This window comes from Novosphingobium sp. SG754, assembly GCF_013149315.1.
Lineage (GTDB): Bacteria > Pseudomonadota > Alphaproteobacteria > Sphingomonadales > Sphingomonadaceae > Novosphingobium > Novosphingobium capsulatum.
In genome coordinates this window covers 736,963-792,647 of record NZ_JABGCC010000001.1, presented here as the reverse complement: position 1 = coordinate 792,647, position 55,685 = coordinate 736,963, and the positions used below count along the sequence as shown (strand labels likewise).

Here is a 55,685-nt window from a genome sequence, read left to right as displayed (position 1 = left end):
CCGGGAAAAGAAGCGGGACAACGCAAAGCCCGCGGAGGCCCAATGACACTGTCCTCTACTGAGGTGGCAGCGCTCCACCATGCCGAAACTCCTGCCGATTTCGCCGCATGCTTCGACGTGATCCGGCAACTCCGGCCCAAGCTGCAGTCAGCGGGGGACTGGCACGCGCAAGCGGAAGCGATGCGCTCCGAGGGGTACCGGGTTCTCGTCTGCCGCGACGGCGAACGAGACGCCGCCGTCGCCGGCTACCGGATCTCGACCAATCTCGTCCATGGCCGCTTCCTGTTCGTCAACGATCTGGTGACCCTGGACAGTGTGCGCGGAAAGGGTCTGGGCCGGCTTTTGCTGCGCGAACTCGAGCGGATCGCTGAAGCCGAGGGCTGCGAGCGTCTCGTGCTCGATACGGCGATAGCCAATCTGGCGGCGCGGCGTTTCTACACGCGCGAAGGGATGGAAGAACGGATCGCCGGCTTCATCAAGCCGATCGGCACCCCGGCATGAGCCAAATCCTGCATCTCACCTGCAGCCCGCGCGGTGCCGAGTCCCACAGCACGGCATTGAGCACCGCCATCGTGCAACGCGTCATCGCGGCCCGACCAGGTGCGACCCACATCCGGCGCGATCTTGGCGTGGCGCCCCCTCACAGGATCGACGAACCCTATGCTTCTGCGCTTGTCGCGGGGCAGGCAGAAATCGGCTTTTCTTCGCCCGCGCTGGATCGCTCCGCCGCGGCGATCGCCGAACTGGTGGCAGCAGACATGCTGGTTATCGGCACCCCGATGCATAACTTTACCGTGCCCGCCGCGCTGAAAGTCTGGATCGACCTTGTTGTCCGCCCCTTCCACACCTTCGCACCGTGCGCGAACGGCAAGGTCGGATTGCTCCCCGACAAGCCGGTCTTCATCGCCATCGCGTCAGGCGGACATTTTCATGGCGAGGGCGCGGCGCAGCCGGACTTTCTGACGCCCTATCTGTCGGCGGTGCTGGGCTGCATTGGCATCCGCTCCGTCCACTTCCTGCCGTTGCAGCGCACCGCCAGAGCCACGGCGAGCGACCTGGAGCAGCAGACCCATGCGCTTCTCAATCGGGTCGACGACATCCTGCGTCACATGGGAGCGTAGCGACGTTGCGCGTGCTACGCTCCCCGGCTTTGCGGCGCGGGCCCAAAGTCATTCCTGATCAGGGACAGCAGGCGCGCAGCATCGCTCGGCATAGTTTCGGCGGCCGCATTGGTGATGCCAATGACCAATCCTTTCTCAGGCGCCTGCGAGGCATACCATTGCGACAGCGCCGTTGGGGCGAAGCCTTCCTCCCGCAAACGCCCGACGAGCCACACATCGTCCGTTTCGCGCGCGAGCGGCACATGGATGGCCAGCCCCGCTGCCCGGACGCTGCCGGCCGCCTGCAGGACATCGAGCACCGCCTCGCGGCGCTTGCGGTAGAGCAGCTTCATGCGCCGCAGATGGCGCAGATAATGTCCATCCGCGAGGAATTCGGCCAAGGCGGCCTGCGCGGCATAATTGGGCGGCGGAGCGAGATAGGTCGCCACTCGCATCAACGGCGCGATCAACGCTTCCGGGGCAACGAGGAAGCCGATGCCAAGCGACGGGCTGATCGTCTTGCTGAAGGTTCCGATATGGATCACGCGGCCATCGGGATCGCCGGCCGCGAGCGCCGGAGCGGCCCGACCATCGAGGTGAAGTTCGCTGAGGTAATCATCCTCGATGATCCAGGCATCGCTTTCCCTTGCCCAGGCAAGCATTGCCTGCCTTCGCTCTGGTGACAGGGTATGGCCGAGCGGTGCCTGCTGCCCCGGCGTCACGACCGCCAGCCCGGCGTCCGGGGCGATCGCGATGCCGAGACCCACATCGATGCCCTGACCGTCCACGGCGACGGGAACAGGAGAAAAGCCAGCCAGCTCCAGGCCGTGGCGCGAGACGGGATAGCCTGGGTCCTCCACCCAGGCGCGCCGCCGCGCGGAAGGAAGAGCCTGGAGCACCAGCCCGAAAGCACCTCGGAAACTGGTGGTGATGAAGACCTGCCCCGGCGTGCATTGCAGCCCGCGCGCCAGCGCAAGATGGGCGGCGATCTGGTGGCGCAACGCATCCATCCCGCGCGGATCGAGATAGCGCGTGCGCAGCGCCCCGGCATCGGCCGCCCGGCGGTGCAGACGCGCCCACAGCTTTGCCGGGAAGGCGTCGTGGGCCGGCACGCCCATCTGAAAGAAGCCAGGCGGCCCGGCGCCGAAGAGATCGAGCGAGGAACGCAGGTCGGCGAACCGGTCTGCCGTGGCGGGAGATGCTTGCGTTGGGGAATCCGCGACATGGGTGCCGGCCGCCCCCAAAGAGGCGATCAGGCCTTCGTCCGTGAGGCGATAATAGGCGGCGCGTACTGTGCCGCGTGCCACGCCGAGCTGCGCGGAGAGGTCCTGCCAGGATGGAAGGCGCGCACCGGGGGCGAGTGCCCCTTGCCGGATCGCGGTCCGGATGGCGGCGCAGATCTGATCCGTGAGCGGGAGCGGCAGGGTTCGATTGATCTCAAACCGGAAGTCCGCTGGCGGCGAAATATCCTTGGAAGATGTGTCCAGCGTCACGTCAATCACTTCATTATGGGAGTCGCTGGTCTCTCATATGATCGGATCATGTCCCGCGTCATGCGGGCGGTGAGGTCAGCTTTCGGATATCCCCACCTTTCGGCGGTAATGTCGCGCTGCCTTGGCGCGGTTGCCGCACACCGTCATGTCACACCAGACCCGGTTCTGACGTCGGCTTCGATCGAGGAAAGCCCAGTCGCAATCGTCGGACGCGCACAGGCGCAGACGGCTGCGTGCGTCAGGGTCGAGGAACAGCTGGATTGCTGCATCGGCGACGTGGAGGAGGATGCCGTCCAAGGCGGCGGCAATGTCAGCTTGCTGCCACGCGAGGCCGCTTCCTCCCCACGAAAGGCGGCGGCTGGCCTGCACACGCTTGAGCCAATCGTTCCAGCAATGGACCTGCTCTTGGCTCAATGGGTCGGAGGCGATAGTCGCTTTGACCGTCGCGAAAATCAGCTCGCGCAGGGCCAGCGCCTGGGCGTACACAGCCGCCGCCGCACGAGCGTCTTGCTGAGCGGCGGCCACCAGGGTCGCACGCTTGCCTTCTGTAAGAAGGCCGCTCTGCTCGGACCACAAGGCCAGCGCAGGATAGTCGGCAATCCTCTCGAGACCTCCGCGAGGACGCTCGTCGAGGGTGTTCGCGAAATCCAGAGCCAGCGCGCCCCCACTCAGCTCGAACTGGAAGCCCCCTGGCGTGTCCTGGCCGCCAAATCGGATTGCGCGTGTATCGATCACATTCTAACCTGTAAAATAGTTCGAGTCGGTTATAACACGTTTGGGTGATCGCGAGCTAGGGAGATGATCGATGTCGGTAACTGAGCCCCTGATCCTGCGACGCTGGTCCTCCCGCATCAGGACCGAGGACAGCGAGGCGTATGTCAGCTACATCCGCGGCACTGGGGTCGAGGATTATCTCGGCACGCCGGGCAATCTCGGTTGCGAGATGCTGCTGCGCGATTGCGGCGACGGATCGACGGAAGTCTCGACGCTGAGCTGGTGGCAATCGATGGAGTCCATCCGGGCATTCGCCGGCGATGACGTCGATCGTGCGCGTTACTATCCCGAGGATGACCGCTTCCTTCTCGAGAAGCCGGATCACGTCGAGCATCACCGCATCGTGGTCGAAGGCCTGGGGCTTCGGCGCGAGCTGGAACAATCATGATTGCCTTCGAGAAGATGCACGCGAATGGCGACGATTTCATTGTCGTCGATTTGCGGCAACGGGACGTGCCCCTGCCGCCGGGACTCATCCGGCGCATGGGCGACCGGGAGCGCGGCATCGGTTTTCGTCAACTCGCCGCCATCTCCCGATGCGACGATGCCACGGCCCGGCTTCTCTTCTGGAACGCTGACGGGACGCCGCTTGATGCCTGCGGCAGCGCGACGCGCGGTGTCGCCCTCAAGTTGATGGAGGAAGGCGGCACTGACGCCGTGACAATCCGGACCGGCCGAGGCCTTCTGCACTGCTCACGTCGCGGTGGGACGCAGATCGCCGTCGATATGGGGAGCCCCTTTCTCCATTGGTCCGAAATTCCGCTAGCGATTGCGACTGACACCGAAATCCTGCCGCTCGCCAGCGATCCTGCGGCCTGCAGCATGGGCAATCCCCATTGCACCTTCTTCGTTGAGGATGTCGAACAGGTGGATGTCGAGGCGCGGGGTCGGGCGATCGAGACCGATCCGCTGTTTCCCGAAAAGACGAATGTCCATTTCGTACAAATCCTCGCGCGTGACCGCATCCGACTGCGCATCTGGGAGCGCGGCGCGGGCGTTTCCTCCGGCTCAGGGTCCTGCTCCTGCGCCGCCGTCGTCAACGGCATCCGCCGTGGGCTCCTGGCGGAGACCGTCGAGGTTCAGTGTGACGGCGGCGTTCTCGGCGTATCGTGGAACGGAACCGACGGCGTCCACCTGATCGGCCCGGTCGAGTCTATGTTCCGGGGCGAATGGATCAGTTGACGCATGCCCTCCCGATAACACTGCCGCGCGGTTTGCAGCCGCCCACACGCGCAATGCCAAACTGCAAATTGCTCTTGAACCGCCAGCTTGCGAGCACTCACAGTATGACCATAGGACATTACATCACCCGTTCGGCCGCTCTTGCCGCGACCGCCCTTCTTCTTGCGCCCGGCATTGCCTCCGCTCAGGGCGAGGTAGACTTTTTTGGTGCCGCGCTCTGCGAGCCGCCCTATTCCTCAGACATTGCGACACGCACGTATAATGCCGCGGAAAAGTTGGCCAAGCCGGACATGTCGATGATGGGCGCGGCCGTCTATCACCTTCCCAAGCCAATCGAGCGGTATGGTTTCATCACGCAGGACGTTGTTTTTGCAGGAACATCCGTTGGTGTTTTGGTCGAAGGCCACGCCGCCGCTCAACTTGCCGCCAAGTATAACCTCCAGCGTGAGACGAGTGATCTGCTGGGCGCGTCGACGCTCGGCTTCTCCCGTCGGCTGCCGGACAAACTCCAGATCAAGAAAGATCTGGGACTCATCTCGTTGATCGCCCGTGAAGGCCCAGGACTTGGTGAGAAGACGCTTCTTGCCTGCGAACTGGATTCCTATGAGGACCTCGAGAGGTTGGAAGCCTTGAAGCGGTATTTGTCGTCACGCAAAGCCGCGCCCGACAAGAACGAGGACGGTCCGAACCCATGATGACGTGCTGGCCTGAAGGCGTGTGCGGCCACCGGCTTGGAGGCACCAAGCCGGGATCGTTGTCCCGGCGAGCCATCGTGCGGTCCGCGATGTGACGTCCGCGCGGTCCGAACCATCGACTGGCGGCCGGCCTTCGATCACCGAGCGTCTGCTGTTCGCCGTGCCGATGGCCATGGTCTACGGCATCCTTCTCTATTGCCTGATCTGGCTGCCACGCGAGCCTACGCTTCCCTTCATCGCTGGGCTCGTCTTTCTTCCGATGGCAATCGCCAGTGTCGTCACGATCCTGATCGACCCGCGCGGGGAGGGAAGCATCCGGCGGCACATCAGGATTGGATGGATCTGCATCACTGCTCTCATCCTGCTGACCATGGTCCTGTTCCGAGAAGCCGGGATCTGCGTCGCGATGGCCTCTCCCTTTTTCTACGGCGGTTCAGCCTTTGGATCGTGGCTGTCTTGCCTGTCGCTTCGCAAGTTGCGTTCGCGCTCCGTGGTCTCCTGCATCGCCATTCTGCCGCTCGCGGGGTTCCCGGTCGATGCGATCACCCCTGCCCCTCAGCATGAGGCGGAAGTGAGGACGGTCGTGGATATCGACGCCCCGCCCGCGGCGGTCTGGAAGAACACTGTGGAAATACCCCAGATACGGGCCGCAGAGCGCAGGTGGACCTTCAGCCATAACATCGTCGGCGTTCCGCAGCCTGTCGATGCCCGCATTCAGGGACAAGGCGTCGGCGCCGTGCGCCACCTTCGCTGGACGCGAGGTGTGAGCTTCGATGAAATCGTGACGGGCTGGCAGGACAACAGGTTCTTGGCCTGGCGCTTCCGCTTCGAGCCCCAGTCGATACCAGACAGTGTCGAAGGCCATATCAAAGTCGACAGCGCTTATCTGAAGCTGCTGGGCGGCAATTACCGCCTCGCCCCTCTGGCGGGCGGCAGGACAAGGCTAACGCTCACCACCCGCTACAGTATCGCGACCCCGATCAATGCCTATTGCGTCGCCTGGGGTCATGCCTTTCTCACCGACTTCCACCGCGCCGTTCTGACCGTGATCAAGCAGCGTTCAGAGGCAAAGCCCCTCACCCTCCAAAGCCGACTTCAAACGCCATCAACCCACCCGTCGGCTTGAGCAGACGTGGGCAGGCCGGCACCGATCGCCGGAATCGTCGTCCGCGACCGAGGAGAACAAACTGTGATCGCCAATGTCCTTACCATCGCCGGGACCGATCCCACGGGCGGGGCCGGCATCCAGGCCGATCTCAAAACCTTCAGCGCGCTGGGTGCCTACGCAATGTCGGCGATCACAGCGGTTGTCGCCCAGAACACGCAAGGTGTCCGCTCCTTCATATCGCTCGATCCAGAGTTTGTCGCAGACCAGATCGACGCAGTTTTCGACGATGTCCGGGTCGACGCGGTGAAGATCGGCATGGTCGCCACGGCACGGATCGCGGAAACGATTGCTGACCGGCTCCGTCACCATGGTGCGACCAACATCGTGCTCGACCCGGTGATGGTCGCTAAAAGCGGAGATCATCTCCTTGAGGCGGATTCTGTCGCCGCTGTCCTGTCCGAGCTCGTCCCGCTCTCGACGGTCATCACGCCCAACCTTCCAGAGGCTGGTGTCTTGCTGGGCGTCGAGCCGGAATGGACGCTTGAGGTAATGCGCGAAAGAATCGTCGATCTCCACCGGCTCGGCCCGCAGTGGGTTTTACTCAAGGGCGGTCACCTAGGCAGCGATGCGACAAGTACCGACCTGCTCCTCGGGACAGGCGAGATCCTGGAGCTCAAGGCAGAACGCATCACGACCAGCAACGACCATGGCACCGGTTGCACGCTCTCGGCCGCTGTCGCAGCGCTGCTGCCGTCTCTCTCCGTCGAAGACAGTGCGCGAGAGGCCAAGCGCTTCGTCCATCGCGCCCTGGCGTCCAGTGGCAAACTGGACGTTGGCAAAGGGCATGGCCCCTTGCACCACTTCCACGGCTTCTGGTGATTTGTGCGGGGGCCGACGGTATCTCCGAGCTTTTCTACCTCATCCGTCTGGCCAGGCGCGAAGCTCTCCCTGCCCTGACTGAAGCGGAGACCACAGAGATAAAATCTGGCGCAAATGACGCATGTTGCCCGAAATGCATCACTCTAATTTCGATCGGATCAGCGAGGTGAAAAACATATCATGGTTCAAAGGCGAATGGTCCTGGCGGGAGCGGCCGCAGCAATGACCGCAATCGGGCGCGAAGGTGCGGCACATGCGGCGGGTCCGACCGGACGTCCCTACGAGGTCTACGACGTGTTCACCGACACTCCGCTCAGCGGCAATCCGGTGGCGGTCTTCACAGCGCCCGAGGGCCTCACGCCAGAGATGATGATGGCCATGACGCGCGAGATCAACTATTCGGAGTGCACCTTCGTCTTCCCAGCTTCCACGCCGGGCTGTGATTTCCAGGTGCGGTTCTTCGCGATGAACAGCGGCGCCGAAATCCCGATCGCTGGCCATCCCACGATCGGCACGGTGTTTTCGCTGGCGGAGCGCGAATTGATCAAGCCAGGCTGGCGCTCGATCATGCTGCAACTGGGCGTCGGGCCGACGCAGATTAATCTGGAATGGCATGAGGGTCGTCTGGCATTTGCCTGGATGCAGCAACAACCGCCCAGGCTCGATGGCGTCATCGGGGATCGCACTGCGGCCGCTGCGGCCATGGGCCTGCGTGCGGAGGATCTGGCCGATCTGCCGATCCAGCAAGTCTCTTGTGGGGCGCCTTTCCTTATACTTCCGGTCAAGACCCGCTTGGCGGTGGACCGCGCGCAGCTCGATCGCGGTGCCATGGGGGCTCTGCTCGACAAGGCCGGGTTGATCCGGCGCGGCGTGCTGATCTTCTCGCTCGAGCCCGCCGGCGATGATGCCACTGCCTACAGCCGCATGCTGGGCTTCGGCGTGACCGAGGACGCGGCAACAGGCAATGCCACCGGCCCGCTCGGGGCCTATCTCGTGACGCATGACGTGGTGCCCATCGCGCAGGCAGGCCGCATGGTCAGCCGCCAGGGCGTCAAAATGCACCGGCCGAGCAGTCTCTACATCTCTGCGACGGAGCAAGGTGGCAGACTGTCGATCAAAATTGGCGGGAGCGCGGTCAAGGCGGCGGAGGGACGAATGTTTGTCTGATTGGCTTCTACAGGCGCTGACGTGGACGATCGCGACATGCACGCAATAAGTCTACGCACGACGACGACGCATTGGCGGTGACCGTCCGCCTTCCGGCCCAGAAAAACCCGAGATGTGGAAGGGTGTTGACGCGCTGCCGCCCTCGCTCCCTCCAAGCATCGTTCAACGAGGATCTCCTCGCTTGAGCGAGTAAAGCGCGATGATCGCCGCCACGAACCCGGATGCTGCGCCGACCGCCAGGGCCCAGCGCGGCCCGAACCGGTCAGCGACCCAGCCGACAGTGGGTGCCCCGATCGGCGTGGCGCCAAGAGCGACGCCCACGCGCAGCGCCATCACTCGCCCCCTCATGGCGGGCTCCGTGGAGAGCTGCATAAGCCCGTTGGTCGCAACGACGAAGGTCATGCAGGCGCCACCGACCACCACCAATGCCGCGGCGAAGCTCCAGTAGCCCGGCGCGAGGGCGGCCATCGAGAAGCCGATACCGAGAATAAGGGCGCTCCAGAGCAGCGTCTTCAGAGTCGGTCGGGCGGTTCGGGCATTCAGGAGCGCGCCTGCGACCGTTCCTATCGCCATGACCGAGGACAGCATGCCAAAGCCCCGTGCGTCAGCGTGGAGGACGCGCACCGTCATGGTAGAAATGAAGATCGGGAAGTTCAGGCCGAACGTACCGATCAAGAACAGCATGATCAGGATCAGGATCACGATCAGGTCACGCCTTCCGGCCACATATTTCAGCCCGGCCGCGAATGCGCCCGGCGCCCGTGTCGCGCGCTCCGAGGGGTAAAGCTGGTCCTTCCGTAGCAGGAACAGCGACGCCAGCACCGCCAGGAACGACGCGCCGTTGATCAGGAAGGCCCAGCCGGTTCCGACAGCGGCAATCATCAGGCCCGCCGCGGCTGGCCCCACCAGGTTGGCCATGTTGAAGGACATGGCGTTGAGCGTCACCGCATTGTGCAGATCCTCCTCGCCAACAAGCTCAGAGACGAACACCTGCCGGACCGGCGCGTCGAACGCGGCTGCCGCGCCGAACAGCGCGGCGAAGACATAGACGTGCCAGAGGCGCACGAGGCCGCTGACGGTGAGAAGGCCGAGGGCCAGCGCCAACGCGCCCATGGCCGTCTGAGTGGCCACGAGAAGCCTGCGTCGGTCCATATGATCGGCCGCAGATCCCGTCCAGGGCAGGAGCAACATCTGGGGCGCGAACTGCAGCGCCATGACCACGCCCAGAACCGAGGCGCTCTTATGGGTGAGCACCGTCAGCACGAGCCAGTCCTGCGCCGTGCGCTGCACCCCCGTGCCGATGTTGGAGACAAGGGCGCCGCCCGCCCACAGGCGGTAATTGTACCGCCGGAGCGAGCGCAACGGTCCCGCGTGTTCCCGTGTCACGTCAGGTCCGGTCCGCACCCCTCGTTGAGCCCGCCGAAATGAAAGGCACCCATCAAGCCGATCACCAGGAGACCGAGAGCAAAAGCGCCGACATCGCCGAGCTCGTCGGGGTAAAAATGTCCGAAGCGGCCGAGAAGCAGCCAGGCGATCGCCAAGTTCGCGAACCCCCAGAGCACGTTCACCAGCGCGGAGGACATGCCCTTGCCTGGCGGCCTGGCGAAGGGGCTCGGAAAGCGGCGGCCCATGACGCCGCTGACCAGATGCGGGACGGCGTTCAGCAAGGCCGCACCACCGAAAAAGCACGCTATGAGGTGAAGGATTGGCATCTCAGGCGCGCCCTTCCAGGAAACGGAGAATGTCATCTGTAGTCCCGGTTTCGCCGAGACGCGGGAACACTTGGGAGATGCTGTGATCGTGAGCGCCAGGACGGGGATCAATCATGGCGTCGATGACGAGAGTGACGTTGAACCCGGCCTCATAGGCCTGCCGCGCAGTGGCCTCGACACCAGTCGCGGTCGAGACCCCGGCGATGACAACCTGGGTCACACCGAGCGTCCTGAGCTGGTGCTCGAGATCCGTGGATGCAAAAGCGCCCCAGGTCTTCTTGGTCACCCGGATGTCGCTCGGCTGAGCGCCAACTTCATCGACGAGCTCGGCGAAACCCGGCGGCAACGTCGCTGAAGCTCGAGAAGGCTGTTCGGTCCGGCCCGGAGCGACCCCGTCGACGTTGACCAGGACCACCGGCAAATCCTTCGCGCGGAAAGCCTCGGCCAGCGCGCGGCTGCGGACCACGACGGGTTCGAAGGTCTCGGGAGGGACCATCCCTGCAACCCCCTTCTGGAGGTCTACGACGATCAAGGCCGATTTGGGATCGAGCCGGGTCACTGGCATCGGACTTCCTTTGGCTAGCGGACGGAGCCGGATTCAGTCAGAGACGATCCGGTGGAGAAGCGGCAGGACGGTGGAGAGCTGCTCCTGCTCCTGCGGCGAGAGCTTTGCGTCGATCATGCGGGACAGCCAGTCCTGACGGAGGGCACGCCCCTCCGCGATCCAGCCGCGACACGCGTCGGTCAGGGAGAGCAAGGTCCGCCGTCTGTCCGTGGGGTCGGGTGTACCCGTGACAAACCCCGCCGCCTCGAGCGCGGCGATGACCGCGCCCATCGACTGCGACTTCATCCCCTCTGCCCGCGCGAGCTCGGATGTCGTGGAGGTGCCTTCGCCTTCCAGGCGGAGCAGCACGGAAATTTGCGAATGGGTCAGGTCGCCCACATCGGCCTGTTCACGCAGCCGTCGCTTCAACTTGCCGGCGAAGCCACGAAGCTCGCTCGCGAGGGCAACGGCGGCGGAGGGCGAGTTTTGATTGTTCACGCCACCAATCTACACGATACGAAGTTAAACTACAAAGCCAAACTTCATATTCTGCTGACGGGGGATCAGCGCTACTTCCAGTTACGACACTCGCGGGACGGTGCGTTCCGCTTAGCGCAGGCTGGACATCCAATCACGGCCCTGCGATGTGTATTATAGATAATAGATTAGCTCGTCCTGGCGAGCACCTGGAGTCGTTATGAAGGTTGCTCAATCCCCGAAGGCCATTGCGTTTCAGGCACTTATCGGACCCGATTATGAGGTTCTCGAGTTTGACGAATCGACCCGCAGCGCCGAGGAGGCAGCCAAGGCGATCGGTTGCTCCGTCGACCAGATAGCCAAGTCGATCATATTCGCTGGCTCGAAGTCCGGACGGTGCATCCTCGTGATCGCTCCGGGCTCAAGTCTCATCGACAAGGAGAAGCTTTCGGCTCTTGTGGGCGAGCCCGTTCGCCGGCCGGACGCGGATTTCGTACGAGAGCATACTGGCTACGCAATCGGTGGCGTTCCCCCTGTCATCACCGCCGATGAAATTGTGACATTCGTAGCTCCCGAACTTTCCCGGTTCGGTAGGCTCTGGGCCGCCGCCGGTACGCCAAACGCGGTATTTTCCCTGGACTATGATCAGCTCGTACACCTCTCCAACGCCACAGAGGGCGATCTGCTCCAGGCCCCGGTGGCAGCTGTCGCACTCGACTGAAATTCCCAGCTGAGCCATTCCAGACGAAGTTGCCTGCTTCCTCCATTTTTGGTTGATCATGATCCCTAAGATCTCACCCGACGACGACGACCGTTCCATTGCCGGCCAGATTGCGCGCTCCCTCGCCGAACAAATTGTAAGCGGCGCTTTGCTGCCAAGCGTACGGTTGATGCAGGATGAGATCGCCACCAGGTTCAAGGCCAGTCATGTGCCTGTCCGGGAGGCATTCCGACGCCTTGAGGCCCAGGGCCTTATCGTTTCCGAACCTCGGCGAGGCGCGCGGGTCGCATCTCTGGAACCCGAAGACGTCATCGAGGTCACGGAGATGCGTGCCGCCCTGGAGCCCTTGGCGCTCAAAGCCTCGGCGCCGCGGCTGACCGCAGCCGATCTCGCGACCGCCAGATCCGCGATGGCCGACTGCGACGGGACAACGGATATCACCGTTTGGGAGAACGCCAACCGGCGCTTCCACGCGGCACTCTACCTGCCCGGCCAGCGCCCGCGGCTCCTCGCGAGCATCGCTGATCTGCATCGCATCAGTGCTCGTTATCTATACGCGGCCTGGAAAGATCTGGACTGGCAAGATCGTTCGAGCGCGGAACATAGCTCCATTATCCGTGCGCTTGAGGAAGGCGCGTTCGACGACGCGTCCGAACTGCTGCGCGACCATATTCTCGAGGCCGGCCACGCGCTGGCTGATCGGATGACGGCCCAACGACGCTCCTCTTGAAGGAGCCGTCGCGACGTCGTCAGCCGACGATAGCGTTATTTCCCCATTTCAAGCGCCGCATCGATCTTGGCACGAAGTCCTCTCAGACGATCGACGGGCTCATTCGCGAAGACGAAGCGGATGAAGTCCTCGCCATGCGTTTGTCCCCAGCCCGCCATCGACGTGGCGCAGACGCCGACGCGCAGGAGATTCCGCGCCATTTGCGCCCCGGTCAGCCCATAGTCTCGGACACGCAGCAGCATCGACCAACCGCCCGAGGGCCTGCCGAAAGGCAGGCCATCGAGCTCTGTCGCAATCAGATCGGCTCGACGTTCGAGTTCAGCAACGTAGGGCGGAAGGGTCGTCGCAGCCGACTGCAGTCCCACTGCGGCGGCATCCTGGGCGATACCCACCGGCACCACCACATTTGCGAGCGATACCGATACGATGTCGGGGACAAACGCCTCTGGCGCAACAATCCAGCCCACGCGCCATCCGATCATGCGCAGCTCTTTGGATGCTGCGCCGACAGAGATCGTGCGCGCCGCCATTCCATCAAAGCTCGCCGGATGAATGACCTCCCTTTGGCCGAACAACAGCCGCTCCATGGCCGCATCGACGATGAGCAAGAGGTCGTGCTCAGTGCAGAGCTTTGCCACGGCCTCCCAGTCGCCACGCTCCAAGACCCCGCCACTCGGCATGGAAGGCGACATGAGGAGCATCGCACGCGTTTTAGGGGTGATCGCCGCTGCCAGACCGGCTCGATCAAGGCGCCATTCGTCACCAGGCCTGAAGTCAAACTTTACCGGTATTGGGACGCCTCCGACCAACCGGATGCGATTGAGGAGGCCAGCATAGGTCGGATCCGTGACCAGCACCTCGTCACCGATCTCGATGGTGGCAAGCAGTGTGTTCAAGACCCCGGACAGTCCTCCTGCGGAGATGATCACATTGTCGGCGGTGTAAGCCACGCCCGTCGTTCTGGTGAGATGCTGGGCGGCAGCCTCGCGCAGGTTCTTCTGTCCGACGAATGGCAGGTAGGAGTTTGCAGCGTCCTCCAGGACTGACTGCCGCGTGCGCTCCAGCACGGCGGGGTCGGGCAAGATGTCCGTGTCGAGATTCTCGAGCCGAAGCATATCGCTCGACGATGCGTCAGCAATGGAACCCATTCGGTCCACACCGATCCCTTCAATGAACCTCAGACGCTCAGGGCGACGCATATCATGTCCATTCTATCTATTATCTATGATTCGGAGAGATAGCGTAACTGTGTTTCGCCATCAACAAATCCGTAGCTCAGATCGCCTGTCAGGCGCTTGGCGCGCTCGACCGGTTAAGTAGAGACGCTACGAGCTGGTGCGATCAGATGCCGCGAAGCAGGCCTTTGGGGCCTACCCCAATCAATGTCGCACCACGTTCCGAATCCTGGTTTCGACCGCCGGGCAGCGATGAGCCGTGAATTGTGGCCGAGGCTCCAACCCGTGCGAGCCCGACGCGCCCTGAAGCACAGCAGGCGCGCTCGACATCGTCACTGGCATTCGAGTGGAGTGACCCCGCGTCAGTCTCGCTGGCGTGACAGATAGACGGTCGGCGCCACGCCGAGGGTGCGGCGGAACATCGCCGCGAAGGCGCTGGGACTATCGTAACCATGCTCCAGCGCCACTTCGAGCACCGACGTACCCGCGGCCAGCCGTGGCATGCTGAGCAACAGGCGCGTACGCCGCAACCACTGGCCAAAGCTCATTCCCAGCTCTCGATGGAACATCCGCGCAAGCGTTCTCGCGCTGACGTTGATTTCCGCCGCCAGACGCTCAAGCGTGCATGGCATCGACGGGTCGGCAATTACCCGCTCGCAAAGCCGCAGCAGCCGTGCATCGCGCGGCATGTCGACATGCAGATGTAGCCTTGGCGCACCCTCGATCTCATCCAGGATCAGTTCCATCACCCGCTCGTCCCGGCTACCCGGCGCATATTCCAATGGGATGCTGGTGGCAGTGACAATGGCCTCCCTCAGAAACGGCGAGACCTCGATAACCTCGCAGGTTCGCGGCAGGCTTGATCGAACATCCTGGCGCACGAATACGGTGCGCATCGAAACATCGCCCGCGATACGGATAGCGTGCGCCTCGTGCGGTGGCATCCACACCGCCCGGCCAGGGGGCACGATCCAGCTCCCTTCTCGGCTTGTCACCGTCATCACGCCGCCGAGCGTGTGGATGAGCTGGGCGCGAGGATGACTGTGCGGCTCGATGTGCTCACCATCCGGGTGATCGCTCGCGAGCGCCACCACCGGACGCGGCGCCCGTTCGCAATCTTCCAGAGTCCGAATCATGTCCATATCTCGACGATTGTTGTCCAACATTCGGGAGATAGCCAGCGCTCTAAGCCGTAATGCTGACCGGCATGCGACCTTGGCCTATCAGACATGAACCCTTGCCGCGCGGCGTCCTCCTGGCGATGCTCTCGTCGACGTTGCTAGGCGGCTGCGCCACCGCTCCATCCCGGCCGCCGCACACGACGGTCGCCCTCCCCTCTTCCGCGACCGGCGATGAGACCGTCGAAGGCAAAGCGCCCGCCCGGCAATGGTGGCATCTGTATCGAGAACCGGCGCTTGATGGGCTGGTGGCCGAGGCGCTGGCCAACAATCGTGATCTACGCGTAGCCGAAGCCAATCTCCTGAAGGCCCAGGCGCTACTGGGGCAAGCGCGAGCGCTCACCCTCCCGCAGACCGACATCTCGGCAGGCGCCGGCTATGGCAGCACGCTTCAGGACCAGATCGCCGCAGCCGGGAAAGACGGCAGCGCGATCCGCACGGGCGGCCGCTTTGATCTGGGCATCGACCTTGCCTGGGAGCCGGACCTGTTCGGGCGCCTGCGATCGACCGTCCGGGCAGCGCGAGCTGATGCGCGCATGTCCGCCGCGCTTGAGGACGAAGTTCGGATCGTCGTCGCAGCGAGGGTCACGGGCGCATGGCTCGACGCCTGCGGTTTCGCGCGTCGCGCAGATGTCGCGCGAGAGTCGCTGGTCCTGGCCGAACGCGGGCGCGAACTCGTCCAGCGGCTTCGTGCAGCCGGCAGCGCCACTCCAGCAGAGGTCCTGAGGGCCGAAACATTGGTGGCCCAGACCCGTGCGACGATCCCGATGCTCGATGCCGGACGTCAGGATGCGCTCGCCGAACTGGCTGTCCTGGCAGGACGATCTCCGACCGACGTTCCTCCTGCGGCGGCCGCTTGTCGACAACTGCCGACTGTCACCGCAACCGGCCCCGTCGGAGACGCTGCTGCGCTGCTCCGTCGGCGCCCGGACGTACGGGCGGCCGAGCAGAAACTCACGTCCAGGACCGCGCATATCGGCATCGCCGTGGCGGATCTTTATCCCCGCATCGTCATCGGCGGCGGGTTTGCCGACTCCTCGCCGACGCCGGACGGTCTTGGCGAGCGGGTCAACCAGATCTGGCGCGTCGGCCCGCTGCTCAGCTGGAGTTTCCCCAACAGCAATGCCGCGCGCGCAAGGCTACGCGCCGCGAGGGCCGACGAGGCCGGAGCGCTCGCTGCATTCGACGGGGTCATCCTCGCAGCGCTCAAGGACACTCGCCAGCGCGCGACGGACTACGCGGCGATGTTGCGCCGCCAAGACGATCTGCGGATCGCGGCGGAGCGCAGCCTGCGCGCCGACCGACTGATGCAGCGCCAACGCGCCGCGGGTGCGGCGACCGCGCTGGAGGCACTAGAGGCAGACCGAGCGTCCATCGAAGCGCAATCGGCGGCGGCCCAGGCCGACATTGAGGTCGCACGCGCGCAGGTCGCCCTCTTTAGGGCACTGGGCGGCGGCTGGGAGGATGCCCCCGCCGTTCACCTGCCAACCCCCGACCGATCGTCGCGCGGCGACGCACCGTTCCTCTCCAGCAAGTGATCCGTCATGTCCGAAACTGTCAATCCAGCCCGCCCGCCTTCCACCCGTCGTTTTGTCTCAAGGCGTGCGCTCTCCCTGGGCGCTGCTGTCGTCGGGCTCGTCGTCGCCGGCGCCTACGGGCTGCACTGGTGGGCGAGCGGCCGCTTCATGGTGGAAACCGACGACGCTTACGTCCGGGCCGATACGGTGACCATCTCGCCACGCGTTGGAGGCACCATCGTCGCAGTGGACGTCGCCGACAACCAGCAGGTGCGCGCCGGTGGAATCCTCGCCCGGATCGACGACCGGGATTACCGACTGAAGGTGGCACAGGCCGAAGCGGCCATCACTGCAGCAACCGCCGAAATCGAGGCGCAGCGCGCGCATATTGCCGGGATCGAAGCCGAGGCAACGCAACAGCAGAGCGTGATCGCCCAAGGCAAGGCCACCATCACGTCGCGCGCCGCGGACGCTCGTTTCACCGATCTCGAGTATCGCCGGCAAACGGTCCTAGCCCGAGAGGAGGTTGGAAGCGACCAGACGCTTGAGGCGGCCGCGGCCGCGGCACAGCGCTCGCGCGCCGGCGCCGCCGAAGCTCGCGCCGGCCTCGCGGCCGCCCGCGCCCTCTTGCCGGTGCTGGCGACCCGGCGCCAGGCCGCCATGGCCGATCTCGACAAGGCGCTGGGCATGCTGCGCCAAGCGCGGGCGGCGCGCGATGCCGCACAACTCGATCTGGCGAGAACCGTTATCCGGGCACCTGTGGACGGCCAGATCGGCCAGCGCGTGGCACGGGTCGGCCAATATGCCGACATCGGCACGCCGCTCATGGCAGTCGTGCCGATGCAGCCCTACGTCGTTGCGAATTACAAGGAAACGCAGGCCGAGCACATCCGACCCGGTCAACCTGTCAGCATCCGGATCGACGCGTTTGGCGGCGCGGCGCTTAACGGCAGGGTCGATGGTTTCGCGCCAGCAACGGGCGCGCAGTTTGCGCTGCTACCGCCTGACAATGCCACGGGCAATTTCACCAAGATCGTGCAGCGTCTGCCGCTTCGGATCACGCTCGATCCGAGGCAGGCGCGCGCGACCGGACTGCGACCGGGCATGTCAGTGGAAACCATCGTCGACACGCGCGGCGCGCGACCATGAGCGCGGAGGCGAAACCGGAAGAGCGCCCAGACTCCGTCTCGCTGCGCGCTTGGGTCGCCGTGCTGGGCGGTGTGGTCGGCTGCTTCATGGCGGGGATGAACGTCCATGTGACCAATGCCTCGCTACCGGACGTGCGTGGGTCGCTGGGGGCTTCGTTCGAGGAGGGATCGTGGATCACCACCGCCTATCTGGTGGCCGAAATCATCATCATCCCGATGACCGGCTGGCTCGTACAGGTGTTCTCCATGCGGCGCGTGCTGATGGTGGGCACCGGCGGCTTCGTGCTGTTCTCAATTCTGTGTTCGATGGCACCGGATATCGGCACGATGATCGTCGCCCGTGCGCTCCAAGGCGCGTTCGGCGGCGTCCTCATTCCCTTGTCCTTCCAGATCATCGTGACGGAACTGCCGCCTTCGCGGCATCCCTTCGGCATGGCCCTGTTCGCCGTTGCCAACAATGTGGCCCAGGCCGCAGGCCCATCGCTCGGCGGCTGGCTGACGGAAGCCTATAGCTGGCGCTGGATCTTCTATCTCCAGGTTCCGCCGGGGCTGTTGCTACTAGCGGCCATAGGCTGGTCGACACCGCGCACCCCGGCCGCATTCGACAAACTGCGGAGTGGCGACTGGGGCGGAATCATCGCCATGGCACTGGGATTGTCCGCGCTGCAGATCATGCTGGAGGAAGGCGAGCGTAAGGATTGGTTTGCCTCGCCACTGATCATCGATGCCGCGGTCGTGGCGCTCCTCGGCCTGGTCGCCTTTGTCGTCATCGAGCTGCGTCGCAAGGATCCTTTCATCAACCTGCGCCTTTTGGCCCGTTACAATTTCGGGCTGGCGAGCCTAATGCAGTTCACCTTCGGCGCCGTGGTCTTCGGCGTCGTGTTCCTCGTCCCCAACTATTTCGCCGAGGCGCACGGCTATAATGCCGAACAGATCGGCCTGACCATGATCCCCTATGGCCTCATTCAGTTTGTCATGTCGTTCGCAACGCCCCGCCTGATGCGTTGGACCAGCGTGCGCGCCGTTATCATTCTGGGCTTCGTGATCATGGCGGCAGGCTGCCTCATGAACATCCATCTCGATGGCGACGCCGCCGCAAACGTCATCGTGCCCTCGCTCATCGTACGCGGGGTCGGTCAGTCGTTCATCGTCGTGGCGCTCGGCGTCATGGCGGTGGAGGGATTGGAGAAGTCCGAGCTTGGATCGGCCTCGGCGCTCTTCTCGACCGTTCGCAATGTCGGTGGCGCCATCGGTATTGCCCTCGCCAGCCAATTTGTCGTGGAGCGCGAGAAATTCCATGCCGAGCGGATCGGCGAAGCGGTTACGCTCTTTTCTGCCGCATTCCAGGAACGGATGGTGACGCTGGTCGGGGTACTGCGCCACCATGCGGTGGATCGTCACGCAGCGCTACAGGGAAGCGCCCCCGCGCCATATCGGGCACAAGCACTGTCGCTATTGGACAGGAGCGTACACCACGAGGCGCTTCTCCTTTCCTACAGCGACGCCTTTCTGGTCGCCGGCATCTTCATGCTGGTTTGCGCGGTTGGTGGCGTTTTGCTCAAAAAGCGACTGACATGACAACGAACGGTGACGTCCGTCAGGGTCGGAGCTGCGCCGACGGCCGCGCCTTCAGGCAAAGATCCCGGATCGTCTCGCGGAGCCAGCGATGGGCAAAATCTGTTTCGAAACGGGGGTGCCAGGCTTGCCGGATCGTCACCGGCGGCAGGTCCAGAGGAATCGGAAATGCCCGCAGGCCGGCCGGAACGCTATGATCGCCCAGAAGGTAAAGATCAGGCAACGGCAGAACTAGATCACTGCCGCCCAACAGCAGAAGCGCAGTTGAAAATGTGGGTGAGGTCAGGGCGACCCGCCGACGCAGGTTCAGATGGGAAAGCGCTGCATCGATCGGCCCGCTCAGCCGTCCCCGCCGTGAGACCACGATATGGTCACAGGCAACGAAGCGTTCCGGCGTGATCGCATCGCCAAACAGCGCGTGGCCCTCGCACGCGACGGCAACCATCGTGGTCTTCAGCAAGGCCTGCACGCGCACTTCCGGATCCAGCGCTTCCGTGGCGCCGATGAACAGATCGACCTGCCCCTCTCGTAAGGCGTCGTCATCCTCCCCCACTTCCGGCGTGAAGCGGACAGAGATGCCGGGCGCTGCATCGCTCAGGTGGCGCACCAGCGCTGGGCCGAAGGCGACAATGAAACTGTCATTGGCGCGGATCGTGAAGCTGCGCAGGAGATTTCGGATCGAGCTTTCGCCCTCGGCCTGCATCATTCCAAGCGCCTGACTGACCAGGCGGTGGACAGGATCGCGCAACGCCTCCGCCCGGGAGGTCGGGACCATCTTGCGTCCGGCCAAAACCAGGATCGGATCGTCAAACACTCGGCGTATTCGCGCGAGTGTCCGGCTCATGGCAGGCGGGCTCAATTCCATGCGCCGCGCGGCTCCGACGACGCTCTCCTCCTGAAGCAAGGCGTCGAGCGCGATCAGCAGATTGAGATCGGGATACTCCATCCTGGGCCGTCCAGTCATGATGCCAGGCGCAATGCCAAGCCGATACAATGGCTCACCATGCGTCAAATCGCGATAGCTTTCGAGGGGCATTGACCGTTTCTTCCACCAGAAATTGGGTGTGCTGGGGCTGCGATGGGCGAAGCGCCCTCCAACAACCAGTGCGTCAGACGCACTGATAGAATGCACCTCGGCCGATTTCTGAGAAGCGCTCTCATCGATATCGCCGGATCCGTCCTCCGCCGGCCACCGAGATCGATGATGCCCTCTGACCCTGTCTCTTTCCGAAGAAGCGCACCATGACCGCGGTCGCCGCGGCGGCGAGCGCCGCTCCCACTCCAGCCCCGGCCCCGCTGGCACCGCCCGCTTTCGGCCCTCGGCTTGCCACCGGGCTGGTCGGCGTCCTCCTCGCCTCGCTGACGGCGGGCCTGAACGAGCATGTCACCGAGGTCGCGCTGATGGATGTCCGCGGCGCGCTGTCGATCGGGCACGACGAGGGCACCTGGCTGACCGCGCTGTACGAGGGGACCAACGTGGCTGCCATGGCCTTCGCACCCTGGTGTTCAGTCACCTTCTCGCTGCGACGCTTCACGATCGGCGCGGTGCTGGTCTTCGCGTTCCTTGGCTTCCTGTGCCCGTTCGCGCCGGACGTCGGCACGCTTTATGGGCTGCGGACTTTGCAGGGCCTCGCAGGCGGCAGTCTGCCACCGATGCTGATGACGGTCGCGCTGCGTTACTTGCCCGCCAACATCAAGATCTACGGCCTTGCCGGCTACGCGCTCACCGCCACCTTCGGTCCCAGCCTGGGCACACCACTTGCGGCCTTGTGGACCGATTATGTCGGCTGGCCGATGGTCTTCTGGCAGGTGGTGCCGCTCTGTCTGATCAGCGTGATCGCGATCGGCTGGGGCCTGCCGCAAGACCCACTGCGGCTGGAGCGTTTCAAGACATTCAACTGGATCGGTCTGGTCACCGGCTTTCCTGCGATCGTCATGCTCGTGATCGCTCTGGAGCAAGGCGATCGGCTGGACTGGCTGAATTCCCAACTGATCCGCGCGCTGGTCGGCGGCGGCGGGATGCTCCTGCTCTTGTTCCTCGTGAACGAATGGAGCCATCCCCTGCCCTTCTTCAAGTTACAGATGCTGGCACGGCGCAATTTCTCCCATTCGCTCATCACACTGGCTGGCGTGCTCGTGGTATTCCTCGGCGTGATCGTGATCCCGAGCGAGTATCTCGCCGAAGTGCGCGGCTATCGCCCGCTCGAGACCGCGCCGCTGGCTCTGATCGTGGCGCTGCCGCAATTGGTCGCCCTGCCGCTGACCGCCGCGATTCTGAACATCGAGCGGGTCGATTGCCGCTGGGTACTCGCGATCGGATTGGCGATGGTCGCGACCTCATGCGCACTTGCCAGCTTCGTAACAGCCGACTGGGTGCGGGAGAACTTCTATCTTCTCCAGATGCTCCAGATCATGGGCCAGCCGATGGCCGTGATCCCGCTGCTCATGCTCGCCACCACCGGCCTGCCACCGGTAGAGGGCCCTTGGGCGTCAGCCATGTTCAACACGACCAAGGGATTTGCCGCCGCGCTCGGTACCGGCATCGTCGGAGGGGTCGGCACGATCCGCGAACATTACCATTCGGAGATGCTGGTCGACCGGCTGGGCACGCTCGGCCAGCCCAATAGCCGCGAGGCGGGAGCGCTCACCGAACTGGCCGAGCGCATCCACACGCAAGCGATCGTCCTGACATCGTCGGACCTGTATCTCGTGATGGCGGCGATCGGCTTTGGTCTGATCCTCCTTATCCCGATCCTTCCCACCCGCATCTATCCGCCGCGCCCTGCCGCGCCGGCCAAGCCTTAATGAAAGCGACGATCATGGCTTATCGCCCGACCCGAAAGCATGTTCTCCTCACGGCCACTGCAGTGTGCATCGCTGGCGTGGCGATCGGCGGCACGCGCCTCGCCACGCCCTCGGGCAAACAATCGACGGACGACGCCTATGTGCGCGCGGACGCCACCATCGTGGCGCCCCGAGTGGCTGGGCAGATCGTTTCCCTGCTCGTCGACGACAACCAACCGGTCAAGGCGGGCCAACTGCTGGCGCGCATCGACGATCGCGATTATCGCGCTGCGCTGGCCAGCGCTGAGGCCGAAGTCGCCGTCGCCAAGGCAGACGTCGCCAATTTCGAGGCTGAAATCGCGCGCCACCCTGCCTTGGTGGCACAGGCACAGGCCACACTGCGTGCCGACCAGGCGGCCACCGCCTTTGCTCAGGCCAACGCCGTGCGCTACCGAAACCTCTCGGCGGGCGGGGCCGGCACGACACAGGACAAGCAGCAGGCCGACAGCAGCCTGGCCGAGCGGCTCGCGACCAGCGATCATGATCGCTCGGCACTTTCCGCGACCCAGCAGCAACTCGGCGTGCTGGAGGCCAGCCGCGCCAAGGCAGCAGGAGCGCTCGGCCGCGCGCAGGCGGCGCTGGATCAGGCCCGGCTCAACCTGTCCTATACCGAGATCCGCGCGCCGATCGACGGCATGGTCGGTCAACGCACCATCCGGGTCGGCGCGATTGTCGAAGCAGGGACGCCGCTGCTCGCCGTCGTGCCGCTGGCCAAGGTCTACGTGGTGGCAAATTTCCAGGAGAACCAATTGGCCGATATGCGCCTCGGCCAGCCTGCGACGATCCGGGTCGACAGTTTGCCCGGCGTGACGCTGAAAGCGCATGTGGACAGCCTCGCGCCAGTCACCGGCCTCGCGCTCGCGCCCATCGCCCCGGACAATGCGACAGGCAATTTCACCAAGGTGGTCCAACGCCTGCCGGTCAAGCTGACGATAGATCCGGGTCAGGCGGCAGCCGCACGCCTGCATGTCGGACTCTCCGTCGTGCCAACGGTCGACGTCACGGCGCGTGGCAGTGCAGCAGTTATCGGAACGGCACGATGATGGGCCGGTCTGCTCCCGCTCTGCGCGGTGCGACAGCCCTGGTCCTGGCCGGCACGCTGATTTCTGGCTGCATGGTCGGACCGGACTTTCACCGGCCTACAGTCGCTTCGCCACCTACTTTCGCGCCCGTAGACCGGGCCACCGCCCCCAGTCGTCCCGAAGCCTCTCCGATCGCAGCGGACTGGTGGACCCTGTTCAATGATCCCAAACTCTCCTTGCTGGAAAGCCGTCTCGCGGGCGCCAATCTGGACGTGAAGGCGGCAACCGCGCGCCTCTTCCAGAGTCGTGCGCAACGCCGCATTGCAGGCGCACGCGCATATCCCAGTGTCGGTGCCGCCGGTTCGTACAATCGCGAGCGCGCGAGCCCGAACGGCATTCTCTCCCTGATGGGCACCGGCCCGGCAGGTTCGCAGCAGCAGTCGGCGAACGGTTCAGCCCCGTTCGGCGTATCCAGCCTTCCCGGTTCGGACGGATCGCCACCCTACGACCTTTGGCAGGTAGGGATCGATGCGTCCTGGGAGCTGGATCTGTGGGGCCGCGCAAGGCGGGGTGTTGAGGCGGCCAACGCCGCCCTGCAGGAAACGCTGGAGGACCGGCGAGCGATCCTGTTGTCGGCGCAGGCCGAGCTTGCGCGCGACTATGTCGAGTTGCGTACGACCCAGGCATTGTTGGCCATCACGCGCCACAACCTCGACGACGCCCGCGACAGCGTAAAGCTCACCCGTCTCCGGCTCGAGCAGGGCGTCACCACCAGCCTCGACGTCGCCGACGCCGAGGCGCAGCTTGCCACCATCGAAGCGCGCCTGCCCGCGCTCAACGCGCGGCAGGATGCTCTGATCAACGCGCTGAGCCTGCTCTTGGCCGAGCAGCCAGGCGCGCTCGCCGGCGAGTTGGGCGACATGGGCGATGTCCCGGCCCTTCCCGAGCGCGTCCCCGTCGGCCTGCCGTCCGAGCTTGCGCGGCGGCGGCCCGATATTCGTCAGGCCGAGGCGGCGCTGCACCGCGCCACCGCCGAAATCGGCGTGGCGCAGGCCGATTTTTATCCCAGCATCTCGCTCACCGGCAGTTTCGGAACGCAGTCGCTGGCCTTATCCAATTTCGGCAGCTGGGCCTCCCACCAGTTCATCGTCGGTCCCTCCATCTCGCTTCCCTTCTTTCAGGGCGGCAGGCTCAAGGGCGCGTTGGAATTGCGCAAGGCGGAGCAACAGGAGGCCGCGATCCGTTTCCAGCAGACCGTGCTGAAGGCGTGGCACGAAATCGACGATGCTTTGACCGCCTATGACGCCGAGCAGCGCAGGAGCGATCGCCTGGGCGAAGCAGTCCGGCAAAACAGATTGGCGCTCTCCGTCGCCCAGCGCCGCTACCGCGAAGGCGCTGTCGATTTTCTCAACATCTTATCGGTTCAGCGCGCCTTGCTGAGCGCGGAAAATGACCTTGCCGAAAGCCACGGCCAGGCGGCGGCCAATCTTGTCGTACTTCTCAAGGCGCTCGGCGGCGGCTGGGAACGGACCTTTCCCGATGCCCCAGTGCGATCGCAACCGATCACGACCGGCGCCAGCACAGGTTCCTGAGTGTTCACCCCGAGCCAAGGTGTCCTCGATCCCCGATGTTTCGGCTTTTCCCGTCCCGTGCATGCACACGAGCGGGCTGACAACCGCAAAGGAAGGCAGAAATCAGATGTTCAAAACAATCCTTGTCGGCATTGACGGAACCGAGAGTTCCGAAAACGTCGTAGGAGTGGCGGCCGATCTGGCATGCCATTTCGATGCGGCCCTGCATGTCGTGTGTGCGGTTGATGCCGCGTACTTCCTCGACGAACCCGATGGCGCGCGACCGACCCCGGTCGATGAAACCGACTATCCAGCCGCCGCGATGGAGCGTGAGAGCGCGGACAACCTTGTGCGGCAAACGGTATTGGAACTCCGCGCGAGAGCAGTGGATGCCTCTGGTTCCGTCGTTCCCGGCGAGCCGGTGGCGATGTTACTTGAAGCGGCACATAACCTTGCCTGCGACGCAATCGTCCTGGGACACAGGCATCTGTCCTGGCTCGGCAGGCTCACCGAGCGTTCGGTGTGCCACGAACTGCTCGAAAAATCGCCTATACCCGTCTTGGTCGTACCCGCCAAACCAGCATCGACCTCGGCTTGAAAGGATGTATGAAAGGGTTGGAGGGATCTTGAGAGATCGCGGCAAGCACCTCCCAGGGTTATTGCGGCGTCGGAACTCTTGAACGACCGCAGCGGCTGATCGGCCCGGCCTGGATGAACTTTGGACCGCCCCCTCCCGTTCTGATTTGGAGTGGGAGGACACCCTTCAGGTGCGTCCCGTTCTCAGGGCCCTCGCCCATTCGTGGCGGCCATTCGTCTCGGCGACACGTGCAGCCTGTTCCCAATCATATTCGACGCAACGGATTTCTGCTGACCAGCCCCGACCATCGTTCGAAACGATCGCATACCGCGCGTGCGGCGACCCCGCCTCGACCACATGAGGATAGGGACGATCATCCTCATAAGCGGGCAGGCCCACGCTCCCGGGATTTACGATCAGTCGGCCATCATCCAACGTTTCGACCCGCGCCAGATGCGTATGGCCACAAAGGATGACGCGGGCATCGACGGTCCCTGCGCGATCCCTGATTTCGGCACGTGTTGCTCGGCGTAGCCCCTCAGGGCCAACAGTCTCCAGAAAGTAGGTCAGGTCGCTATCGGGCGTGCCATGAGCGAGCAGAACTTCGTCATTGAGCCGGATCGTAGAGGGCAGACTATCGAACCATTCCAGATGAGCCGGGGTCAAGGTTTCAGCAGCATAGCGATCCGACGGACCCATCTGCTCAACGCTCAACGTTAAAACCTGCCTTTCGTGATTTCCCCGGACAGTGGGAAATCCCATCGGGATGAGCCGGTCTGCTGTTTCGCGCGGAAACAGGCTTCCGGAGCAGATGTCCCCAAGGTTCACGACCTGATCGACGCCAAGCGTCTGAATATCGCTTAGTACCGCGTCGAGAGCGGCAAGATTGCCGTGAATGTCAGATGGGCACCTCCATTTACCTCTCGCCAAATTGAGGCAGTGATGATTCACTGTGTGCGGTCAGCGGGAGCGGACGATGCGGCAGGCTGGGCTTTTCGGATTATCGGACCACATGAAGCGCCTTTCAGCGGACGGCGATCCGCTGGAGGTGGTGGCGCGGATCGTGGACTTTGAAGCGTTTCGGCCGACGCTGGTAGCTGCGCTGGGCTATTCCGACGGTACCAAGGGCGGTCGCCCGCCCTACGATCCGGTGGTGATGCTGAAGGTGCTGGTGCTGGCGGCGCAGAACAACGTGGCCGACGGGCGGATGGAATGGCTTATCCGGGATCGGCTGAGCTGGCTGCGCTTCCTGGGCTTCGATCTTGGCGCAGCGACGCCGGATGCGAACACGATCCGCATGTTCCGCGAGCGGCTGACTGGGGTCGGCGCGCTCGATACGCTGTTTGCCGATTTCGACCGCCAGTTGAAGGCGCGGGGCTATCTGCCGATGGGGGGGCAGATTGTCGATGCAACGCTGGTCGCCGCGCCCAAACAGCGCAACACCGAGGCCGAGAAAGCCGCGGTGAAGGCGGGCTGGAGCGCCGCCGAGATCTGGCCGGACGAACCCGCCAGGGCGCACCAGAAGGATGTCGATGCCCGCTGGACGCTGAAATTCGCCAAGGCGCGGCCCACCGCCGATGGCAAGCCGCAGCCGGATATCGCGATCCCGAGTTTCGGGTACAAAAGCAGTATTTCGATCTGCCGGACCTTCGGCTTCATCCGCAAGGGCCAGGTCACCGATGGCGCGCGCTACGACGGACGCATGCTGCGCGACGTGGTGACCAGCGACAACACCGCCTCGGATGTCTGGGCCGATACCGCCTATCGCAGCCAGAGCAACGAACGCTGGCTGAAGGCCCAGGGCCGGGTAAGCCGCATCCACCGCAGAAAGCCCAAGGGCAGGCCGATGCCCGCCCATGTCCGCCGCGGCAACGCCACCAAGTCGAAGATCCGGGCCCGCGTCGAGCATGTGTTCGCGCATCAGAAGGCCGTCATGGGCCTGTTCATCCGCACCATCGGCATCGAACGGGCCAAGGCCAAGATCACGCTCGCCAACCTGGCCTTCAACATCCACCGCCTGATCTTCCACGAGCGCCGCGCCGCCATGGGATAACTGCGGCCGCGCTCTACGGAAAACCGCTGAAAATCCCGGCAAACCCCGTGCCAAACGCGAGGTTCACCCAACGCGCCGTCTCGGATCCTCAATCCCATCACATCATCGGGTAAATGGAGGCGCCCCCATCACATCATCGGGTAAATGGAGGCGCCCAGATATCGCTGCGATCTTCATGTCGTCCCCTTCAATTTGCCGGGTGACGCTCGATGGCTCACTCCGTTTCGTTGCCGGTTCGGCCACATCCCCCCCACGGGGAGTGCCACCTTGCCCGGACGGCAGGTTGGCGTTGGGCGTCGTCCCAACTCTTGATGCTGCGCTACTCCTATGACGCCAACCCGGTTCTGAAGGACCGACCTGGGATGCGATGGTCAGCACCACAGTGCGCCCTTGACCATGTGAGGTTTGGCACAGCCCTTCTCGGGGAGTGGCAGGGGCTGACCGGAGTGCCATAGCCCGAGGTGCTGTTGAATGTTCGGCATCTCGGCGTCGATGACGGCCAGTGGATTGCCATCTCCGTACCGCGTCGCGCTGCGATAGTGCAGCACCTGCTGGTAGGTTTGGCCGATCAGGCGATTGACCGTGATCCAATAGCCAAACGGCGCATTCGCTGTGGGTTCCGCCGAGATCACAGCGCCCCGCAACGGCCCCTGCGTCATGTAGCGGATTTCCTGATTGTTGTTCCTTGACGTCGCCTTCTGATAAGCAATCACCAAGCTGTCTCGCGCACGATCGTAGCCGATCAGCGCCATCGCACGACGCTGATCGCCGTTGCCACCGTGGAGGCTGCCGACATCGACGCGCAGCAAGAGCACATCCTTCGTCGGGCGCAGCAGCGTCGGCGTGCTGAGATAATGGGGCTGACTGAACGTATCTGGCGCGCCACCGCCAGGCACGAGCAGCAACGTATCGAGGCGCGGTTGGCAGGTGCGACCGCCATCCTTGCTAAGGCACAGCGTAATCGCGCCGGGCTCGGTTTCCTCGGCGGACGGCGTGTCGCTCGTATCAGGACCCTGCGAGGCGGTGAGTCGCCAAGGTGAACGTGATGCGAAGGGCTTCGAGAGATCGATTGAGACGATCGTCTTGACCGGCCCGGCGGCGACCACAGTCGCCCCTGTATTCACGAAGGATATCGCCATCAGCCAGCTCGTCGCAAAATATCGTGCTGCTTTGTTCCAACTCATCAGGATCGCTCGTTCGCCTGTCTCTGGTGGCAAACAATTTAGCGAAATTCGAAACGCCGGGAATTCGAATCTGCGTGCCCCTTTCAGGAGGCTATCACGCTGCGCTGATCTGCCGCCGAGCCGATTGGTGGAGATCCTGGCCGGTCTCCACGACCTTAAACGAGGCGATCGACCAATTGGCCCTTCGTCCCCATCGGCTGGTCCGATCTCCCGGTCGACGGCACCAGCGTCGAGGCGAGACCGGCTGCTGCTGTAGGGGCGGCCTCGAGGAATATGCCAGGGTTGATCACACCATAGGCGGTCTGGCCGTTTCCAAGGTGAGTGACGATCGTGCCGCTGATCAGCGCGTCCAACTGGCGGGCAGTGTCGATCATGCCGGCGAGCGAGGTCGTCCGCGCCTTAGCCAGATCAATCGCCCCACCCTGCGCGTCGGTGTAGGTCGCATCGTTGAACCAGCCCGTCTGCCCTGCCTTGTTCGCCACCTGCTGGATCATACTGAGGAATTTGACGGATCCGTCGATTGTGCCGGCAACATTCTTATACTGAAGGCCGGTGTCGCGAAGTGAGCTTCCGTTGGAGACGACCTGAGGCCCCCCGTCATAGGCGGACACCATGTCGGCATTGAACTGCTGGACCTGATTGACCAGCACGCTGTTGGCGTTGAGCTGTCCCTCCAGCCACTTGCGATCATCGTCGCTGAGGTCGCTGGAAACGACCTTGAGCTTGCCGTCGTCCGAGACGAAGTCAAACTGAGCGTTGGCGAGATCGGGACGTTGGGCGAGGATCGATTTGAAGGCCGCCGTGACTGTCCCGGTCAGCGCCTGTGTATCCTGACCAATCTGCGCGATCGCCCGGAACTGCTTCATCGGTGCCGCATCGGAGATGTCGGGCGGGGTCGTTGAAACGGGCTGGACGTTGATCGCGGGCGTCTGATCGGTCGCTGCCGCACCAGTTGTATTATCGACAAGCGCGACTTTGGCCAGCGTTACGGACACGCGCATGATGCTCGCGGTGGACAGGCCAGGGATTGAAGTCACTGCGTTTTCCTGATTTCACTTTCTCCTAGAACGGCACGAGGGACCTGTTATTTATATCCATGGCGCAAAGCTAAACTCGCCTCCCGCGGTCTGGTCGCGTATCGCGGGGAGCCGGTCTAACCGGCCTGCCCAAGGGCAACGCCCGTCATCACTCCCCGCATACGGACGTTACGCAGCCACGACTGGGCCGACGATGGCCTGGCCGAATCTTTCACAGACCGCCTGCACGTCTTTGAGATCATGCGGTACCGGCAGGGCGTCCATGGCTTGGAAAAAGCGGTCATGGCGTGCGGGCGTGGATACGAGCGTCACACGCGCCACCCCTCCCAATGCTGAAAAGCCATGTATGGCGCCCTTGGCAACGAAGAGCCGGTCTCCCGCTCTCACCTCGACCTTCTGCTCGTCAATCAGGAAGAGCAATCGCCCTTCGCTGACGCAGAAGACCTTGTCCTCCCCAAATGAGATGTGCGCCGGCGCGCCCTGTTCCTGTTGAACCGTCATCGCCATCACGGTGAAGGGGGCAGCCTCGCCGCCCAGTAAAATTTCGGCCTCGATCCCTGAAAAGCACGCGGTGGCATTCGAGAAAAGTACCCCGCTTGAGGGCGCGGCAAGATGCGGCATGGCGTCCATGATGATGAAGTCTCCTAAGATCGGCGCCCTCGATAGCCGCTCAAAAGGCATGCGATTATCTGGCAAAATCTGCGAACACTATCTACTATTCTGGACAATGATGAAGCTCGATCTGATCCAGACCTTTGTCGAAGTGGTTCGTGCAGGCGGGTTTACCGCGGCTGGGCGGCACACACAGATGCCGCGCTCGACGGTCAGCCTTCAGGTCAAAATGCTGGAAGAGGCGTTAGGGGTTCGATTGCTCAAACGCTCGACTCGGTCTCTTGCCCTCACGGACGAGGGACAGCGGCTGTATGCAAGGGCATCGGGCGCGGTTGACGATCTGGTCCAGGTCTTTGATGACGTGCAAGCGAGGGATGACACCCTCAGCGGTTTGATCCGACTGACCATTCCGGCGGATTTTCCAACGGCCCTGCTGGCAAGCGCAATCACCAGCTTTAGCGAGACGCATCCGTCGGTCCGCTTCCAGATCATTTCTACGAATGCGGTGCTGGACCTTGTGCAGGACAACATCGACATTGCGATCAGAGTCGGCGCCAGGCCGGCCCAGACCGCGATCGAACGCCGCTTGCTCGATATCGAATGGGGTTTTTATGCGGGCACGTCGTGGCTGGAGAGGAATGCGCGGCCGGATACAATTCGCGATGTCCAAAATTTCATTTCACCGCCGCCGACTTTGCGCGCCTATCTGGAAAAGCATGTCCTGGGGGGCGCCGCCCTTCCATCCCCCCTCTATTGAGGTCGACAGCCACAGCATTGCCCGGGATCTGATGGTGACTGGCTTTGGCGTCGCCCTGCTGCCGGAGGGCTTATGCCGGGAGGCAGTTTCGAGCGGGCACGCTGCACTCCTGTTGCCGCAAATAGCGCTTCACCCGACCAGGCTCAATCTGACCTTTCCCAATCGAGCCGACATGGTTCCGAGAGTGCGCGCGCTCGCGGACTACCTTTGCACGCATTTCCGTTGAGCATGAGGCGCTGCTGCGACGGTGGGATGAGACCTAGCTCCGGTCGTACGAAGAGCTGTAGAGCGCAGCTGAGCCATCCGGTCTCTTCCATTCCGTTATGACACCGGGCGACGACCAACTTCCCCGAATAATCGCGAAAGCTGTCAGCACTAACCGGCCACTCGTTTTCATCCTGAGCGCGGGCTCTAGAGAGCCCACGCCGCTGATCTTCACCAGCTTGAGGAGGAGCAGCCCGCGTGCTGCGTTTAAGACCTAGACGGCCAGAAGAACCGCGCCGATCAGAATTGCGGACACGCCGATGGCTTGCGCATGAGACAGCCTCTCGCGTCGGAGGGCGAGGCCAAAAACCGCGGTTATTGCCGCAGCGAAAGTGCTCAAGACGGTGACGATCGTGACTGCTCCAGTCGCCATGCCGATCGCGAAGGTCCCATAGCCCACGAGATTGCACACGCTTTGAAGCACGAGAAGCGGCAGCGCGTCTCGACTGGGCAACATCGCATCCCGGCGCAACAAAAGCGTCGGCGCAAGCGCCAATATCCCGATGCTGAAGAATAGCCATAGCATAGGTGTCGCCCCGATCGCGGGAACAGCGAACTTGCCCTGCACCCAGAAGCCGACGCCAAAGCAGAACGCGGTCAGAAGCGCGTAACCGACCCCCGCGTCTCCGCGCGCATCCTGATGTTTTGGAGCAACTGCCGCGAGAGGCGCTCCGATCAGGCAAACGAGGATCCCGGCCAGGCGAAACCCGCTCAGCCGATCGCCACTAATCGCCACACCGAGGAAGGCGGTCACAGCGGCGTAGCTGGTGATCAGCGGCGCGACGAGCGAAGCGCGGCCGAGTGAAAAGGCCCGGAGCAAAGATACCGAGCCTGCGAGATTGAACGCCACCGCCAGCACACCGTGCAGCCACCCCGAATTAGATGCTACGAGAGCCTTTTCCCGCAGTGGCGGCATCGCCAGAAGAAGAAGCGAGACGGCCAGCCATCCCACCGACTGCGTAAACAGTGCGGTCCTTCGAATGCCGACCAATTTGGCGGTACCGCCCGCCAGGTAGTCAGCAGCCCCCCAGCCCAGCGCGGCGAGCAGGCCCGTCAGCATGGCGACCGCGATCACGCGGCATCCCCAATGGTAACTGAGCAGCGATGGCCCAACGCGGCCTTGCGTTCATGAAGTTCGCACATCGTGATTGTCCAGCGCGCAAGAGGAGGCGGCCTTGTTGCGCGGGCTTACCTCACTGGCCATCGGCACCGATGACATGTATCGTTAAGATCATGCCAAAGTCATCTCGCGCCTCCAGACCTTCGCTCGTGATCCTGGCCTACGATGGGCTTTGCCTCTTTGAATTCAGCACAGCCCTCGAGACATTCGGGACGCCGCCGTCGGGCTGGGAGGACCGGTGGTACGATGTGGCCGTCGCGTCCGCAGACGCCGCGCCTCTTCGTTCGAGCGGCGGCTTGCAGCTGGCGCTCGATGGAGGGCTTGAACTTCTGGACAAAGCCGAGACGATCCTTGTTCCTGGCTGGCGCGCCGTAAGCGAGCCAGTTCCGGCCACGCTTGTGAAGGCTTTGAAAAGCGCCCAGCAGCGCGGCTGCCGCTTTGTGTCAATCTGCACCGGCAGCTTTGTGTTAGCCGCCGCCGGCTTGCTGGACGGCCGTCGCGCGACCACCCACTGGCAACATGCCGAGTTCTTTTCCGCCAGCTACCCCGCCATCCATGTCGAGCCCTCCGTCCTGTATGTCGATGAGGTTGATGTTCTGACATCGGCTGGCTGCGCGGCCGGGCTGGATGTCTGCCTGCACCTGATCCGGCGGGACTTCGGGCCGACCGCGGCCAATCGCGTCGCCCAGAGAATGGTGGTCCCACCACACAGGCAGGGCGGCCAGGCCCAGTTCGTCCATCAGCCGTTGCCTGTCCGTGAGAACGCCGCTCTGGCGCCGCTACTCGATACGCTGCGAAGCCGGATCGACGCCAATATCAATATCGACGCGCTGGCTGCCGAAACCCGCATGAGCCGACGAACTTTTCTTCGTCGGTTCCACGACACGACGGGCACGACGCCAGGGGAATGGCTGCTCGGCCTCAGACTTGAACGAGCCAGGTCGCTCCTGGAGACGACCGGCATTTCGATAGAATTAGTCGCCCAGGGCAGCGGCTTCGGCTCCGCGGAGACCTTACGGCACCACTTCCGCGCGAGGATAGGCACGAGCCCGACGGCCTATCGTCAACAGTTCTCGAGCGTCGCAGTGTAGGTCCATCGCGACTGTGCCCGGCAGTATTGATCAGCGGCACGCCGGACTGGCATCGGGCATTATGTTCCAGATCGGGGCTGCGCTCGGAGTTGCGATTGTAAGCAGTGTTTTCTTCTCCATCCTCAGCAACAGTCACGGACTTGCGTCCCATTCCCAAGCTTTCAGCGTAGCATTGGGATGCAACGTTGCCCTCCTGATGCTCGGAGGTCTTCTGTCGCTCCTGCTGTCGGGAATAGCCAATCGCACCGGCGTAGCGGAGTCTTGCTGCGGGAGGTTCTGCAGCCATATCTCCATGGAACAGGGCGCGCGGGCCCGCGCGCCCTGATCTGTCGAGTTCATGTGTCACGCGTTTGGGCGAAGGCGGGCCCGAAGCCTAGCAGCCTATCGTCGGCGGTTTCACCCGTTGCAAGATAGCTGCACAATTCCCGCCGCACTACGAGATTGGATCAGCATACTGGGCCAGGCCATTGCCCAGTGACCAGTTCTCCGCCTTGACCTCGACAAGGTTGATAAAAACATCCTCTGGCCGCACGCCGGGATCATCCGCGAGATTGGCAACGATCTGGCGGTAAAGCGCTTTTTTCTGTTCGATTGTTCGTTTGTTCGTCACCGTGATCTGAACCAGCAGCAAGTCGTCGCTTCGGGCTACGCCAAGGTAATGAGCACCGTATACAAAATCGTCGGGCGAGTGCTCGCTCAACGCGAGGAAACGATCATCCTCGGGAACGTCAAACGTTCGCCGGAGCGCTTCGTAGATGCCGTTCAATATGGCCTTGCGGTAGGGGGCAGGTTTCCCGTGCCGCAGGGAAACATGGACGAGTGGCATGGTCGGATCTCCTCATTGATACCTTAGCGACCGTACCAACCGCTTGATCATTCCAAAACCGCATGTATGGCTATTTCAATGATTGCGTTTGACAATGAATGCAGATGAGGCCGCTGGATACCGACGCCGTTCAGGCGTTCCTGCTCGTCGCGGACCTCAAGAGCTTCACCCGCGCGGCGGAAGTGATGGAGACGACGCAATCCGTCGTCAGCATCAAGATCAAGAAGCTCGAGACCCAGCTCGGCCGCCGGCTTTTCGAACGTACGCCACGGCTGGTGCGCCTTTCAGCTGACGGCGGAGCCTTTCTCGAACCCGCCCGCGCCCTGCTCGAGGCGCATCAGAGGGCCATCAACTCCTTCACCGTCGAGCAGCGGCGTCTGATCGTCGGTATCAGTCACCATGTAGTCGGTGCGGAGCTGCCGGCTCTTCTCAAGCGACTGGGGCGCGTCGAACCACAGGTCGTTCTGGAACTCCAGGTTGCTACCTCACGCGATGTCCTGGATCAGTTCGATAGCGGCGTCCTCGATGCCGCCCTAGTGCTTCGGAACGAAGACCGTCGGGACGGCGAGACCATTCTCGAGGAGACCTTCGGCTGGATGGCGGCCCCGGACTTCGAGCACCGACCTGGCGATCCGCTCCGTCTCGCGGCGCAGTCGGAAACCTGCAGCGTCCGCACCACTGCGACCGCACTTCTGGATGCTCGCGGGATCGCCTGGACGGAAGTCTTTGTTGGTGGTGGCGTTGCAACGATTGGCGCAGCCGTCTCGGCAGGTCTGGCGGTGGCTGCACTCTCGCGCCGGGTGGCACCTGTTGGCACGATCGACATTGGGCCCTCGCTTGGCCTACCGCCCCTGCCCAGCAGAGACGTGGTGCTGTACGTCAACACCACCGACAACAATGCCCGCAGCGCTCTTCGGACATTGGTGGCTGCGATGCGATCTACTGCGCTTTAAGCAGTCTCACCCAGGCAGGGGCGGCAGATCATTCGTCCAGACGTATTCGAGTGGCAATCTCGCGACACGGGCTCGCTCAGTCCCGAAAAAGGATAATCGCTAACCGGTTGCCCCTTTTTCGGTCAATCTATGCCTGTACGACCATCGGGTCAGCCAAGGTGCCAACCACCATCCACATCTATCACAGAGCCAGTCACATAGCTGTTGGCGATGACAAAGGCGATGGCCTCGGCGCTCTCCTCCGGCTGCCCGACGCGGCGCAGCGGCAACTGTGCGGCGAATGATGCGAAATACTCCGCCTTCCTGTCGCCCATTTTGTCCCAGAATTCCGTGCTGGTCATACCGGGCGACACTACGTTGACCCTACGCGGCGCCAATTCACGGGCGAGGCTACGCATGGCGCCTTCCAACCCGGCATTGACCGCCGCAATCCCGACCGAGCCCGAGAGGGAGGCGCGAGCAGCGGTACCGCCGATGAAGGTGATCGAGCCCGAGACCGCAAGATTGGGCAGCACGCCTTGCACAGCATTGAGATAGCCGACCAGCTTCATGCTCAGCGCGTCCTCAAGCACTTTCGCCGTCAGCGTCTCAAAGGGCCCCCAAGCCGCGTCCGAGCTACCACATAGGACCAGATGATCGACAGGTCCGGCCGCACCAAGGGCTTGGCGCGCGGCTTCGTGCTCTTTGAGATCAAGGACAAAACCGTCGACGTCGGCGCCGGGATTGCCGGCATTCAAGTGAGACAGAGCCTCATCAACGCTGCTCTGGCTGCGGCCAGTGAGGGTGATACGGTTGCTCCCGCTGCCAAGCTGGCGCGCCAGCGCGAAGCCAATACCTTTGGTTGCGCCGAGCAGGAGGATGCGTTGCTGTTGTTGGGCAGATAACATGTGAGGTCCTTTGCAGTGTGAGGACCCTCACCGTGGCAGGCAGACAGTATGGTGATAATATCTTCAATCGTTGCATGACTCACAACCTGAGGTATGCAATGGTCCTATGGATTCCACCCAACATGTGCGCGCCATGCTGTCGTTCGTGCAGGCGGCGGATCGCGGCTCCTTCGCGGCGGCGGCTCGGCATCTTGGTGTATCGCCCGCTGCAGTCGGCAAGAACATCAGCGGTCTTGAAGCTGCACTGGGCGTTCGGCTGATCAACCGGACCACGCGTTCCCTGCAGCTGACCGAGGAAGGCAAGCTTTTCCTTCTCAAGGCCCGTGAGGCGATCGATGCGCTCGACGCTGCCGTGGACGTGGTAACCAACCAGCGCACCCAGCCCGTCGGAAAGGTGAGAATTTCGACCAGCAACGGCTTTGGACGGCATTTCCTGTTGCCGCTGCTGCCTCGGCTGATCGCGCTTTATCCCGGCATTACCCCTGAGATTGAATTCGACGATCATCAGGTCGACATCGTCGGGAACGGTTTTGATTTAGCTCTCCGCGGCGGGATGATCGAGGATTCCGCTCTGGTCGCGCGCAAGATCCATACGATGCAGATGGTTCTCGTCGCTTCCCCGGCCTACCTCGCGGCGCATGGCATACCCAGACACCTGCCAGATCTGGCGGACCATCGCCTGATCGCGGTGCGATTTCTGGGCGGGCGCACGTCAAGTTGGGACATTGAGGATGGCGGGGGCGAGGCGTTTCTGCCCCACCCTGCAGCTTTGACATTTTCCGATCCGGAAGCGGCGATGATCGCCGCGGCCGATGGCTTGGGGATTGCGCAAGTCGGCCTGCATTATGCCTGGCCCCTCATCCGCGAGGGACGGCTGCGGATCCTCTTGGGGAACCGGCTGCGCTCCGCCTCAAGAGAAATGGTCCTGCTTTATCCGCACCGCGCTCTGATTGCGGCCCGCGTGCGCGCTACCATTGACTTTCTCGTGCAGGAGTTCGGCAAGATCGAGTCTCTGCATGTCAAGGCTGCGGATCTGACAGCTTATCGCTGCGAATAAACATCTGAGCCGTAGCTCGTGCTATCTCCAGTGAACTGATCAGAGCCTTTCGGGTGTCGCTGTTCGTATCGTCGGCAAGCTGCATCGCAAGTTAGGCGCGCAATATCAGCGTAAATCCGTATTGATCGAGTTCAGATCGGGAAACCTAATCAAACAAGGGCAGCGCTTCGGCATCGCTTCGGCATCGCGCTCTCCCGACCGGCCGAAAATTGTCACGGTCATACCCACACGACGAATCGCCTTCTCAGTAGGAGGACCGGGCGGATCAGCGAGGAACTGGCGTCGCGGAGGGCTTGTGGCGAGGTGAGATAGAAGGCCGTGTGCGACTACGTATGACATTCTGAAAGTCCTTATATTTCACCTTCACCTCGAAGGTCCGGCCGAACTAGCGGGCGCGTTCGCGCTAGGCCCAAATGTCATCTGCCCAGCAAAGGACCTTGCTTCCAAGACGACTTGTTCGGATCGTGCTAGGATCGCTCAGCGTGCTTCCGCCATCGCGCGGGCGTGGTTCCGACCGCCTTGCCAAAGGCATTGGTGAAATGGGCCTGATCGGAGAAGCCGCAATCAAGGGCGATCTGGGCCAACGGCAATTCACTGTTCGCGAGCAGAAATTGCGCTCTGGCGACGCGTCTTCCTAGGAACCATGCATAGGGGGCCACCCCGACCGTATTCGCGAACGCTCGGACGAAATAGGCCGGGGACAGCCGGCACATGCGGGCGAGTTCGGCGACGTGCAGCGGTTCGGAGAGATTCCCGAGCATGAAGCCCTTTGCGCGGCAGACCTGCCAAGGCGCAAGCAACGGTCGATGGTCGGAGCGAGATCTAGTCGGACGCTTTCGGTTGCCGATCCCGTCCGGTGTCACCGGGAAGGATGGATACCTAACCGTGGCTACCGCCGCGGTCATACGCACTCTGTCGCCATGGCGACCCCCCGTGATTGGGAGGCAGGGTTCCGCGCCGTGGGAGTTAGGCGCACTGCCTCATCGACCACCACCCGGAAGCTGACGACAGGATGCACATACCCGCGCTTTGCCTTGGGAGGAGGTCCGTCAATTCCCGAGGCCGAGACACATTGGAGAGGCCAAGGGCGCCCTCCTCCGAGAAAAAATCTGCGTTCGTCCATTAAGGACCGGGCCGATACCCAAGGCCTGCGGCACCCGATCGTCCGCATAGTTGTCCGGGATGACGGCGGCTTCCCCGTTCTCGATCACCCAGCCGGAGACGCATTGCGACAGCTTGAACCTCTGTCCCTCCCACAAAGGTTCGATCGCATCTTCAGCGATATATGCGCACTCGTCCCCTTCGCATCGGACAAACGTAATCCCTTGCGCGCCGATGATGCTTCTGGCCGCAGAGCGCACCACTTCGATCACCTGCTCATAGGAACGGCCGCGAGCGAGCCGCCTCGCGATTTCAAAGAGTTCATCCGATTCGGTGGTTTCGGGGGCGTCGGACATAGCTCGTAAATTACTAAACAGGTGCCGTCATTCCAGCCTGTCCTCTTCGGCACACGCGGTGCCTCGTGCGACAACTCAAAGCCGCCAAGCGGGAAATAGCTAATTGCAGGACATCGAGGGTCCGCCGCGGGGGCTCGGATTGCGCTGCCGATAGCGCAGCTTGCAGCATTCTTTGTTTATGTTAATGCGAATGCGTCGCATTACAGGAAGGGGCGCTCGTGAATTCCGCGTACGTTTTTGCTCTGTCGGCTGCAGCTCTCGGGATTGTCCAGGCCACGCCCGCCCGCGCCCAGGCTGACCAGCAAGCCGTCGACGACGGATCGATCATCGTGACGGGTCAACGTACGGTCGATCGCACAGCGACGAAGACTGACACGCCGCTGATCCTGACGCCGCAGATGATTTCCGTGATCGACCGGTCGCAGATTCAGCTGCAGAATATCCAGACCGTAACGCAAGCCCTGCGTTACGTCCCCGGCGTGCAGACCGAGCTCGGCGGCGCTGACAATCGCATCGAAGCAAATCAGTTCACGATCCGCGGCTTCGTGCCGCAGGAATATCTCGATGGCCTGCGCTTACAGTCCGGCACCTGGGCAGCTCCACAATTCGACCCCTCCGCCCTGGACCGGATCGACGTCCTCAAAGGGCCTTCCTCGGTCCTATACGGTCAGTCGTCACCGGGAGGGCTTGTTGCGCTCACCAGCCGGCGCCCCTCCACGACACCAGGTGGTGAGGTCATGTTCCAGACGGGAAACTGGAACCGGTTGCAAGGCGCTGCCGACATCACCGGGCCGCTGACCAGCGACGGGCAGCTCAGCTATCGTCTCACGGGACTGGTGCGCGACACGGACACGCAGATCGATCACACTAGGTACCGCAAATGGTTCATCGCGCCGGCGATAAGCTGGCGTCCCGACAGCGCCACCGAGTTCACCATCCTCGCCAATTACCAGCGCGAACCCGATGGCGGCTTCTATAATCAGATCCCCTCGCCGGGCTCCGGCCAGTCCAGCCCTTTCGGCAAGATCCCGACATCCTTCTACGGCGGCGAGCCCGATTATGACCGGCTGCACCGGACCCAGGAGTCGATCGGCTACAGCTTCTCGCACCGGCTGAGCGATGTGTGGCAATTTCGGTCGAACTTCCGCTACATGCACATCTCGACCGACTACCGCACGGTCCTGTTCGAGGCTCTCGCGGCGGATGGACACACGCTGCAGCGCTCGCCTTATCAGGCGATCGAAAAGCTGAACACGCTCGCGATCGACAATCAGATGCAGGGTGATTTCGACACCGGGCCGATCAGGCACAAGCTGCTTGTCGGCCTGGATTATCAGCACAGCAATTGGGACCACCAGGCTTATTACGGCTTCAAGGCGGCGCCGACGCTCGATTGGCTCGACCCGATCTATGGCAAGCCGATTCCTGCGGCGCCGATCTTCCAGAACGGCCTGCAGAAGCAGGACCAGACGGGGATCTATGCGCAGGACCAGCTTTCGCTGGGCGGACTGAATCTCGTGCTGGGTGGCCGCGAGGACTGGGTCTCGATATCTGATCAGAACCGCCTCACCGGTAAGGTCACCGTCCTTGATCAGCGCGCCTTCACCGGCCGAGCGGGGTTGATCTACCTGTTCGACTTCGGGCTCGCGCCGTATGTCAGCTACTCGACCTCGTTCCAACCGGTATTGGGTGCGGCTTTCGACGGCGCGCTATTCAGGCCAACGCGCGGCAAGCAGTATGAAGCCGGCCTCAAATATCAGCCGGTCAATTTCCCGGGGTTCGTGACGGCGTCGGTCTACAAACTGACGCAGAGCAACGTCACCACCGCCGATCCGGCGCACGCCGGCGCTACAGCACAGCTAGGCGAATATGAAGCGAAAGGGATCGAGCTCGATGGCCATCTGACGCCGATGAAGGGTCTCGATCTGCGTGCCACCTACGGGCATTTGGACATCAAGGTGTCGGATGCGCCGGCCGCAACGGGGCTCAAGGGCAAGGTCCCGCCCGGCAATGCCAAGAACACCGCGACCTTCTGGGCAGACTACACCCCTACTGGCAGCGCGCTTGCCGGGCTGACGATCGGCGGCGGCGTCCGTTACATCGGCAAATCCTACGGCAATTTCGCGAACAGCTATCAGGTCGGCGATAACGTCCTGCTCGATGCGGTGATCGGTTATGACCTGGTACATCTTTCGCCGCGGCTCGCCCACTGGTCGGTCCAGCTCAACGCGACCAACCTACTCGACAAGACCTATGTCTCATCGTGCGGCAATCTCGGTTGCTATTACGGCCTGCGTCGCCAGATCATCGCCAACATCCGCTACGCCTGGTAGCTGCGCATGACCTCCACGCAGCTGCGCCGATGGCGCTGGATTCACAAATGGTCGAGCATCGTCTGCACGGCCTTCCTGCTTGTGCTGTGCGTCACTGGCTTGCCGTTGATCTTCGCTGACGAGATTGACGCGGCGCTCACGCCGATCACGCGACAGACTCCACCGGTATCTGATGAAGAGGCGCCGCTTGACGAGGCCCTAGCGAAGGCCATCGTCAAACGACCGGGCGCGGTGCCGATGTCGCTGACGTGGCTGCCGGACGACGCGCACCGCCTGATCTTGTGGTCCGCGCCTCGGGCCTTGGCCGCTCCCGGTGAATTCCACGGCACGGTGATCGACCTCAGGGATGGCGCGGTGCTGGCGGAGCGCAAACTGGGGACCCGAGTGACGGATGTCATTCACGCGATCCACGAAGACTTGATCCTGGGTCTTCCCGGCTCGCTATTGCTCTGCCTGATGGGTCTGCTGTTCGTCCTGGCGCTGATCTCCGGCGTCGTCTTGTATGCACCCTTCATGCGCAATCTGCCGTTTGCGACGATCCGGCGCCAAGGTGCAAAGCGGACGACGCGCCTGGACACGCACAACTTCGTCGGCGTGGTCGTTCTCGCCTGGACTTTGGTGGTCGGCATCACCGGCATTGCGAACACCCTGGCGCGGCCGCTGTTCCAGTTGTGGCAGGCCGACCAGCTCGCGGCGATGGTCCGCCCATGGCAAGACAAACCGGTACCGCCGCACGTCGTGAGCGCCGGGGCGGCGGTCGCAGCAGCTCAGCGCGCTCTGCCAAACATGCAGCCGGAAAGCCTCGCTTTCCCTTATTCCCGCTTCGGGAGCCCGCATCACTATATCGTCTGGTTCAAAGGCTCCACGACGCTCACTTCGCGGCTGGAGACGCCGGTGCTGGTGGAGGCTGCTACCGGCCGTGTGGTGGAGAAGAGGCAGCTTCCCTGGTATCTCCGCGCGCTGGAGGTTTCTCGCCCGCTGCACTTCGGCGACTATGGCGGCCTGCCGTTGAAGTTGCTGTGGGCGGCGCTGGATGTCGCCACGATCGTCGTCCTCATCACTGGCATCCAACTCCTGGTTCGCCCCCGCCGGAGGGCCGCATGACCTGGGGCGGCTGGGCTACATGGCGATGGCCCTTGGCGATCGGCATTGTCACACTCTGCGGCCTCTTGGCGGCTTTGTTCGCTGGCGGCGCTATCGGGATGATCGCCGGCTGGGTTGGTGTGGGATGTCCGACGCTACTGTTGTTCGCTCGGGCAACGATACGTCGGACACGAGATTAGCAGCAAGTTAGCGCGACCGCTGAAGATGTTTGTCACGGAAAACGGCCTCTCAACTCGCATCGTCCGCTGAGCAGCGATTGCTCGCGGATCAGCAGCCGCGATGGTGACGATGGCTGGCAAATCAGCAAACAGCCCTCGAACCCCGGGCTCCCCGTCGGTGCCCCGCAGCGGCAAGCTGCTTTCGCCAGCGACGCTATAGGAACGCTGACACCACCGCGTTCAGCAACGCCGTAACCCGAATACGATCGATCGCGGTGCGGATGCCGATCCAGCGATAGCGATGGCTTACGGCGCGCCATGAAGCGCTTCGCGACCCCCGTTCGCCTGCGTCGCCTCCCTCGCGCCATCGACTCCTGGATACGCGTGCTTGTGACGGTCATGGGAACTTGACGATTCGCTGCGGATTCTACTCCCATCGAGGAGAGCTGAAATGGCGGACAACAAATCAAAGAGAGGTGCGGCCGATCGGCGTCAGGTTGCTGGCGGCGAAGGCTATGAAGTGAATTATTTCGCGCGCAAGCACGGGATCAGCAAGGATCAGGCCGAAGGGCTGATCAAGAAGATCGGCAACGATCGGGAAAAGCTCAACGCAGCCGCCGCGAAGCTGAAATAAGCCTCACGGCCAAGTGACTGCCCAATCCAGTAGCGGCGCGGGGGAACGACTCCCCGTCGACGGGAGTCTATGGGAAATGAGACAGGGCATTTGATCCTGTGGCGCGCGCCGCCACCGTCACGACCGCATCGCGCGCAGACAAGAAGCCAGCGCGCGGCGCCGCTGCGTCTGCAATGAAGCCGCCACCCTTCCGCGCCGTACAGCTGGCCACGCTTGTCGATACGGTTCCGACAGGGTCGCGCTGGCTGCACGAGATGAAATATGACGGCTACCGCCTGCTGGTTGCAGTCGGGGGCGGTCAGGCACGCGCCTATACGCGGTCGGGCCTTGACTGGTCCGATAAGTTCGACGCGATCGTGCAGGCGGCAGCGAAGCTCGATGTGGGTTCCGCATTGCTCGATGGCGAAGCGGTGGTGCTCGACGGCGACGGGCGATCGAGCTTCCAAGCGCTGCAGGGCGCGCTCAAGGGCGCGCCTGCCACGATCGATTATTATGCGTTCGATCTGCTCGAACTGAACGGGGAGGATCTGACGGGCCTGCCGTTGTCGGAACGTAAGGCCAAGCTGCGCGAGATATTGCCCGATAACGATCCCTGCATCCGCTACTCGGAGCACATCGTCGGCAATGGCGAGAAGCTGCTGCACCAATTTTGCGACGCTGGCCTCGAAGGCGTGATTTCGAAGCTCGCCAGCGCCAAATATGTCGGCTCGCGCTCTGGCGGCTGGGTGAAGACCAAGTGCATCAAGCGCCAAGAATTCGTCATCGTCGGCTGGACGCCCTCGGACAAGTCGCGCTCATTTCGATCGCTCATCCTCGGGGTCCACGACAAAGGCGAGCTCCGCTACGCAGGCAAGGTCGGCACCGGCTTCAACACCGAGGAGCTGTTCCGGCTGATGGAGATCATGCAGCCGCTCGAACAGGCTGCTCCGACCGTCAAGGCGCCGCGCGCCGAGGTTCGCGGTGCTCATTGGCTGAAACCAAGGCTCGTTGCTGAGATCGCCTATACCGAGATGACCAACGAGGGCACGCTGCGCCATCCGAGCTATCTCGGCCTTCGCGAAGACAAGATGCCCGAAGCCGTGGTGCTCGAAACCGAAGCACCGGTGGCCGAGATCGCGGCGCCAGCGGTGAGCAAGGTCAAGATCAGCAATCGGGACCGGATCATCGATCCGGATTCCGGGATCACCAAGGGCCAGCTCGCCGACCATTATGCCGCGGTTGCCCCGATCATGCTGCCATGGGTGGGCTCGCGGCCGATCAGCCTGGTGCGGTGCCCGCAGGGCCGCGCGAAGAAATGCTTCTTCCAGAAGCATGACGCCGGAAGCTTCGGCGAAACGGTCAAGCACGTCGGCATTACGGAGAAGGACGGCCACGAGGAGCCCTATCTCTACATTGATACGGCCGACGGGCTGCTGACCTGTGTACAGATGGGCTCGATCGAGTTTCATGGCTGGGGCGCCCGGATCGAGGACGTTGAGAAAGCGGATCGCCTGGTGTTCGATCTCGACCCGGACGAGGGGCTCGATTTCGAGGCGGTGCGGAAGGCTGCCTTCCACTTCCGAGAGATATTGCAGCAGATCGGCTTGGAGACCTTTCCGATGGTCACCGGCGGTAAGGGCATCCACGTGATCGCGCCACTCGTGCCGAAGGCCGAATGGCCGGAGGTAAAGGATTTCGCGCACCGTCTGGCGCAAGCAGTGGCGCAAAGCGACCCGGAGAATTTCACGGCCGCGCTGCCCAAGGCGCAACGCAAGGGCCGGATCTTCGTCGACTATCTCCGCAACCAGCGGGGAGCGACTGCGGTGATGCCGTACAGCGCTCGCGCTCGATCCGGCGCACCGGTCGCCGCGCCGATCACCTGGAAAGAGATGGAGACGATCGACACGCCGGCGCACTGGCATGTCGGCGACGCCGCAGAGCTGGTGAAGCGCGCCGGCTCCAAGGCGCTCGCCGGTTGGGGCCGAGCCGATCAGGTCCTCCCCGATCTATGAAGGTCGCCACTTATAACGTGAATGGCGTCAACGGCCGCCTGCCGGTGTTGCTACGCTGGCTGGAGGAAGATCAGCCGGACATCGTCTGCCTGCAGGAATTGAAGGCTCCGCAGGAGAAATTCCCGGAAAAGGCGATCCGGGACATCGGCTATGATGCGATCTGGCACGGCCAAAAGAGCTGGAACGGTGTAGCGATATTGAGCCGCGTCGGCGAAATCCACGAGACCCGTCGAGGGCTGCCCGGTGATCCGGACGACAGTCACAGCCGCTATATCGAGGCGGCCGTCAACGGCATCCTGATCGGTGGTCTCTACCTGCCCAACGGGAATCCGCGTCCCGGCCCCAAGTTCGATTACAAATTGAAATGGTTCGAGCGCCTTATCGAGCATGCCGCTGGCCTACTGGCGTCAGGGGCCCCGGTGATACTCGCCGGCGACTTCAACGTCATGCCGACCGACCTTGACGTCTATAAGCCCGAGCGCTGGCTCGACGATGCGCTGTTCGCACCGGAGGTCAGGGCGGCCTATTTCCGCCTGCTCGACCAGGGCTGGACCGACGCGCTGCGGACGATCCATCCGGGCGAGGTCATCTACACCTTCTTCGACTATTTCCGGAATGCCTATGCACGCAACGCGGGTCTACGGATCGACCATCTGCTGCTGAGCCCGGTGCTCGCCGACCGGCTCGTCGATGCGCAGATCGATCGCCACGTTCGTGGGTGGGAGAAGACCAGCGACCATGCGCCGGTCTGGGTCGAGCTGGCCGACAAGCCGAAACGTCGGCGCAAGCCGGCGACTACAGCGACCCCAGAGACGGAGGGATGATCATGAAGGTCGAGAGCTTTGTCCTTCCTGAGCATGGCTGGGTGCCGAACAATCCAAAGTTGCCGGTGCTGCTCCACCGCGGCGCGGTCGATGTCGGGAGTTGCGACGAAACGGCCAAGGCGTTCGAAGCAGCGTTCAAGGCCAATGGCTGGCCGCCGCAATGGCGGGACGGGATCTTCGATTATCACCATTATCATTCGACCGCGCATGAGGCGCTCGGGGTCGCGGCGGGCACAGCGACGCTGACGATCGGCGGTCCGGACGGCCGCGAGCTTCAGGTCGAGGCGGGCGATGCCCTCGTTCTGCCTACCGGAACGGGACACCGCAGCATCGAGGCGAGCGACGACTTCCTGGTGGTCGGCGCCTATCCGCTGGGGCAGAATTGGGACATTTGCCGCGAGGCCCCAAGCGACGCGGCGCGTCAGCGGATGGCCAAGCTGCCGGTCCCCGACGCGGACCCATTACGTGGCAGTACCGGGCCTTTGACCGAGCGATGGGCGTAGCAGCGACCCAAGCCGGTCAGCGCAGCTGGCTATCCTTGCTGCCGCGGCGATTGATCCCGACTTGGCGAATGCTCGCGTCGCGCTTCGACTGGCACACAACGCAGGTCCGGGTCCCGGGAAGGGCCGCGCGGCGCGCGGCGGGAATTTCTTCGCCGCAATCGTCGCATTCGTCGCTGCCTTCGCCTGCCGGCATCATGACGCGCGCGCGCAATACCGCGTCCTTCACGGTATCGTCGACCTGATCCTGCACGGCGCCATCGGGCGCCCAACCATTGGCCATTTTGTCCTCTCGCACGCACGCGTTTTCATATAGTTAGATAGGAATTTGGCCTTCAAATTCAACGACGGCCCGCCCTTTCGGCGACGCGCGGATTTCATGCGCGGCCCTCCCGAAAGTCAGTGGCATTAGCGCCTAGCCACGGCGAGCAAGCGACCTGAACGTGAGCGACCAACGCGTGGCTTCCATTTCCGCGATGCTGTGTTCCCAAGCGTGCCGTGCCTCGTCACTCAGATGATAGATGGCCCGTGGCGTGAGAGGAGCCGTGGCGCGTTCGAACTTGCCACCGATGCGCCGTCGGAAGCGCATCGTCGCGGGGGTGCCGAGCGAAATGCCGACGACGTGCTCGAATACTGGCCGATCCTTGTGCCAGCCGATGCCGGCGCCGGTATCGTACCGGATCACGAGCGCCTGGACGAGGTCCGCCGGGCCGAGTCCGGCGAAGCGCGCGGCGCGTTGCCTGATCGGCTCGAGCCACGAGGGGATCGGATCGGCGGGCGCAAACCGCCCCGTCTCGAAGTCGTAGCTCCAGCCGAAGGAGCGAGTCAGCCGTTTGCCTGTCCACTGTTGGAACTTGAAGGGGCTGAGACCGATGTCGTCGATATGGGCGATCAGTGCTGTCTCTTCGGCCGGTGTGACGAACGCCTCGGCCGTGGCCAGGCCGGGCAACGCGACTTCGCCGAACAGGTCGAGCATAGCGTTCACGGCTTCCACGCACGGCCGCCTTCGACGCCACCTTGCGCGCGCAGCAAGACGCCCAGCGGCCGCCCCCGTAGCGTGCAAGAGCCGATCACGCGATCGTAGCTGCGCCGCCCGGCGCGACATTGGATTGGCTGACCGAGTACGAGCCGCTCGAGCCGGCGCTTCGCTTCGAGCCCGCCGCGATCGTGCAGTTCGGGCGCATAGAAATCGGCGAGACGAACCTCGATCCAGCGATCGGGCCGACCGGCGGGACCGACGCACAGACCATCACCGTCGCCGACGTAGCGGACGACGCCTTCGAAGCTGGTGTTCCTCGCCGGAAGCGCGCCTTTGCACGGGTCGGCGTACGCCGGAGCCGCCCATAGGCAGCAGGGAAGGAGCACCGCAATCGTGCTGAAAACCGGGTAACGAGACATGGCGATTGCAGTCGAACTCCTCAGAGCGTGAGCGCCTGCTGGACTGGTCGCCGCGCATCCGAACCGATTTCCTCGACGATAAAGGTCCGCGCAGGTGGCGTCTCGAGCAGTTCGCTCACGGACACCTGGGCGTCCAGCCACTGCATCACCTGGCGCCGCTGAATGATCGCACCGTGGCGCTCCTGATAGCGCGCGACCTCGGGATTGGCCGCAACTGTGATGACGCGATAGCTGAGCGGCCAGTTGGCCATCGCCGGTTCCCAGATGCCGGCGAGATAGAAGTGGTTGCTCCCGTCGAGCGTCACCCGATAGCGCTTATCGCCGACTGTAATGTGGAATTCGCTCGCCGGGATCAGGCAGCGATGGCTTGGAAAGCTCTGCCCCTCCGAGCGCGCAAAGCGATAGGTGACCCCGGCGCTGAACCGGGGATCGGAACCCCACGTCGCCTCCACCATTTCGATTTCGCTGGCATCGTCCGGGTTTCGCCGGATGATGGCACGACGGCTCCCAAGCGGAGCTTCCGAATCAAAGGGTGTTGGCGACTCCATAATGCAAGGAACATAATGGGAACGACGACGGATCGCAAGAAAGGCTGACCGCGTGTGCAATGATTACCGGCTGGAGGTGGATGTCGCCTCGATCATCGAGGACTTCGACGACCTCAAGATTAAGATCAAGACGCCTGAGGGTGTTCCCAACCTCGCGCCGCGAGCGGACATCAAGATTACCGATACAGCTCCGATCGTGCGCACAGGTGCCATCCGCCTGGAGGGCGAACTCGTGCAGCGTCGATGGAGCTGGCCCGCGCCAAACAAAAAGCCGGTCTACAATTTACGGTCCGAGGGCCGCGAGTTCACGACCGGCCGATGCCTGATCATTGCCGATGGCTTCTACGAATTCACGACCCCTGAGGATCCGAAAAAGAAGCGCAAGGACAAGTGGCTGTTCACGAAGAAGGGCGAGCCCTGGTTCTGCATTGCCGGCATTTGGCGCAGCAACCCCGATGTCGGTGAGGCTTTCACGATGCTGACGATGGACCCTGGCCCGGACATCGCGCCCTATCACGACCGCCAGATCGCGATCCTCGAACGTGCGGATTGGGCCGATTGGCTGGACCCATCGGTGTCGGCAAAGGACCTCCTTAAGACGCTTCCGGCGGGCAGCCTTGCCGTCGAGCAGGTCGGATAAGCGCAGGGGCAGACCCGGCCGCCGCCTGAGCAGAACCCTCAGCCTCCCTCATCCGTTTAGTGCGGAGATCAGGAGGTCATGATGGCAAAGCTCAGCACCGAAGACCGCGACGACCTGTCCAAGGGGTCGTTCGCATTTCCGAAACAGCGAAAGGAACCGCTCGAAAACGCGAGTCACGTTCGCAACGCGGTCGCCCGCTTCAACCAGGTGAAGGACGTGAGCGACGATGAGCGTGACGAAGCCTGGAAGCGGATCAAGGCAGCGGCAAAAAAACACGGCGTGGAAATCAGCGAGAAATCCTGGCGCGAGATCGGCAAACGCTAGGTCAGAAGCGTGCCTAAGGATTCATTCGCCTTGACGAATCCTCCGACTCACCGGAACATATAGCGAACAAGTGAGTCGATGTTGCCCGATGTCCGCCCAACCGTTGTCCTCCGATCGGCCCTGCGCCGATCAGCTAGCTGCGCTCCGTGCGCAGCTCGCGCAGGCCCAAAGCCAGCGCGGGCCGGTGCTGGCGTTCGGGATCGACGCGCTCGATAGTCGGCTCGGGTCTGGCGGCATAGCTGGCGCCGGACTCCATGAAATCACTGCCGCTTCTCCGACGCTCGGTGACGATGCCGCCGCGACGTTGTTCGTCGCGGGTCTGGCGGCCCGGTTTGCCGTTGCGCCCGGCGCCAATGTCGCTTGGGCGCTCACCCGCTTCGATCTCTACGCGCCCGGTCTCGAACAGGCCGGGCTGCCGGCTGCCAAGCTGCTCTACCTCCAAGGCAAGAACGAGACGATGGCACTCGCTCTCGCCGAGGATTCGCTTCGTGACGGTAGCTTCGCCGCCGTGGTCGCCGAGGTTAAGGTCGCGGACCAGACCGCTACCCGACGCCTGCAATTGGCAGCGGCAGATGGAGCCACGCCGATGTTGCTGCTCCGGCGTTGGGCCAGGAGCAGCCGCGACCCGCTCGAACGTCCGTCCGCGGCGATGACCCGCTGGCGCATTGGCTGCGCACCCTCCGTGCCTTTGCCTGCGCCGGGCGTTGGCCGCGCGTGCTGGTCAGTCGAGCTGGTGAGACAGCGCAACGGCAATCCATTTTCTATTGTGGTCGAGGCTTGCGATGACACGGGTCGCCTCGCTCTACCTGCCCCAGCTCGCCATCGAGCGGCTGCGGCGGTCGGAGCGGCCAATCAGGCCGCTTGAACCCAGCGCTCCTGCAGCGCCGCTCCCATCGCCTGTCGACGATGACCCCGGTGCCTGCTCGGTTCCGCGTAGCGGCGGCTGGCGACCCGGCGCGCGGTGGGCAAGCGACGGCGGACTGACCAAGGCGCAGGTCATTGGCCAAATGGCGCAACTGCCGACCCATCAGCGTCCGCCGATGCGCATGCTCGGGCGCCGTTCGGAACCCGTCGAGCATCCGTTCAAGGCTATGCCGCCAGACGAGGGCGGGCGCGGCGCCGCCCCGATGCCCATCATGGCTTTCCGGCATGACCGCCCGACCGTTTTGATCGAACGCATCGGGCAGCGAGACCTGATCCGCTCAGCCTGTCCGGTCGCGCTATCGCTGGGCCTGAGACCGGGGATGGTAGCGGCCCATGCGCGGGCGCTGGTTTCCGATCTCGACGTGCGGGACGCCGATCCCGCTGGGGATCAGGCTTGGCTCGAGCGGCTGGCGCTGCATGGCGTGACACATTGGACGCCGACCGCGAGCGTGTCGGGCGGTGATGGCCTGTGGCTCGATCTTTCGGGAACGACCCATCTTTTCGGCGGCGAAGAGCGCTTTTGCCGCCGACTGCTCCGCTTTCTTCAGCGGCTGGGTTTCACGGCACGCATCGCGATCGCCGGCACGCCCGGCGCGGCGCATGCGCTGGCCCGCTACGGCGGCCGGGACCTCCTCGTGCTCGATTCTGGAACCGAGGCGACGGCGCTCGCCGCGCTGCCGGTTGCCGCGCTCCGGCTCGAGGCAGCGGCGCTGACAGCGGCGGCACGCTTTGGCTTGGAACGGGTGGCGGATCTCATCCGGCTTCCGCGCGGCCCTATGGCGAAGCGGCTAGGCCTCGCGGCGGTCACCCGCCTCGATCAGGCGCTCGGCCAGATCGCCGAGCCGATCACGCCGGTCGTGCCGTTCGAGGCACCGGAGGTGTCGCTTCGCCTATTGGAGCCGATCGGAACGCCCGAAAGCATCACCCAGGTGATCGGCGATCTCGTCGACGATCTGATCGTGGTATTGCGGGAGCGCGGCCTCGGTGTGCGCACGGCCCTGCTCGTGGCCGACCGGGTCGATGGCGAGGCGCAGCGGATCGGGATCGGCGCATCGCGGGCAACGCGCGATGCCAAGCACCTCAAGCGCATGTTCGCGCTGAAGCTCGATCGGATCGAGCCCGGCCTTGGGATCGAAGCGATGCACCTGCTTGTGCCCCATAGCGAGCCGCTTGGCGCAAGCGTGGAGGGGTCGCTCATCACGTCCGATACGGCCGTGACGGACCTCGCGCCGGCGATCGACCAGCTTGTCGGTCGCGCCGGCGAAGCTGCCGTGTTCCGGGTAGCCCCGAACGAAAGCGACGTTCCCGAGCGCGCGACGCGGCGGGTCAGCCCGCTGGACGAGCCGGCCTGCTGGCCGCAGTGGAAGCGCCCGGTCCGCGTGCTGCGCCGACCGGAGCATCTGACCCATGTCGTGGCGCTGCTCCCCGACCATCCACCCCGACGCTTCACTTGGCGCGGCCAAGCCTATCGCGTGACGGCCGGCGATGGCCCCGAGCGAATCCATGGCGAATGGTGGCGGAACGATACCGAGCTCTGGGCGGTGCGGGACTATTTCCGCGTCGAAGTTGAAAGCGGCGAGCGGTTCTGGCTATTCCGGCGCGGCGATGGCGTCGAGCCCGAGACCGGTGATCTCAGCTGGTACATCCATGGGATGTTCGGCTGATGACGGCCTATGTCGAACTTCAGGTAATGAGCCACTTCTCGTTCCTGCGCGGAGCGAGTTCACCGGAAGAGCTGTTCGCGGCGGCCGCGCTCCAGCGCCATGATGCGCTCGGGCTCGCCGACTGGGGCAGCGTTGCCGGCGTCGTGCGTGGTTGGGACGGACAGAAGACCACCGGCGTGCGCATGATCCCCGGCGCCCGCGTGCATGCGACCGAGGGCCACGAGCTTCTCATCTATCCGAAGGATCGTGCTGCCTGGAGCCGGCTGACCCGGCTGCTGTCGATCGGCAAAGCCCGCGGCGGCAAGGGCTTTTGCATCCTCGATTGGGCCGACATCATCCATCATGCCGAAGGGTTGGTCGGCATCCTGCTGCCCGGCCTTCCGAACGAAACGGCCGGGCGCCAGCTCGTCGACGTGGCAGCGGCATTTGGCTCCCACGGATATTGCGCGCTGTCGTTCCGACGCCGGCCCGACGATGCGATCCGGCTCCATGAACTCGCCGCCTTGGCCGGCCAGCACGGGGTGCGGGCCGTCGCGACGGGCGACGTGCTCTATCACAGCCCTGAGGTGCGGCCGCTGCAGGACGTGGTGACGGCGATCCGCGAGAAGACGACGGTGGATGCGCTCGGCTACCGGCGCGAGCGCTTCATGGACCGTCATTTGAAGGCGCCCGTCGAAATGGAGCGGCGGTTCCGGGCGTTTCCCGACGCGATCCAGGCCAGCGCCGACATCGCTCGTGCCTGCACCTTCGACCTTGGCGAGATCCAGTACCAATATCCTTATGAGCAGGTGATGATCGGCCGCACGGCGCAGGAAGCGCTGGCGGAGATGACCGAGGCGGCGGCGGTGGCCAAGTTCCCGGATGGGGTACCGCAGCGTTACCGCGACCAGATTGCCCATGAGCTGCAGCTGATCGAGCGGCTCGGTTACGCGCCCTATTTTTTGACGGTCAATTCGATCGTCGCGGAGAGCCGTCGGCGCGGCATTCTCTGCCAGGGGCGGGGCTCGGCCGCCAATAGCTGCGTCTGCTATTTGCTGGGCATCACGTCGATCGATCCGATCAAGCATGAGCTGCTGTTCGAGCGCTTCGTCTCGGGCGAGCGCAAGGAGCCGCCCGATATCGACGTCGATTTCGAGCATGAGCGGCGCGAGGAGATCATCCAGTGGATCTACGAGACTTATGGTCGTGACCGATCGGCGCTGACCGCCGTCGTCACGCGCTACCGCACGCGTGGCGCCGTGGCGGAAGTCGGCAAGGCGCTGGGGCTGCCGCGTGATCTGACCAAAATGCTGACCGGCCTAGTCTGGGGCTGGTCGATGGACGGGATCAGCGATGAGCAGATCGAGAGCCTCAACCTCAACGCCCAGGATCATCGGCTCAAGCTGACTTTGCGCCTCGCGCGCCAACTGATCGGCACGCCGAGGCATCTGTCGCAGCACCCCGGCGGGTTTGTGCTGACCCAGGACCGACTCGACGATCTGGTGCCGATCGAGCCGGCGCGCATGGAGGATCGGCAGATCATTGAATGGGACAAGGACGATATCGACGCGCTGAAATTCATGAAGGTCGACGTTCTCGGCCTTGGCATGCTCGGCTGCATGAACCGCGCCTTCAACCTGCTGGAGCAGGAGAAGGGCTTGCACGTCAGCATGGCGGATCTGCAGGACGACGATCCTGAGGTCTACAAGATGATTCAGCGCGCCGACACGCTCGGCGTCTTTCAGATCGAGAGCCGGGCGCAAATGTCGATGCTTCCGCGCATGAAGCCCAAGGAATTCTACGATCTGGTGATCGAGGTGGCGATCGTCCGTCCCGGCCCGATCCAGGGCGACATGGTCCACCCTTACCTCCGGCGGCGGGAGGGCAAGGAAAAGCCCGAATACCCCAAGCCTGAACTGCGCGCCGTGCTGGAGAAGACGCTGGGCGTCCCGCTCTTCCAGGAGCAGGCGATGAAGGTCGCGATCGTCGGCGCCGGCTTCACGGCCGTCGAGGCGGATCAGCTGCGCCGGGCCATGGCGACGTTCAAGCTCACCGGCGGTGTCAGCCATTTCTACGACAAGTTGGTGGGCGGCATGATTGACCGCGGCTACCCGAAGGATTTCGCCGAGCGGACCTTCAAGCAGATCGAGGGCTTTGGGAGCTACGGCTTCCCGGAGAGCCACGCCGCGAGCTTCGCCAAGATCGCTTATGCGAGCTGCTGGGTGAAGCATCACCACCCGGACGTGTTCTGCGCGGCGCTCCTCAACGCCCAGCCGATGGGCTTCTACGCTCCCGCGCAGATCGTGCAGGACGCCCGCAAGCACGGCGTCGAGGTGCGGCCGGTCTCGATCAACCACAGCCATTGGGATTGCACGCTCGAACGGACCAAGGACCGGTTGATGGCCGTCCGTCTCGGATTCCGGCAGGTGCGCGGCCTCGCCAACATCCATGGCGCCCAGATCGCGGTGGCGCGGGGTGACACCCCATATGCCAGTGTCGAGGAAGTGTGGCGGCGCGCGGACGTGCCCCGCGCCGCGATCGAACGCCTCGCCGAAGCTGACGCGTTTCACTCAATCGCGGAAGACCGGCGGCAGGGCCTGTGGAAGGTGAAGGGTTTGGGCGAAGTGCCGCTGCCGCTGTTCGCGGCTGCCGACGCGCGTGAGGCGAGCTTCTCACCGGAGGGGCTGGAACCTGAGGTGACGCTGGCGCCGCTGACCGCCGGACGTGAGGTCGTCGAGGACTATCGCTCGCTGCAGCTGTCGCTGCGCGGCCATCCGATGAGCTTCCTGCGTGGCGAGCTCGACACGATGCGTATTGTCAGGTGCGCCGATCTCGCCACCATCCGCGACGGGCGCAACGTTGAGGTCGCCGGCGTCATCCTTGTTCGCCAGCGCCCCGGCTCGGCGAAAGGCGTGCTGTTCATCACGATCGAGGATGAGACCGGCATCGCCAACGGCATCCTGTGGCCAGACAGGTTCGAGATCTACCGTCGCCAGGTGATGTCCGCCTCGATGATCGCCATGCGCGGGCGACTGCAAAAGGAGGGCGAGGTCATCCATATCATCTGCGATCGCATCACAGATCATGATGACATGCTGCGCTCGATCGGCCGCACGAACTTCGCGGTCGCTCCGGGTCGCGGCGATGGTGCCCACAATGGCGGCGGACCCGATCCCCGCGATCCGACCTTCCCGCGCGGGCGCACACTGGCCTCGCCTCCGTTCGGCACGGTTCAGGAGCAAGAGGAAATCCTCCGCATCCACAGCCATGACTTCCATTGAGGCGCGCGACCGAGCCACCGGGACAATCGAGCGGGCCGTCAACGTCCTGCGCGAGGCCACGGCGATCAAGGGCAAGGTGCAGACGCGCGGCGTCGCTCTGGCGCTCTGGGTCTTGCGTGGCCGCTGCCCCGACGAATGGCTGGTCGCCTTTTGGGAGGCAGCCGGCTCGGATCACGAGATCGGCCGAAGCCAGGGCTTGCACGCCGCCTATAACGGCATCGTGCGCCAGCTCCGTACCAATGGCGCACTCGCAGCAGAGACCCCGCAGATGTGATCCTCTGCTTGAACCCACCGATGTCTCGAACAGCAGGCAGCAGTCAGATGATTGGCTCTGACAAGATGAACTGGCGCGCGTAAATCTTATTTTTTCGCGCGGGTTGGGCCGCGTGAGTCGAACCCAGAGGTTGCCTTGGCACAGACGTTTCAGGACGCTTTTCCGCGGACCCACGCCGTGACGCCATTCATGACGCTGGCCCCAAACCTCGCCTGGGCATCTCGCTTCGATTGGTCTGATGAGAAAGCCGTTGTAATCTTCTGGCACATTCTGTCCGAACGGCAGCAATTTGCTGGCGATCGCGACTATGATTGGCTCGAGGAGATAAGCGACGCGTTCATCGATGACATCAATGCACTGCTGCGCGACGCCGAAGCTCGGGACGAGGTACCTGACGGCACGTTCGTCCGGTCATTGCTGTTTCTACGGTTCTTGGCGTCCATCTCACCCATGGAGCGCGCTTTAGGGCTCGGTCGTCGGGGTCCCGCGCACGATTGGGCTTTCCGCGGCATATCCACGGACCATGACCGGAGCCGCCGCCTTAATCGCGGTTTCAGCTATCTGCCACTCCGTCAGCAAGGCGATCCGTTGATCGGGGCTGCCGCCATGCGCAGCCTGCCAC

The 55,685-nt window shown here is 63.5% G+C and carries 58 protein-coding genes and 1 riboswitch (1 of these 59 running past the window's edge); of the genes, 36 read left to right on the top strand and 22 right to left on the bottom strand.

The window, feature by feature from the left end:
- The first annotated feature begins 42 nt into the window (after positions 1-42).
- Together FHW97_RS03720 and FHW97_RS03715 are read left to right on the top strand one after the other, a co-directional pair.
- Positions 43-501, top strand: coding sequence for a GNAT family N-acetyltransferase (locus FHW97_RS03720; RefSeq protein ID WP_171798017.1), 459 nt, complete (start codon positions 43-45; stop codon positions 499-501).
- Positions 498-1,121, top strand: coding sequence for an FMN-dependent NADH-azoreductase (locus tag FHW97_RS03715; protein ID WP_171798016.1), 624 nt, complete (start codon positions 498-500; stop codon positions 1,119-1,121). The genes FHW97_RS03720 and FHW97_RS03715 overlap by 4 nt, the downstream gene beginning before the upstream one ends.
- Positions 1,122-1,135: 14 nt before the next feature.
- On the opposite strand, the gene FHW97_RS03710 is transcribed toward FHW97_RS03715, so the two are convergent.
- Complete coding sequence (locus FHW97_RS03710) at positions 1,136-2,593, bottom strand: PLP-dependent aminotransferase family protein (RefSeq protein WP_216647614.1); 1,458 nt, start codon at positions 2,591-2,593, stop codon at positions 1,136-1,138.
- A 75-nt stretch (positions 2,594-2,668) separates the two neighbouring features.
- Entirely contained in the window at positions 2,669-3,328 is a 660-nt protein-coding gene (locus tag FHW97_RS03705) for a CGNR zinc finger domain-containing protein (protein WP_171798015.1), read from the bottom strand.
- Positions 3,329-3,398: 70 nt separating this feature from the next.
- Here FHW97_RS03705 and FHW97_RS03700 point away from each other — a divergent pair, with 70 nt between their 5' ends.
- From FHW97_RS03700 to FHW97_RS03675, 6 genes are all read left to right on the top strand, one after another.
- A complete protein-coding gene (locus FHW97_RS03700; RefSeq protein ID WP_171798014.1) occupies positions 3,399-3,755 on the top strand; it encodes a hypothetical protein in 357 nt (118 codons plus the stop codon).
- Entirely contained in the window at positions 3,752-4,549 is a 798-nt protein-coding gene (gene dapF / locus FHW97_RS03695; protein ID WP_216647613.1) for a diaminopimelate epimerase, read from the top strand. Before FHW97_RS03700 ends, dapF begins: the two co-directional genes overlap by 4 nt.
- Before the next feature lie 104 nt (positions 4,550-4,653).
- On the top strand, positions 4,654-5,244 hold the full coding sequence (locus tag FHW97_RS03690; protein ID WP_183533730.1) for a hypothetical protein: 591 nt from the start codon (positions 4,654-4,656) through the stop codon (positions 5,242-5,244).
- Positions 5,245-5,410: 166 nt separating this feature from the next.
- A complete protein-coding gene (locus FHW97_RS03685; protein WP_171798013.1) occupies positions 5,411-6,370 on the top strand; it encodes an SRPBCC family protein in 960 nt (319 codons plus the stop codon).
- A 63-nt stretch (positions 6,371-6,433) separates the two neighbouring features.
- Positions 6,434-7,231, top strand: coding sequence for a bifunctional hydroxymethylpyrimidine kinase/phosphomethylpyrimidine kinase (gene thiD, locus FHW97_RS03680; protein ID WP_171798012.1), 798 nt, complete (start codon positions 6,434-6,436; stop codon positions 7,229-7,231).
- Between the two features lie 222 nt (positions 7,232-7,453).
- The gene (locus FHW97_RS03675) at positions 7,454-8,398 is read left to right on the top strand and encodes a PhzF family phenazine biosynthesis protein (protein WP_171798011.1); all 945 of its coding nucleotides are present in this window, start codon (positions 7,454-7,456) and stop codon (positions 8,396-8,398) included.
- Between the two features lie 162 nt (positions 8,399-8,560).
- On the opposite strand, the gene FHW97_RS03670 is transcribed toward FHW97_RS03675, so the two are convergent.
- The 4 genes from FHW97_RS03670 to FHW97_RS03655 are packed head-to-tail and all read right to left on the bottom strand — an operon-like array spanning position 8,561 to position 11,152.
- Positions 8,561-9,784 carry an MFS transporter gene (locus FHW97_RS03670; protein ID WP_171798010.1) on the bottom strand — a complete coding sequence of 408 codons (1,224 nt, stop codon included), beginning with the start codon at positions 9,782-9,784 and terminating at the stop codon, positions 8,561-8,563.
- Positions 9,781-10,146 carry a hypothetical protein gene (locus FHW97_RS03665; RefSeq protein WP_253941536.1) on the bottom strand — a complete coding sequence of 122 codons (366 nt, stop codon included), beginning with the start codon at positions 10,144-10,146 and terminating at the stop codon, positions 9,781-9,783. The genes FHW97_RS03670 and FHW97_RS03665 overlap by 4 nt, the downstream gene beginning before the upstream one ends.
- The gene (locus tag FHW97_RS03660; protein WP_171798009.1) at positions 10,112-10,675 is read right to left on the bottom strand and encodes an isochorismatase family protein; all 564 of its coding nucleotides are present in this window, start codon (positions 10,673-10,675) and stop codon (positions 10,112-10,114) included. Before FHW97_RS03660 ends, FHW97_RS03665 begins: the two co-directional genes overlap by 35 nt.
- A gap of 33 nt (positions 10,676-10,708) precedes the next feature.
- The gene (locus FHW97_RS03655) at positions 10,709-11,152 is read right to left on the bottom strand and encodes a MarR family transcriptional regulator (protein ID WP_171798008.1); all 444 of its coding nucleotides are present in this window, start codon (positions 11,150-11,152) and stop codon (positions 10,709-10,711) included.
- A gap of 199 nt (positions 11,153-11,351) precedes the next feature.
- Between FHW97_RS03655 and FHW97_RS03650 the strand changes: the two genes are divergently transcribed.
- Together FHW97_RS03650 and FHW97_RS03645 are read left to right on the top strand one after the other, a co-directional pair.
- Positions 11,352-11,852 carry a YbaK/EbsC family protein gene (locus tag FHW97_RS03650; protein ID WP_171798007.1) on the top strand — a complete coding sequence of 167 codons (501 nt, stop codon included), beginning with the start codon at positions 11,352-11,354 and terminating at the stop codon, positions 11,850-11,852.
- 58 nt (positions 11,853-11,910) lie between these two features.
- Positions 11,911-12,582, top strand: coding sequence for a GntR family transcriptional regulator (locus tag FHW97_RS03645; protein ID WP_171798006.1), 672 nt, complete (start codon positions 11,911-11,913; stop codon positions 12,580-12,582).
- Between the two features lie 35 nt (positions 12,583-12,617).
- On the opposite strand, the gene FHW97_RS03640 is transcribed toward FHW97_RS03645, so the two are convergent.
- Positions 12,618-13,781 (bottom strand): pyridoxal phosphate-dependent aminotransferase, encoded by a 1,164-nt coding sequence (locus tag FHW97_RS03640; RefSeq protein WP_171798005.1) that lies wholly within the window; start codon positions 13,779-13,781, stop codon positions 12,618-12,620.
- Between the two features lie 338 nt (positions 13,782-14,119).
- Positions 14,120-14,923 (bottom strand): helix-turn-helix transcriptional regulator, encoded by an 804-nt coding sequence (locus FHW97_RS03635; RefSeq protein WP_216647612.1) that lies wholly within the window; start codon positions 14,921-14,923, stop codon positions 14,120-14,122.
- 71 nt (positions 14,924-14,994) lie between these two features.
- Here FHW97_RS03635 and FHW97_RS03630 point away from each other — a divergent pair, with 71 nt between their 5' ends.
- Genes FHW97_RS03630 through FHW97_RS03620 form a run of 3 tightly spaced genes read left to right on the top strand, consistent with a single transcriptional unit; the run spans position 14,995 to position 19,178 of the window.
- A complete protein-coding gene (locus FHW97_RS03630; RefSeq protein WP_253941535.1) occupies positions 14,995-16,473 on the top strand; it encodes an efflux transporter outer membrane subunit in 1,479 nt (492 codons plus the stop codon).
- 6 nt (positions 16,474-16,479) lie between these two features.
- A complete protein-coding gene (locus tag FHW97_RS03625) occupies positions 16,480-17,601 on the top strand; it encodes an HlyD family secretion protein (RefSeq protein ID WP_171798004.1) in 1,122 nt (373 codons plus the stop codon).
- Positions 17,598-19,178, top strand: coding sequence for a DHA2 family efflux MFS transporter permease subunit (locus tag FHW97_RS03620; RefSeq protein ID WP_171798003.1), 1,581 nt, complete (start codon positions 17,598-17,600; stop codon positions 19,176-19,178). Before FHW97_RS03625 ends, FHW97_RS03620 begins: the two co-directional genes overlap by 4 nt.
- A 19-nt stretch (positions 19,179-19,197) precedes the next feature.
- Here FHW97_RS03620 and FHW97_RS03615 read toward each other — a convergent pair whose 3' ends face one another.
- Complete coding sequence (locus tag FHW97_RS03615) at positions 19,198-20,121, bottom strand: LysR family transcriptional regulator (protein WP_171798002.1); 924 nt, start codon at positions 20,119-20,121, stop codon at positions 19,198-19,200.
- Positions 20,122-20,417: 296 nt separating this feature from the next.
- Here FHW97_RS03615 and FHW97_RS03610 point away from each other — a divergent pair, with 296 nt between their 5' ends.
- The 4 genes from FHW97_RS03610 to FHW97_RS03595 all read left to right on the top strand — a co-directional run bounded on the left by FHW97_RS03610 (position 20,418) and on the right by FHW97_RS03595 (position 25,210).
- Positions 20,418-21,980 carry an MFS transporter gene (locus tag FHW97_RS03610; RefSeq protein WP_171798001.1) on the top strand — a complete coding sequence of 521 codons (1,563 nt, stop codon included), beginning with the start codon at positions 20,418-20,420 and terminating at the stop codon, positions 21,978-21,980.
- Entirely contained in the window at positions 21,980-23,062 is a 1,083-nt protein-coding gene (locus FHW97_RS03605) for an HlyD family secretion protein (protein WP_216647611.1), read from the top strand. Before FHW97_RS03610 ends, FHW97_RS03605 begins: the two co-directional genes overlap by 1 nt.
- Positions 23,059-24,633, top strand: coding sequence for an efflux transporter outer membrane subunit (locus FHW97_RS03600; RefSeq protein ID WP_253941534.1), 1,575 nt, complete (start codon positions 23,059-23,061; stop codon positions 24,631-24,633). The genes FHW97_RS03605 and FHW97_RS03600 overlap by 4 nt, the downstream gene beginning before the upstream one ends.
- Positions 24,634-24,739: 106 nt before the next feature.
- A complete protein-coding gene (locus FHW97_RS03595; RefSeq protein ID WP_171798000.1) occupies positions 24,740-25,210 on the top strand; it encodes a universal stress protein in 471 nt (156 codons plus the stop codon).
- A gap of 165 nt (positions 25,211-25,375) precedes the next feature.
- Here the strand turns inward: FHW97_RS03595 and FHW97_RS03590 are convergent, their stop codons facing one another.
- Positions 25,376-26,140 (bottom strand): metallophosphoesterase, encoded by a 765-nt coding sequence (locus tag FHW97_RS03590; RefSeq protein WP_370525276.1) that lies wholly within the window; start codon positions 26,138-26,140, stop codon positions 25,376-25,378.
- A gap of 25 nt (positions 26,141-26,165) precedes the next feature.
- Here FHW97_RS03590 and FHW97_RS03585 point away from each other — a divergent pair, with 25 nt between their 5' ends.
- The gene (locus FHW97_RS03585) at positions 26,166-27,242 is read left to right on the top strand and encodes an IS5 family transposase (RefSeq protein WP_171797999.1); all 1,077 of its coding nucleotides are present in this window, start codon (positions 26,166-26,168) and stop codon (positions 27,240-27,242) included.
- Between the two features lie 213 nt (positions 27,243-27,455).
- Positions 27,456-27,562: riboswitch (SAM-I-IV-variant riboswitch) on the bottom strand.
- Between the two features lie 51 nt (positions 27,563-27,613).
- Here the strand turns inward: FHW97_RS03585 and FHW97_RS03580 are convergent.
- The 3 genes from FHW97_RS03580 to FHW97_RS03570 form a co-directional block, all read right to left on the bottom strand.
- Positions 27,614-28,426, bottom strand: a complete 813-nt coding sequence (locus FHW97_RS03580) for a hypothetical protein (RefSeq protein ID WP_171797998.1) — start codon at positions 28,424-28,426, stop codon at positions 27,614-27,616.
- Between the two features lie 155 nt (positions 28,427-28,581).
- A complete protein-coding gene (locus FHW97_RS03575) occupies positions 28,582-29,427 on the bottom strand; it encodes a hypothetical protein (RefSeq protein ID WP_171797997.1) in 846 nt (281 codons plus the stop codon).
- Positions 29,428-29,631: 204 nt separating this feature from the next.
- Positions 29,632-30,144 (bottom strand): cupin domain-containing protein, encoded by a 513-nt coding sequence (locus FHW97_RS03570; protein WP_171797996.1) that lies wholly within the window; start codon positions 30,142-30,144, stop codon positions 29,632-29,634.
- 46 nt (positions 30,145-30,190) lie between these two features.
- Here FHW97_RS03570 and FHW97_RS03565 point away from each other — a divergent pair, with 46 nt between their 5' ends.
- Complete coding sequence (locus FHW97_RS03565) at positions 30,191-30,832, top strand: LysR family transcriptional regulator (RefSeq protein WP_171797995.1); 642 nt, start codon at positions 30,191-30,193, stop codon at positions 30,830-30,832.
- Positions 30,714-31,058: a LysR substrate-binding domain-containing protein gene (locus tag FHW97_RS22330; protein ID WP_370576714.1), complete on the top strand. Its 345-nt coding sequence runs from the start codon at positions 30,714-30,716 to the stop codon at positions 31,056-31,058. Before FHW97_RS03565 ends, FHW97_RS22330 begins: the two co-directional genes overlap by 119 nt.
- Before the next feature lie 252 nt (positions 31,059-31,310).
- Here the strand turns inward: FHW97_RS22330 and FHW97_RS03555 are convergent, their stop codons facing one another.
- A complete protein-coding gene (locus FHW97_RS03555) occupies positions 31,311-32,171 on the bottom strand; it encodes a DMT family transporter (RefSeq protein ID WP_171797993.1) in 861 nt (286 codons plus the stop codon).
- A 29-nt stretch (positions 32,172-32,200) separates the two neighbouring features.
- Between FHW97_RS03555 and ftrA the strand changes: the two genes are divergently transcribed.
- Positions 32,201-33,307 carry a transcriptional regulator FtrA gene (gene ftrA, locus FHW97_RS03550; protein WP_370576713.1) on the top strand — a complete coding sequence of 369 codons (1,107 nt, stop codon included), beginning with the start codon at positions 32,201-32,203 and terminating at the stop codon, positions 33,305-33,307.
- 433 nt (positions 33,308-33,740) lie between these two features.
- Here the strand turns inward: ftrA and FHW97_RS03545 are convergent, their stop codons facing one another.
- Positions 33,741-34,133 carry a tautomerase family protein gene (locus tag FHW97_RS03545; RefSeq protein WP_171797992.1) on the bottom strand — a complete coding sequence of 131 codons (393 nt, stop codon included), beginning with the start codon at positions 34,131-34,133 and terminating at the stop codon, positions 33,741-33,743.
- 104 nt (positions 34,134-34,237) lie between these two features.
- On the opposite strand from FHW97_RS03545, the gene FHW97_RS03540 reads away from it, so the two are divergent.
- A complete protein-coding gene (locus FHW97_RS03540) occupies positions 34,238-35,086 on the top strand; it encodes a LysR family transcriptional regulator (RefSeq protein WP_171797991.1) in 849 nt (282 codons plus the stop codon).
- Between the two features lie 149 nt (positions 35,087-35,235).
- Here FHW97_RS03540 and FHW97_RS03535 read toward each other — a convergent pair whose 3' ends face one another.
- Positions 35,236-35,973 (bottom strand): SDR family oxidoreductase, encoded by a 738-nt coding sequence (locus FHW97_RS03535; RefSeq protein ID WP_171797990.1) that lies wholly within the window; start codon positions 35,971-35,973, stop codon positions 35,236-35,238.
- Positions 35,974-36,079: 106 nt separating this feature from the next.
- Here FHW97_RS03535 and FHW97_RS03530 point away from each other — a divergent pair, with 106 nt between their 5' ends.
- The gene (locus tag FHW97_RS03530) at positions 36,080-37,030 is read left to right on the top strand and encodes a LysR family transcriptional regulator (RefSeq protein ID WP_171797989.1); all 951 of its coding nucleotides are present in this window, start codon (positions 36,080-36,082) and stop codon (positions 37,028-37,030) included.
- 467 nt (positions 37,031-37,497) lie between these two features.
- Here FHW97_RS03530 and FHW97_RS03525 read toward each other — a convergent pair whose 3' ends face one another.
- Positions 37,498-37,791 (bottom strand): helix-turn-helix domain-containing protein, encoded by a 294-nt coding sequence (locus FHW97_RS03525; protein ID WP_216647609.1) that lies wholly within the window; start codon positions 37,789-37,791, stop codon positions 37,498-37,500.
- 288 nt (positions 37,792-38,079) lie between these two features.
- Positions 38,080-38,487 (bottom strand): hypothetical protein, encoded by a 408-nt coding sequence (locus FHW97_RS03520; protein ID WP_171797988.1) that lies wholly within the window; start codon positions 38,485-38,487, stop codon positions 38,080-38,082.
- A 218-nt stretch (positions 38,488-38,705) separates the two neighbouring features.
- On the opposite strand from FHW97_RS03520, the gene FHW97_RS03515 reads away from it, so the two are divergent.
- The 6 genes from FHW97_RS03515 to FHW97_RS03490 all read left to right on the top strand — a co-directional run bounded on the left by FHW97_RS03515 (position 38,706) and on the right by FHW97_RS03490 (position 46,034).
- Positions 38,706-40,820 (top strand): TonB-dependent siderophore receptor, encoded by a 2,115-nt coding sequence (locus tag FHW97_RS03515; RefSeq protein WP_171797987.1) that lies wholly within the window; start codon positions 38,706-38,708, stop codon positions 40,818-40,820.
- A 6-nt stretch (positions 40,821-40,826) separates the two neighbouring features.
- Positions 40,827-41,924: a PepSY domain-containing protein gene (locus FHW97_RS03510; RefSeq protein WP_171797986.1), complete on the top strand. Its 1,098-nt coding sequence runs from the start codon at positions 40,827-40,829 to the stop codon at positions 41,922-41,924.
- Between the two features lie 609 nt (positions 41,925-42,533).
- A complete protein-coding gene (locus tag FHW97_RS03505; protein WP_171797985.1) occupies positions 42,534-42,716 on the top strand; it encodes a DUF3606 domain-containing protein in 183 nt (60 codons plus the stop codon).
- A gap of 98 nt (positions 42,717-42,814) precedes the next feature.
- Complete coding sequence (gene ligD / locus FHW97_RS03500) at positions 42,815-44,707, top strand: DNA ligase D (RefSeq protein ID WP_370525278.1); 1,893 nt, start codon at positions 42,815-42,817, stop codon at positions 44,705-44,707.
- A complete protein-coding gene (xth, locus tag FHW97_RS03495) occupies positions 44,704-45,531 on the top strand; it encodes an exodeoxyribonuclease III (RefSeq protein ID WP_171797984.1) in 828 nt (275 codons plus the stop codon). The genes ligD and xth overlap by 4 nt, the downstream gene beginning before the upstream one ends.
- A gap of 2 nt (positions 45,532-45,533) precedes the next feature.
- Positions 45,534-46,034 carry a cupin domain-containing protein gene (locus tag FHW97_RS03490; protein ID WP_171797983.1) on the top strand — a complete coding sequence of 167 codons (501 nt, stop codon included), beginning with the start codon at positions 45,534-45,536 and terminating at the stop codon, positions 46,032-46,034.
- A 16-nt stretch (positions 46,035-46,050) separates the two neighbouring features.
- Here FHW97_RS03490 and FHW97_RS03485 read toward each other — a convergent pair whose 3' ends face one another.
- The 4 genes from FHW97_RS03485 to FHW97_RS03470 all read right to left on the bottom strand — a co-directional run bounded on the left by FHW97_RS03485 (position 46,051) and on the right by FHW97_RS03470 (position 47,977).
- Entirely contained in the window at positions 46,051-46,314 is a 264-nt protein-coding gene (locus FHW97_RS03485; protein ID WP_171797981.1) for a DksA/TraR family C4-type zinc finger protein, read from the bottom strand.
- Positions 46,315-46,446: 132 nt separating this feature from the next.
- A complete protein-coding gene (locus FHW97_RS03480; RefSeq protein WP_370525279.1) occupies positions 46,447-47,025 on the bottom strand; it encodes an alpha-ketoglutarate-dependent dioxygenase AlkB in 579 nt (192 codons plus the stop codon).
- Positions 47,013-47,429: a thermonuclease family protein gene (locus tag FHW97_RS03475; protein WP_171797980.1), complete on the bottom strand. Its 417-nt coding sequence runs from the start codon at positions 47,427-47,429 to the stop codon at positions 47,013-47,015. The genes FHW97_RS03480 and FHW97_RS03475 overlap by 13 nt, the downstream gene beginning before the upstream one ends.
- A 20-nt stretch (positions 47,430-47,449) precedes the next feature.
- Positions 47,450-47,977 carry an SOS response-associated peptidase family protein gene (locus FHW97_RS03470; protein ID WP_253941533.1) on the bottom strand — a complete coding sequence of 176 codons (528 nt, stop codon included), beginning with the start codon at positions 47,975-47,977 and terminating at the stop codon, positions 47,450-47,452.
- 52 nt (positions 47,978-48,029) lie between these two features.
- On the opposite strand from FHW97_RS03470, the gene FHW97_RS03465 reads away from it, so the two are divergent.
- From FHW97_RS03465 to FHW97_RS03435, 7 genes are all read left to right on the top strand, one after another.
- Entirely contained in the window at positions 48,030-48,617 is a 588-nt protein-coding gene (locus FHW97_RS03465; RefSeq protein WP_171797979.1) for an SOS response-associated peptidase, read from the top strand.
- An 81-nt stretch (positions 48,618-48,698) separates the two neighbouring features.
- Positions 48,699-48,941, top strand: coding sequence for a DUF6582 domain-containing protein (locus FHW97_RS03460; RefSeq protein WP_171797977.1), 243 nt, complete (start codon positions 48,699-48,701; stop codon positions 48,939-48,941).
- Between the two features lie 88 nt (positions 48,942-49,029).
- Complete coding sequence (locus FHW97_RS03455; protein ID WP_171797976.1) at positions 49,030-49,806, top strand: ImuA family protein; 777 nt, start codon at positions 49,030-49,032, stop codon at positions 49,804-49,806.
- A 142-nt stretch (positions 49,807-49,948) separates the two neighbouring features.
- Positions 49,949-51,529 carry a DNA polymerase Y family protein gene (locus FHW97_RS03450; protein ID WP_253941532.1) on the top strand — a complete coding sequence of 527 codons (1,581 nt, stop codon included), beginning with the start codon at positions 49,949-49,951 and terminating at the stop codon, positions 51,527-51,529.
- Positions 51,529-54,789, top strand: a complete 3,261-nt coding sequence (locus FHW97_RS03445) for an error-prone DNA polymerase (protein ID WP_171797973.1) — start codon at positions 51,529-51,531, stop codon at positions 54,787-54,789. The genes FHW97_RS03450 and FHW97_RS03445 overlap by 1 nt, the downstream gene beginning before the upstream one ends.
- Positions 54,776-55,063: a hypothetical protein gene (locus FHW97_RS03440; RefSeq protein ID WP_171797972.1), complete on the top strand. Its 288-nt coding sequence runs from the start codon at positions 54,776-54,778 to the stop codon at positions 55,061-55,063. The genes FHW97_RS03445 and FHW97_RS03440 overlap by 14 nt, the downstream gene beginning before the upstream one ends.
- 189 nt (positions 55,064-55,252) lie before the next feature.
- On the top strand, positions 55,253-55,685 hold the 5' portion of the coding sequence (locus FHW97_RS03435; protein ID WP_171797971.1) for a CHAT domain-containing protein. 1,724 nt of this gene lie beyond the right edge of the window; the window shows 433 of its 2,157 coding nt (coding positions 1-433); it begins with the start codon at positions 55,253-55,255; its stop codon lies beyond the right edge, outside the window.

Bases quoted from the DNA above. Each gene is read 5' to 3' on its own strand.
- FHW97_RS03720 (WP_171798017.1), top strand. From the start codon at position 43: ATGACACTGTCCTCTACTGAGGTGGCAGCGCTCCACCATGCCGAAACT.
- FHW97_RS03715 (WP_171798016.1), top strand. From the start codon at position 498: ATGAGCCAAATCCTGCATCTCACCTGCAGCCCGCGCGGTGCCGAGTCC.
- FHW97_RS03700 (WP_171798014.1), top strand. From the start codon at position 3,399: ATGTCGGTAACTGAGCCCCTGATCCTGCGACGCTGGTCCTCCCGCATC.
- dapF (WP_216647613.1), top strand. From the start codon at position 3,752: ATGATTGCCTTCGAGAAGATGCACGCGAATGGCGACGATTTCATTGTC.
- FHW97_RS03690 (WP_183533730.1), top strand. From the start codon at position 4,654: ATGACCATAGGACATTACATCACCCGTTCGGCCGCTCTTGCCGCGACC.
- FHW97_RS03685 (WP_171798013.1), top strand. From the start codon at position 5,411: ATGGCCATGGTCTACGGCATCCTTCTCTATTGCCTGATCTGGCTGCCA.
- FHW97_RS03675 (WP_171798011.1), top strand. From the start codon at position 7,454: ATGACCGCAATCGGGCGCGAAGGTGCGGCACATGCGGCGGGTCCGACC.
- FHW97_RS03665 (WP_253941536.1), bottom strand. From the start codon at position 10,146: ATGACATTCTCCGTTTCCTGGAAGGGCGCGCCTGAGATGCCAATCCTT.
- FHW97_RS03660 (WP_171798009.1), bottom strand. From the start codon at position 10,675: ATGCCAGTGACCCGGCTCGATCCCAAATCGGCCTTGATCGTCGTAGAC.
- FHW97_RS03650 (WP_171798007.1), top strand. From the start codon at position 11,352: ATGAAGGTTGCTCAATCCCCGAAGGCCATTGCGTTTCAGGCACTTATC.
- FHW97_RS03645 (WP_171798006.1), top strand. From the start codon at position 11,911: ATGATCCCTAAGATCTCACCCGACGACGACGACCGTTCCATTGCCGGC.
- FHW97_RS03640 (WP_171798005.1), bottom strand. From the start codon at position 13,781: ATGCGTCGCCCTGAGCGTCTGAGGTTCATTGAAGGGATCGGTGTGGAC.
- FHW97_RS03635 (WP_216647612.1), bottom strand. From the start codon at position 14,923: ATGTTGGACAACAATCGTCGAGATATGGACATGATTCGGACTCTGGAA.
- FHW97_RS03625 (WP_171798004.1), top strand. From the start codon at position 16,480: ATGTCCGAAACTGTCAATCCAGCCCGCCCGCCTTCCACCCGTCGTTTT.
- FHW97_RS03620 (WP_171798003.1), top strand. From the start codon at position 17,598: ATGAGCGCGGAGGCGAAACCGGAAGAGCGCCCAGACTCCGTCTCGCTG.
- FHW97_RS03615 (WP_171798002.1), bottom strand. From the start codon at position 20,121: ATGGAGTATCCCGATCTCAATCTGCTGATCGCGCTCGACGCCTTGCTT.
- FHW97_RS03610 (WP_171798001.1), top strand. From the start codon at position 20,418: ATGACCGCGGTCGCCGCGGCGGCGAGCGCCGCTCCCACTCCAGCCCCG.
- FHW97_RS03605 (WP_216647611.1), top strand. From the start codon at position 21,980: ATGAAAGCGACGATCATGGCTTATCGCCCGACCCGAAAGCATGTTCTC.
- FHW97_RS03600 (WP_253941534.1), top strand. From the start codon at position 23,059: ATGATGGGCCGGTCTGCTCCCGCTCTGCGCGGTGCGACAGCCCTGGTC.
- FHW97_RS03595 (WP_171798000.1), top strand. From the start codon at position 24,740: ATGTTCAAAACAATCCTTGTCGGCATTGACGGAACCGAGAGTTCCGAA.
- FHW97_RS03585 (WP_171797999.1), top strand. From the start codon at position 26,166: ATGCGGCAGGCTGGGCTTTTCGGATTATCGGACCACATGAAGCGCCTT.
- FHW97_RS03580 (WP_171797998.1), bottom strand. From the start codon at position 28,426: ATGAGTTGGAACAAAGCAGCACGATATTTTGCGACGAGCTGGCTGATG.
- FHW97_RS03575 (WP_171797997.1), bottom strand. From the start codon at position 29,427: ATGCGCGTGTCCGTAACGCTGGCCAAAGTCGCGCTTGTCGATAATACA.
- FHW97_RS03570 (WP_171797996.1), bottom strand. From the start codon at position 30,144: ATGCCTTTTGAGCGGCTATCGAGGGCGCCGATCTTAGGAGACTTCATC.
- FHW97_RS03565 (WP_171797995.1), top strand. From the start codon at position 30,191: ATGATGAAGCTCGATCTGATCCAGACCTTTGTCGAAGTGGTTCGTGCA.
- FHW97_RS22330 (WP_370576714.1), top strand. From the start codon at position 30,714: ATGCGCGGCCGGATACAATTCGCGATGTCCAAAATTTCATTTCACCGC.
- ftrA (WP_370576713.1), top strand. From the start codon at position 32,201: ATGGCCCAACGCGGCCTTGCGTTCATGAAGTTCGCACATCGTGATTGT.
- FHW97_RS03545 (WP_171797992.1), bottom strand. From the start codon at position 34,133: ATGCCACTCGTCCATGTTTCCCTGCGGCACGGGAAACCTGCCCCCTAC.
- FHW97_RS03540 (WP_171797991.1), top strand. From the start codon at position 34,238: ATGAGGCCGCTGGATACCGACGCCGTTCAGGCGTTCCTGCTCGTCGCG.
- FHW97_RS03535 (WP_171797990.1), bottom strand. From the start codon at position 35,973: ATGTTATCTGCCCAACAACAGCAACGCATCCTCCTGCTCGGCGCAACC.
- FHW97_RS03530 (WP_171797989.1), top strand. From the start codon at position 36,080: ATGGATTCCACCCAACATGTGCGCGCCATGCTGTCGTTCGTGCAGGCG.
- FHW97_RS03525 (WP_216647609.1), bottom strand. From the start codon at position 37,791: ATGCTCGGGAATCTCTCCGAACCGCTGCACGTCGCCGAACTCGCCCGC.
- FHW97_RS03520 (WP_171797988.1), bottom strand. From the start codon at position 38,487: ATGTCCGACGCCCCCGAAACCACCGAATCGGATGAACTCTTTGAAATC.
- FHW97_RS03510 (WP_171797986.1), top strand. From the start codon at position 40,827: ATGACCTCCACGCAGCTGCGCCGATGGCGCTGGATTCACAAATGGTCG.
- FHW97_RS03505 (WP_171797985.1), top strand. From the start codon at position 42,534: ATGGCGGACAACAAATCAAAGAGAGGTGCGGCCGATCGGCGTCAGGTT.
- xth (WP_171797984.1), top strand. From the start codon at position 44,704: ATGAAGGTCGCCACTTATAACGTGAATGGCGTCAACGGCCGCCTGCCG.
- FHW97_RS03490 (WP_171797983.1), top strand. From the start codon at position 45,534: ATGAAGGTCGAGAGCTTTGTCCTTCCTGAGCATGGCTGGGTGCCGAAC.
- FHW97_RS03485 (WP_171797981.1), bottom strand. From the start codon at position 46,314: ATGGCCAATGGTTGGGCGCCCGATGGCGCCGTGCAGGATCAGGTCGAC.
- FHW97_RS03475 (WP_171797980.1), bottom strand. From the start codon at position 47,429: ATGTCTCGTTACCCGGTTTTCAGCACGATTGCGGTGCTCCTTCCCTGC.
- FHW97_RS03470 (WP_253941533.1), bottom strand. From the start codon at position 47,977: ATGGAGTCGCCAACACCCTTTGATTCGGAAGCTCCGCTTGGGAGCCGT.
- FHW97_RS03460 (WP_171797977.1), top strand. From the start codon at position 48,699: ATGGCAAAGCTCAGCACCGAAGACCGCGACGACCTGTCCAAGGGGTCG.
- FHW97_RS03455 (WP_171797976.1), top strand. From the start codon at position 49,030: ATGTCCGCCCAACCGTTGTCCTCCGATCGGCCCTGCGCCGATCAGCTA.
- FHW97_RS03450 (WP_253941532.1), top strand. From the start codon at position 49,949: ATGGCGCAACTGCCGACCCATCAGCGTCCGCCGATGCGCATGCTCGGG.
- FHW97_RS03445 (WP_171797973.1), top strand. From the start codon at position 51,529: ATGACGGCCTATGTCGAACTTCAGGTAATGAGCCACTTCTCGTTCCTG.
- FHW97_RS03440 (WP_171797972.1), top strand. From the start codon at position 54,776: ATGACTTCCATTGAGGCGCGCGACCGAGCCACCGGGACAATCGAGCGG.